The sequence below is a fragment of the Streptomyces sp. HmicA12 genome, from assembly GCF_000373565.1.
GTDB lineage: Bacteria > Actinomycetota > Actinomycetes > Streptomycetales > Streptomycetaceae > Streptomyces.
Map to the genome: position 1 here is coordinate 24,835 of NZ_KB891802.1, position 57,671 is coordinate 82,505.

At 72.8% G+C, this 57,671-nt stretch carries 39 protein-coding genes (1 of these 39 running past the window's edge); 18 read left to right on the top strand and 21 right to left on the bottom strand.

The genetic code is table 11. The annotated features are described in order from the left end of the window. Window positions 1–421: 421 nt before the first annotated feature. On the bottom strand, window positions 422–988 hold the full coding sequence (locus B072_RS0111055) for a DJ-1/PfpI family protein (RefSeq protein ID WP_018530003.1): 567 nt from the start codon (window positions 986–988) through the stop codon (window positions 422–424). A 459-nt stretch (window positions 989–1,447) separates the two neighbouring features. On the opposite strand from B072_RS0111055, the gene B072_RS0111060 reads away from it, so the two are divergent. From B072_RS0111060 to B072_RS0111070, 3 genes are all read left to right on the top strand, one after another. Continuing rightward, the gene (locus B072_RS0111060) at window positions 1,448–6,370 is read left to right on the top strand and encodes an NAD-glutamate dehydrogenase (protein ID WP_018530004.1); all 4,923 of its coding nucleotides are present in this window, start codon (window positions 1,448–1,450) and stop codon (window positions 6,368–6,370) included. 252 nt (window positions 6,371–6,622) lie between these two features. Further along, window positions 6,623–7,414, top strand: coding sequence for a polyprenol monophosphomannose synthase (locus tag B072_RS0111065; protein ID WP_018530005.1), 792 nt, complete (start codon window positions 6,623–6,625; stop codon window positions 7,412–7,414). Then, entirely contained in the window at window positions 7,387–8,895 is a 1,509-nt protein-coding gene (locus B072_RS0111070; RefSeq protein WP_018530006.1) for a hypothetical protein, read from the top strand. Before B072_RS0111065 ends, B072_RS0111070 begins: the two co-directional genes overlap by 28 nt. Before the next feature lie 94 nt (window positions 8,896–8,989). Here the strand turns inward: B072_RS0111070 and B072_RS0111075 are convergent, their stop codons facing one another. The 4 genes from B072_RS0111075 to B072_RS0111090 all read right to left on the bottom strand — a co-directional run bounded on the left by B072_RS0111075 (window position 8,990) and on the right by B072_RS0111090 (window position 14,832). Further along, window positions 8,990–10,666, bottom strand: a complete 1,677-nt coding sequence (locus B072_RS0111075) for a glycosyltransferase (RefSeq protein WP_018530007.1) — start codon at window positions 10,664–10,666, stop codon at window positions 8,990–8,992. Further along, window positions 10,666–12,882 (bottom strand): CDP-glycerol glycerophosphotransferase family protein, encoded by a 2,217-nt coding sequence (locus B072_RS0111080; protein WP_051127152.1) that lies wholly within the window; start codon window positions 12,880–12,882, stop codon window positions 10,666–10,668. The genes B072_RS0111075 and B072_RS0111080 overlap by 1 nt, the downstream gene beginning before the upstream one ends. A 131-nt stretch (window positions 12,883–13,013) precedes the next feature. After that, window positions 13,014–13,907, bottom strand: coding sequence for an ABC transporter ATP-binding protein (locus B072_RS42955; RefSeq protein WP_018530009.1), 894 nt, complete (start codon window positions 13,905–13,907; stop codon window positions 13,014–13,016). Next, entirely contained in the window at window positions 13,900–14,832 is a 933-nt protein-coding gene (locus B072_RS0111090; RefSeq protein ID WP_018530010.1) for an ABC transporter permease, read from the bottom strand. Before B072_RS0111090 ends, B072_RS42955 begins: the two co-directional genes overlap by 8 nt. Window positions 14,833–15,029: 197 nt before the next feature. On the opposite strand from B072_RS0111090, the gene B072_RS0111095 reads away from it, so the two are divergent. After that, window positions 15,030–15,665 (top strand): TetR/AcrR family transcriptional regulator, encoded by a 636-nt coding sequence (locus B072_RS0111095; RefSeq protein ID WP_018530011.1) that lies wholly within the window; start codon window positions 15,030–15,032, stop codon window positions 15,663–15,665. 104 nt (window positions 15,666–15,769) lie between these two features. Here B072_RS0111095 and B072_RS0111100 read toward each other — a convergent pair whose 3' ends face one another. Next, on the bottom strand, window positions 15,770–16,765 hold the full coding sequence (locus B072_RS0111100) for an ADP-ribosylglycohydrolase family protein (RefSeq protein WP_018530012.1): 996 nt from the start codon (window positions 16,763–16,765) through the stop codon (window positions 15,770–15,772). Window positions 16,766–16,894: 129 nt separating this feature from the next. On the opposite strand from B072_RS0111100, the gene B072_RS0111105 reads away from it, so the two are divergent. Together B072_RS0111105 and B072_RS0111110 are read left to right on the top strand one after the other, a co-directional pair. After that, on the top strand, window positions 16,895–17,782 hold the full coding sequence (locus B072_RS0111105) for a hypothetical protein (RefSeq protein WP_018530013.1): 888 nt from the start codon (window positions 16,895–16,897) through the stop codon (window positions 17,780–17,782). Window positions 17,783–17,869: 87 nt separating this feature from the next. Then, window positions 17,870–19,297, top strand: coding sequence for a threonine/serine ThrE exporter family protein (locus B072_RS0111110; protein WP_078506387.1), 1,428 nt, complete (start codon window positions 17,870–17,872; stop codon window positions 19,295–19,297). 273 nt (window positions 19,298–19,570) lie between these two features. On the opposite strand, the gene galE is transcribed toward B072_RS0111110, so the two are convergent. Genes galE through B072_RS0111130 form a run of 4 tightly spaced genes read right to left on the bottom strand, consistent with a single transcriptional unit; the run spans window position 19,571 to window position 23,959 of the window. Then, window positions 19,571–20,533 (bottom strand): UDP-glucose 4-epimerase GalE, encoded by a 963-nt coding sequence (galE, locus tag B072_RS0111115; protein WP_018530015.1) that lies wholly within the window; start codon window positions 20,531–20,533, stop codon window positions 19,571–19,573. A gap of 55 nt (window positions 20,534–20,588) precedes the next feature. After that, window positions 20,589–22,205, bottom strand: a complete 1,617-nt coding sequence (locus B072_RS0111120; protein WP_043243752.1) for a glycosyltransferase family 2 protein — start codon at window positions 22,203–22,205, stop codon at window positions 20,589–20,591. 47 nt (window positions 22,206–22,252) lie between these two features. After that, complete coding sequence (locus B072_RS0111125) at window positions 22,253–23,479, bottom strand: glycosyltransferase 87 family protein (protein ID WP_018530017.1); 1,227 nt, start codon at window positions 23,477–23,479, stop codon at window positions 22,253–22,255. A gap of 33 nt (window positions 23,480–23,512) precedes the next feature. Then, entirely contained in the window at window positions 23,513–23,959 is a 447-nt protein-coding gene (locus B072_RS0111130; RefSeq protein ID WP_018530018.1) for a MarR family winged helix-turn-helix transcriptional regulator, read from the bottom strand. 100 nt (window positions 23,960–24,059) lie between these two features. Here B072_RS0111130 and B072_RS0111135 point away from each other — a divergent pair, with 100 nt between their 5' ends. After that, the gene (locus tag B072_RS0111135; RefSeq protein WP_018530019.1) at window positions 24,060–24,473 is read left to right on the top strand and encodes an organic hydroperoxide resistance protein; all 414 of its coding nucleotides are present in this window, start codon (window positions 24,060–24,062) and stop codon (window positions 24,471–24,473) included. Here B072_RS0111135 and B072_RS0111140 read toward each other — a convergent pair. Beyond that, window positions 24,463–26,019 carry a hypothetical protein gene (locus tag B072_RS0111140; protein WP_018530020.1) on the bottom strand — a complete coding sequence of 519 codons (1,557 nt, stop codon included), beginning with the start codon at window positions 26,017–26,019 and terminating at the stop codon, window positions 24,463–24,465. The two genes, B072_RS0111135 and B072_RS0111140, sit on opposite strands and share 11 nt — an antisense overlap. Before the next feature lie 111 nt (window positions 26,020–26,130). Between B072_RS0111140 and B072_RS0111145 the strand changes: the two genes are divergently transcribed. The 3 genes from B072_RS0111145 (at window position 26,131) to B072_RS0111155 (ending at window position 32,281) form a co-directional block, all read left to right on the top strand. Further along, window positions 26,131–27,651 (top strand): glycosyltransferase family 39 protein, encoded by a 1,521-nt coding sequence (locus B072_RS0111145; RefSeq protein WP_018530021.1) that lies wholly within the window; start codon window positions 26,131–26,133, stop codon window positions 27,649–27,651. Between the two features lie 212 nt (window positions 27,652–27,863). After that, a complete protein-coding gene (locus B072_RS0111150; protein WP_018530022.1) occupies window positions 27,864–30,089 on the top strand; it encodes a bifunctional glycosyltransferase/CDP-glycerol:glycerophosphate glycerophosphotransferase in 2,226 nt (741 codons plus the stop codon). Window positions 30,090–30,091: 2 nt separating this feature from the next. After that, the gene (locus B072_RS0111155; protein WP_018530023.1) at window positions 30,092–32,281 is read left to right on the top strand and encodes a bifunctional glycosyltransferase/CDP-glycerol:glycerophosphate glycerophosphotransferase; all 2,190 of its coding nucleotides are present in this window, start codon (window positions 30,092–30,094) and stop codon (window positions 32,279–32,281) included. Window positions 32,282–32,283: 2 nt separating this feature from the next. Here B072_RS0111155 and B072_RS42960 read toward each other — a convergent pair whose 3' ends face one another. The 4 genes from B072_RS42960 to B072_RS0111175 form a co-directional block, all read right to left on the bottom strand. After that, a complete protein-coding gene (locus B072_RS42960; protein WP_018530024.1) occupies window positions 32,284–33,756 on the bottom strand; it encodes a hypothetical protein in 1,473 nt (490 codons plus the stop codon). A gap of 118 nt (window positions 33,757–33,874) precedes the next feature. Further along, on the bottom strand, window positions 33,875–34,246 hold the full coding sequence (locus B072_RS0111165) for a hypothetical protein (RefSeq protein WP_018530025.1): 372 nt from the start codon (window positions 34,244–34,246) through the stop codon (window positions 33,875–33,877). Window positions 34,247–34,295: 49 nt separating this feature from the next. Next, window positions 34,296–35,825, bottom strand: coding sequence for a bifunctional glycosyltransferase/class I SAM-dependent methyltransferase (locus B072_RS0111170; protein WP_018530026.1), 1,530 nt, complete (start codon window positions 35,823–35,825; stop codon window positions 34,296–34,298). Window positions 35,826–35,855: 30 nt separating this feature from the next. Continuing rightward, window positions 35,856–37,100 (bottom strand): glycosyltransferase family 39 protein, encoded by a 1,245-nt coding sequence (locus tag B072_RS0111175; RefSeq protein WP_199791029.1) that lies wholly within the window; start codon window positions 37,098–37,100, stop codon window positions 35,856–35,858. Between the two features lie 246 nt (window positions 37,101–37,346). Here B072_RS0111175 and B072_RS0111180 point away from each other — a divergent pair, with 246 nt between their 5' ends. Genes B072_RS0111180 through rfbD form a run of 3 tightly spaced genes read left to right on the top strand, consistent with a single transcriptional unit; the run spans window position 37,347 to window position 40,311 of the window. After that, a complete protein-coding gene (locus tag B072_RS0111180; protein WP_018530028.1) occupies window positions 37,347–38,414 on the top strand; it encodes a glucose-1-phosphate thymidylyltransferase in 1,068 nt (355 codons plus the stop codon). After that, on the top strand, window positions 38,411–39,403 hold the full coding sequence (gene rfbB, locus B072_RS0111185) for a dTDP-glucose 4,6-dehydratase (protein ID WP_018530029.1): 993 nt from the start codon (window positions 38,411–38,413) through the stop codon (window positions 39,401–39,403). Before B072_RS0111180 ends, rfbB begins: the two co-directional genes overlap by 4 nt. Next, window positions 39,400–40,311, top strand: a complete 912-nt coding sequence (gene rfbD / locus B072_RS0111190) for a dTDP-4-dehydrorhamnose reductase (protein WP_018530030.1) — start codon at window positions 39,400–39,402, stop codon at window positions 40,309–40,311. Before rfbB ends, rfbD begins: the two co-directional genes overlap by 4 nt. Here the strand turns inward: rfbD and B072_RS0111195 are convergent. Beyond that, window positions 40,292–40,912 (bottom strand): dTDP-4-dehydrorhamnose 3,5-epimerase family protein, encoded by a 621-nt coding sequence (locus tag B072_RS0111195; protein WP_018530031.1) that lies wholly within the window; start codon window positions 40,910–40,912, stop codon window positions 40,292–40,294. The genes rfbD and B072_RS0111195 overlap by 20 nt on opposite strands. A 150-nt stretch (window positions 40,913–41,062) precedes the next feature. On the opposite strand from B072_RS0111195, the gene B072_RS42965 reads away from it, so the two are divergent. The 5 genes from B072_RS42965 (at window position 41,063) to B072_RS0111225 (ending at window position 51,683) form a co-directional block, all read left to right on the top strand. After that, on the top strand, window positions 41,063–43,078 hold the full coding sequence (locus B072_RS42965; RefSeq protein WP_158689181.1) for a hypothetical protein: 2,016 nt from the start codon (window positions 41,063–41,065) through the stop codon (window positions 43,076–43,078). Beyond that, the gene (locus B072_RS0111210) at window positions 43,078–44,205 is read left to right on the top strand and encodes an acyltransferase family protein (protein WP_018530033.1); all 1,128 of its coding nucleotides are present in this window, start codon (window positions 43,078–43,080) and stop codon (window positions 44,203–44,205) included. The genes B072_RS42965 and B072_RS0111210 overlap by 1 nt, the downstream gene beginning before the upstream one ends. Window positions 44,206–44,305: 100 nt before the next feature. Then, the gene (locus B072_RS0111215; RefSeq protein ID WP_018530034.1) at window positions 44,306–47,812 is read left to right on the top strand and encodes a bifunctional glycosyltransferase/CDP-glycerol:glycerophosphate glycerophosphotransferase; all 3,507 of its coding nucleotides are present in this window, start codon (window positions 44,306–44,308) and stop codon (window positions 47,810–47,812) included. Further along, complete coding sequence (locus tag B072_RS0111220) at window positions 47,809–50,544, top strand: bifunctional glycosyltransferase/CDP-glycerol:glycerophosphate glycerophosphotransferase (protein WP_018530035.1); 2,736 nt, start codon at window positions 47,809–47,811, stop codon at window positions 50,542–50,544. The genes B072_RS0111215 and B072_RS0111220 overlap by 4 nt, the downstream gene beginning before the upstream one ends. Continuing rightward, window positions 50,544–51,683: a glycosyltransferase gene (locus B072_RS0111225; RefSeq protein ID WP_018530036.1), complete on the top strand. Its 1,140-nt coding sequence runs from the start codon at window positions 50,544–50,546 to the stop codon at window positions 51,681–51,683. Before B072_RS0111220 ends, B072_RS0111225 begins: the two co-directional genes overlap by 1 nt. A 16-nt stretch (window positions 51,684–51,699) precedes the next feature. On the opposite strand, the gene B072_RS0111230 is transcribed toward B072_RS0111225, so the two are convergent. From B072_RS0111230 to B072_RS0111250, 5 genes are all read right to left on the bottom strand, one after another. Then, the gene (locus B072_RS0111230) at window positions 51,700–52,542 is read right to left on the bottom strand and encodes a class I SAM-dependent methyltransferase (RefSeq protein ID WP_018530037.1); all 843 of its coding nucleotides are present in this window, start codon (window positions 52,540–52,542) and stop codon (window positions 51,700–51,702) included. 24 nt (window positions 52,543–52,566) lie between these two features. Next, the gene (locus B072_RS0111235; RefSeq protein ID WP_018530038.1) at window positions 52,567–54,783 is read right to left on the bottom strand and encodes a bifunctional glycosyltransferase/CDP-glycerol:glycerophosphate glycerophosphotransferase; all 2,217 of its coding nucleotides are present in this window, start codon (window positions 54,781–54,783) and stop codon (window positions 52,567–52,569) included. 158 nt (window positions 54,784–54,941) lie between these two features. Then, a complete protein-coding gene (locus tag B072_RS0111240) occupies window positions 54,942–55,832 on the bottom strand; it encodes a carbohydrate ABC transporter permease (RefSeq protein ID WP_018530039.1) in 891 nt (296 codons plus the stop codon). After that, complete coding sequence (locus tag B072_RS0111245; protein ID WP_018530040.1) at window positions 55,829–57,295, bottom strand: carbohydrate ABC transporter permease; 1,467 nt, start codon at window positions 57,293–57,295, stop codon at window positions 55,829–55,831. The genes B072_RS0111240 and B072_RS0111245 overlap by 4 nt, the downstream gene beginning before the upstream one ends. Window positions 57,296–57,302: 7 nt before the next feature. Beyond that, a protein-coding gene (locus B072_RS0111250; RefSeq protein ID WP_202538765.1) for an ABC transporter substrate-binding protein crosses the window boundary here: on the bottom strand, window positions 57,303–57,671 show its 3' end. It continues 996 nt past the right edge of the window; the window shows 369 of its 1,365 coding nt (coding positions 997–1,365); the start codon falls outside the window, past its right edge; it ends in the stop codon at window positions 57,303–57,305.

Genomic DNA, 57,671 nt, shown 5'->3' on the forward strand with positions numbered 1-57,671 from the left:
GCCGGGTTGCTGTTCGTCTCGCGGGTGCGGCTCGGTGGGGCTTCTCGCGCAGTTCCCCGCGCCCCTGGCGGGGCTTTTCGCGTCCCGCGGCGGAGCCGTTGATGGGTGCAGGCCTGCGCCCCTGATGGGGCTCTTCGCGCGGTTTCCTCCTGCCCGCCTAGGTATACGGAGGATCGCCGCCGCCCCCATATGCGTATACCTGTCTCCGGGCATACCGATGTTCGTGGGGCGGGGGACCGCGAAGCTGTAGGGGTGTCGCTGTCCTTCGGGAGGAAGCGGTGCGGCGGAGCGTCGGGCAGTAATGGTCAACTCCCCACGGCTGTCGTGGCAACGGCCCTCCGTCGTGGCGCCCGGGGGCGCGGCACACCTCGGTGGCTGCCCTCGTCGGCGGGGCAGCCACCGCATACGCCGGCCGGAGGCGTCAGACCGCCGGGGCCTTGGCCCGCAGCACCGTGAGGAACTCCCGCATCCAGTGCGCGTGGTCCACCCAGGACCGTGACGAGACCAGGGTGCCGTCGACCACCGCCGCCGCGTCCTGGAACGTGGCGCCGGCCGCCTGCATGTCCATCTCCAGCGCCGGGTACGACGTGACGCGCCGGCCCCGCAGCCCGTCCACGGCCGCCGTCAGGAGCGGGCCGTGGCAGATCTGGGCGATGGGCCGGTCGGTGTCGAAGAAGGACTTGATGATCTTGCGGAGTTCGCCGTCGCCGCGCAGGTACTCGGGGGCGCGGCCGCCGGGGATCACCAGGGCGGCGTACTGGCCCGGGTCGACTTCGGAGAAGGCCAGATCGGCCGGCCAGGTGTACCCCGGCTTCTCCGTGTACGTGTCGAAGCCCGGCTCGAAGTCGTGGACCACGAAGCGGAGCCGCTTGCGGGTGGGCGCCGCGATGTGGACCTCGTAGCCCTCCTCGATCAGCCGCTGGTACGGGTAGAGGACTTCCAGCGACTCCGCCGCGTCGCCGGTCACGATCAGGATCCTGGGTGCCATCGGTCACACACTCCCCTGTTGGTCTCGGGCCGGACGGGTCGGTGTCCGCCGCCGTGACGCCGTCGTGCCCAAGGTGCCGCCGCCCATGAGCCCTGGCAAGGGGCCCGGTTCTGTGCAGAGTGTCAAAGTTCGACCGCTGGTTTTGTACACATGCGGCTCATGACGGGGGACCGGTCAGGAGCGATAGCCTTACTCCCGTGATCAGCGCGATATCTCGCGGGGGCATCGTCGCCCCCTGCCCGCGCCGGGAGCCCACGGGTCGCCACAGCGACCGTGCCCGGCGCGCAGACGCTGATCGTTTCCGGCGGATGGCCAGTTCGTTGAAAATGGCGCATTACCGTCCGCTCTTCTCCCAATCCGGCATAACGTCGATGCAGACCGGACACCCCGCGTCGCGGCGTTACGTCGAGCCATTCATGTCTACGTCACGCAACGGCGCGCGACAGGAGCCAGAGGACAATGCAGACCAAGCTGGACGAAGCCAAGGCCGAGCTGCTCGAACGGGCCGCCCGGGTAGCTGAGAACAGCCCGGTAGGGGGGCACCTACCGATGGGCGAGGGCACGCCTGATCAGGACACCGTGCTCGCGTTCCTCCAGCGCTACTACCTGCACACCGCTCCGGAGGACCTGAGCGACCGTGACCCGGTCGACGTCTTCGGGGCCGCGTACTCGCACTACCGGCTTGCCGAGAACCGCCCACAGGGCACGGCGAACGTGAAGGTGCACACCCCGACGGTCGAGGAGAACGGCTGGACGTGCAGCCACTCCGTCGTCGAGGTCGTCACCGACGACATGCCGTTCCTCGTGGACTCCGTGACCAATGAGCTGTCGCGGCAGGGCCGGGGCATCCACGTGGTGATCCACCCGCAGGTCGTCGTGCGCCGTGATGTCGCCGGCAAGCTCCAGGAGGTGCTTCCGGCCGGTTCCTCCGCCGAGGGGCACGACGTGCTCGTCGAGTCGTGGATCCACGTCGAGATGGACCGCGAGACCGACCGGGCCGACCTGAAGCAGATCACCGCCGACCTGCTGCGCGTCCTGTCCGACGTACGCGAGTGCGTCGAGGACTGGGAGAAGATGCGCGACTCGGCGCTGCGCATCGCCGACGAGCTGCCGAGCGAGCCGACCGCGGGCGACCTGCGCGACCAGGAGGTCGAGGAGGCCCGCGAGCTGCTGCGCTGGCTGGCCGCCGACCACTTCACCTTCCTCGGCTACCGCGAGTACGACCTGGGCGACGACGACTCGCTGTCCGCCGTCCCCGGCACCGGCCTCGGCATCCTGCGGGCCGACCCGCAGCACGACGCCGACGACCACCACCCGGTGTCCCCGTCCTTCAACCGGCTGCCGGCCGACGCCCGCGCCAAGGCCCGCGAGCACAAGCTCCTCGTCCTGACGAAGGCCAACAGCCGCGCCACCGTGCACCGGCCGAGCTACCTCGACTACGTCGGCGTGAAGAAGTTCGACGAGAACGGGAACGTCGTCGGTGAGCGGCGCTTCCTCGGCCTCTTCTCCTCGGCCGCGTACACCGAGAGCGTCCGCCGCGTCCCCGTCGTGCGCCGCAAGGTCGCCGAGGTCCTCAAGGGCGCGGGCTTCACGCCCAACAGCCACGACGGCCGCGACCTGCTCCAGATCCTGGAGACGTACCCGCGCGACGAGCTCTTCCAGACCCCGGCCGACGAGCTGCGGTCCATCGTCACCTCCGTGCTCTACCTCCAGGAGCGGCGCCGGCTGCGCCTGTACCTGCGCAAGGACGAGTACGGGCGCTACTACTCGGCCCTCGTCTACCTGCCGCGCGACCGCTACACCACCGGCGTCCGGCTGCGGATCATCGACATCCTGAAGGAGGAGCTCGGCGGCACCAGCGTCGACTTCACCGCCTGGAACACCGAGTCGATCCTCTCCCGCCTGCACTTCGTCGTCCGCGTCGCGCCGGGCACCGAACTGCCCGCGCTGACCGACGCCGACAGCGACCGCATCGAGGCCCGGCTCGTCGAGGCCGCCCGCTCCTGGGCCGACGGCTTCGCCGAGGCGCTGAACGCCGAGTGCGGCGAGGAGCGCGCCGCCGAACTGCTTCGCCGCTACGGCCAGGCGTTCCCCGAGGGCTACAAGGCCGACCACACGCCGCGCGCCGCCGTCGCCGACCTGGTCCACCTGGAGCAGCTCGGCCACGGCGAGAAGGACTTCGCGCTCTCCCTGTACGAGCCCGTGGGCGCCGCCCCCGGCGAGCGCCGCTTCAAGATCTACCGGACCGGTTCGCCCGTCTCGCTCTCCGCCGTCCTGCCGGTGCTGCAGCGTCTGGGCGTCGAGGTCACCGACGAGCGCCCGTACGAGCTGCGCTGCTCGGACCGCGCGACCGCCTGGATCTACGACTTCGGGCTCCGGATGCCGAAGCCGGTCAACGGCAACGGCGACGACCTCGGGGCCGACGGCCGTGAGCGGTTCCAGGAGGCGTTCGCCGCGACCTGGACCGGCGCCGCCGAGAACGACGGCTTCAACTCCCTGGTCCTGCGCGCCGGTCTGAACTGGCGGCAGGCGATGGTGCTGCGCGCGTACGCCAAGTACCTGCGCCAGGCGGGCTCCACGTTCAGCCAGGACTACATGGAGGACACCCTCCGCAACAACGTCCACACCACGCGCCTGCTGGTGTCGCTGTTCGAGGCCCGGATGTCGCCGGACCGCCAGCGCGCCGGCACCGAGCTGACCGACGGGCTCCTGGAGGAGCTCGACGGGGCGCTCGACCAGGTCGCCTCGCTCGACGAGGACCGGATCCTGCGGTCCTTCCTCACCGTCATCAAGGCGACCCTGCGCACGAACTTCTTCCAGGAGGCGGGCGGCGGCAAGCCGCACACGTACGTCTCCATGAAGCTCGACCCGCAGGCCATCCCCGACCTGCCCGAGCCGCGGCCCGCGTACGAGATCTGGGTGTACTCGCCGCGCGTCGAGGGCGTGCACCTGCGCTTCGGCAAGGTCGCGCGCGGTGGCCTGCGCTGGTCCGACCGGCGTGAGGACTTCCGCACCGAGATCCTCGGCCTGGTGAAGGCGCAGATGGTGAAGAACACCGTCATCGTGCCGGTCGGCGCCAAGGGCGGCTTCGTCGCCAAGCAGCTCCCGGACCCGAGTGTGGACCGGGACGCCTGGATGGCCGAGGGCGTCGCGTCGTACAAGACCTTCATCTCGGCGCTGCTCGACATCACCGACAACCTGGTGGCGGGCGAGGTCGTGCCGCCGGCCGACGTCGTGCGGCACGACGAGGACGACACGTACCTGGTGGTCGCGGCCGACAAGGGCACCGCGTCCTTCTCGGACATCGCCAACGGGGTCGCGGAGTCGTACAACTTCTGGCTCGGCGACGCCTTCGCCTCCGGCGGCTCGGCCGGTTACGACCACAAGGGCATGGGCATCACCGCCCGCGGCGCCTGGGAGTCCGTCAAGCGGCACTTCCGGGAGCTGGGCGTCGACACCCAGTCCGAGGACTTCACGGTCGTCGGCGTCGGCGACATGAGCGGTGACGTGTTCGGCAACGGCATGCTGCTGAGCGAGCACATCCGGCTCGTCGCGGCCTTCGACCACCGGCACATCTTCATCGACCCGAAGCCGGACGCGGAGACGTCCTACGCCGAGCGGCGCCGGATGTTCGAGCTGCCGCGCTCCTCGTGGGCCGAGTACAACAAGGAGCTGATCTCGGCAGGCGGCGGCATCTTCCCGCGCTCCGCCAAGTCGATCCAGCTCAACGCGCACATCCGGGAGGCACTCGGCATCGAGTCGGGCGCCGCCAAGATGACGCCCGCCGAGCTGATGAAGGCCATCCTCCAGGCGCCGGTCGACCTGCTGTGGAACGGCGGCATCGGTACGTACGTGAAGGCGGCCGCGGAGTCGAACACGGACGTCGGCGACAAGGCCAACGACGCCATCCGCGTCGACGGCCAGGACGTGCGCGCCAAGGTCATCGGCGAGGGTGGCAACCTGGGCGCGACCCAGCTCGGCCGCATCGAGTTCGCCCGCACCGGCGGCAAGGTCAACACCGACGCCATCGACAACAGCGCCGGTGTGAACACCTCGGACGTCGAGGTCAACATCAAGATCCTGCTCAACGGGCTGATCGCCGAGGGCGACATGACCGTCAAGCAGCGCAACAAGCTGCTCGCCGAGATGACCGACGAGGTCGGCCACCTGGTGCTGCGCAACAACTACGCGCAGAACACCGCCCTCGGCAACGCGGAGGCGCAGTCGTCGTCCCTGCTCCACGCCCACCAGCGCTTCATGCGCCGCCTGGGCAAGCAGGGCCACCTCGACCGCGGCCTGGAGTTCCTGCCGAGCGACCGGCAGATCAAGGAACTCCTCGCGAACGGGCGGGGGCTCAGCCAGCCCGAGCTCGCCGTGCTCCTCGCGTACACGAAGATCACGGCCGCCGACGAGCTGATCCAGACGGAGCTGCCGGACGACGCGTACCTCCGTCGCCTCCTGCACGCCTATTTCCCGCAGGCGCTGCGTGACAGGTACAGCGAGGCGATCGACGCGCACGCGCTGCGCCGCGAGATCATCACGACGGTCCTCGTCAACGACACGGTGAACACGGGCGGTTCGACCTTCCTGCACCGGCTGCGGGAGGAGACGGGCGCCTCGCTGGAGGAGATCGTGCGGGCGCAGCTCGCCGCGCGCGAGATCTTCGGGCTCGGCGAGGTGTGGGACGCGGTGGAGGCGCTCGACAATGTCGTCGCCGCCGACGTCCAGACGCGGGTGCGGCTGCACTCGCGGCGGCTCGTCGAGCGCGGTGCGCGCTGGCTGCTCAACAACCGGCCGCAGCCGCTCCAGCTGGCGGAGACGATCGACTTCTTCCAGGCCGGCGTCGCCGAGGTGTGGGCCGAGATGCCGAAGATGCTCCGCGGCGCGGACGCCGAGTGGTACCAGGGCATCCTCGACGAGCTGACCGGTGTCGGGGTGCCGGAGGAGCTCGCGCAGCGGGTCGCCGGGTTCTCGTCGGCGTTCCCGACGCTGGACATCGTGGCGATCGCGGACCGCATGGGCAAGGACGCGCTGGCCGTCGCCGAGGTGTACTACGACCTGGCGGACCGGCTCGGCATCACCCAGATGATGGACCGGATCATCGAACTCCCGCGGGCCGACCGCTGGCAGTCGATGGCCCGTGCCTCGATCCGCGAGGACCTGTACGCGGCGCACGCGGCCCTGACCGCCGACGTGCTCGCGGTCGGGAACGGCACGTCCACGCCGGAGCAGCGGTTCAAGGCGTGGGAGGAGAAGAACGCGCCGATCCTGGGCCGGGCACGCTCCACCCTGGAGGAGATCCAGGGCTCGGACGCCTTCGACCTGGCGAATCTGTCGGTGGCGATGCGGACGATGCGTACGCTGCTGCGCACGCATTCGTAGGCGGCACGGTCGCGGTACGTTCCACGGTTCGGCGGGGCGCTCCCTTGTGGGGGCGCCCCGCCGTCGTTCTGCCGCCGGGGCGCCGGGGCCCGCCCGATTCCTCACCCGGTGTGCTTCTCCGCCGAGTTGGCGGTGGTCCGTCGCCGTATTCTGCCTTCGCGAGGCCATCGGCTACGCCGCAATTCATGACATTGCGTCTAAAGTGGACCTGATTGTCTGATGACTGATCACCGACCCGACCAGGGAGAGCGCATGCCGTCGAAGCCGCCGAAGCCGACTCAGCCGGCGGGGCGCACGGTCGTGCTGCCCGACGACTGGTCCGCCACCCCGCTCACCGTCGTCATGCCGACGTACAACGAGGCGGGGAACCTGCCCGGCATGGCCGACGCGCTCATGGAGCTCGAACTGCCGGGGCTGCGGCTGCTCGTCGTCGACGACGCCAGCCCCGACGGCACGGGCGACATCGCCGAGGAGTACGTGCGCAGGTTCGGCGCCGAGCGCGTCGGCGTGCTGCACCGGGCGGGCAAGGAGGGGCTCGGGCGCGCGTACGCGGCGGGCATGGGGCGGGCCGTCGCGGACGGGGCGCGCTACGTCCTGCAGATGGACGCCGACGGCTCCCACCCGGTCGCGAAGGTCCCCGAGATGCTGGGCGTCGCGCTGTCGACGCGGGCCGGGGTGACCATCGGCAGCCGGTACGTGCAGGGCGGCACCCTCTCCGACGCCTGGGGCGCGCACCGCAGACTCCTCTCCCGCTGGGCCAACGCCTACGCGGGCACCATCCTCGGCACCCGGGTGCGGGACATCACCGGCGGCTTCAACCTGTGGCGCGAGGACGCGCTGCGCGCCATCGACCTGGCGTCCGTGGACAGCGCGGGCTACAGCTTCCAGGTCGAGATGAAGTACCGGGCGCTGCGCCGCGGTTACGGCATCGTCGAGGTCCCCATCCACTTCGAGGACCGCGTCGTCGGCGAGTCCAAGATGAACCTGATGGTGCAGCTGGAGTCCGTGGCGATGCCGTGGAAGCTGCGCGCGAGGGCCCGTTGACGGCTGCCGCCCGCGCCCTGGTGTGGGCCGCTGCCGGGTGCGTCCTCGTCCTGCTCCTGGCGGTCGTGGCGCGGCTGCCGTGGGCGGGCGACCTGGGAGTCCACGCCGCCACGGTCGAGCGGCTGCGCCACGATCTGCTCGACCCCGGCGACCCGCTGGTCGCGGCCGACGTCCCGAGCCCGTACTACACGCCCTGGACGCTGCTGCTCGGCTGCGTGGCGAAGGTGACCGGGCTCGGGGTGTTCATGGTCCTGCGCGTCGCGGCGGTGATCTCGCTCGGGGTGCTGGCGGGCGGCCTGTGGGCGTTCGTCGGTACGTTCCTGGAGCGCGGGACGCCGCGGTGGCGCAGGGCGGCGGTGACCGGGCTCGTGCTGCTGTGCCTGGTGCTGCTGTGGGGCACGACGCTGTTCAACTGGAGCGGGCTCACCGGCCTCAACTCCCTTGCCCTGTGCCTCGCTTACCCGAGCACGTTCGCGCTCGGCGCGTCGTTCTGGCTGTGGGCGCTGCTGCGGCGGGCGGTCACCTGGGCGCACTTCCTGGGCGCCGGGGTGCTCTGGGCGGTGATCCTGCTCAGCCACCAGTTCACCGGCGTCGTCGCCTCGTTGGGGGCGCTCGCCATGGTGCTGGGCACCCGGCCGTGGCCGCCCCGCGCGGCCTGGCTGCGGCTGGCGGCCGGGCTCGGCGTCGGGGTGGCCCTGCTCGCGCTGTGGCCGTACTACTCCTTCTTCGGACTGTTCGGCGCCGGGGCAGGTCTGGAGGCCATCCACCGCCCGCTGTACCGGGAACTCGCCGCCCGGCTGTGGCTGGTGGCCCTGATCGGCGGGGCCGCGCTGGTCCTCAGGTGGCGCCGTGACCGCCGCGATCCGCTGGTGCTCTTCTGTCTGCTCGGGCTGCTCGTGTTCGTGGCGGGCGGGGCGAGCGGCCACTGGTCGTGGGGCCGGGTGCTGCCCGCGGTCCTGGTGCCCGCGCAGGTCGCGGCCGGGCTCGAGGTGTTCTGCGCGCCGCGACGGGCGGTGCGGGCCGGTCTCGGCTGGGCGGTGGCCGTGGCGCTCGTGGCCGGGGCGTGGACCCAGTCGGGGACCCTCGGCTACGTCCTGCCGCGGTCCGCGCTGCCGTCCGCCGTAGCCGCCAAGTACCGGGCGCCGTGGGGCGGTTACCACTGGGTCACGCCCTGGGTGGCGTACGGGGACGTGGTCCTGGCCAAGAAGTTCCCGGCCCGGCAGATCCCCGCGTACGGGGCGTACACGGTCGCCCCCGGATACCCGGACTTCTTCCTGGACGACGAGGACGCGCGGGCCGCGGCGGTACGGACGTACTTCGCGTCCGGGTCCTCGCGGGCGGAGCGCGTCGAGGTGCTGCGCCGCTACGGGGTGCGGTGGGTGATGGCGCACGGCGGCGACGGCGGACTGCCGGCCGGGGACCCGGCGCTGGAACGGGTGGCGGTCGGGCCGCGGGGGCAGGTGCTGTACCGGGTGCGGTGAGCGGACGGCGGGAGCGGATTCCGGACCCGGCGCACGGGAAACGGCCGGGCCGTGAGGCCCGGCCGTCGGCCGTCACAGCGCAGCCGCGCCCGGCCTACCGCGTGGCGCTCGCCACCAGCCGTGCCACCCGCCGCACCCGCTTGCCCGTGCGGCTGCGGCCCACCTTGCGGGCCACGGGGCGGATCACCCGCGCGGTCATGCCGACCGGCTGCCACCGGACCTGGAGGCGCCCGGCGCCGCGGCCCTCCGGTTCGACGGTCACCCGGTGCCGGTCCACCTCGGCCGTGAACGAGGGGAAGTCCAGCGGGGCCAGCAGCAGGCCCGTGTTGCGCAGGCCGCCGGGGGCCTGGACCTGGAGCATCGGGTGGCGCAGGCCGTCGAAGCCCTGGGTGGGCAGCGGCGCCTCGGTCAGGTCGAGGCGGACCCGGCCCTCGAAGAGGCCCGGCCGCACCGGGTCGAGCCGGAAGCGGAGCGTCATGCGCGTGCGGCCGGGCGTCAGGAGCAGCGAGGCGACCTGCGGGCCGACCAGCAGGCGCAGCCCCGGGTCGTAGGTGCGCACCGACAGTTCGAGCGAGGCCGGTCCCGGCCCCCGCCGCACGGACACGATCTCGTGCCGGAACTGCGCGCCGGGGAACGGCCGGGTGTCCAACGCCAGCTCGGACAGGTCCAGTTCGCGACGCCCCATGGCGGTTGCGGGCACCGAGGAACCCCAGTAGAGCGTGCCCGAGGCGTCCGCCACCGCCTCGCGCGGCGCGACCCCGTGCCCGAGGCCGCGGGCCGCGAGCCGGGCCTCGGCCAGGCGTCCGTCGCGGACCAGCTGGAGCACGACACGCTCCGGGCGCGGCAGCCGCTCGTACGCCTCCGGGGCGAGCCCCGTCAGGTACGGGTTCACGATCTCGGCGAACTCGGCGAGCCACTCGTCGTCCCGGTAGGGCAGGTCGCCCGCGTACATCCGGAAGTCGTGCTTGAGGAACTTGTAGTCCTTGGCCTCGCGCACGACCGCGCTGCAGCCGCACTCGGAGAGGAAGGTGTCGATGAGTTCGTGTACGCGGATGCGGTCGCGGACATTGGTCAGCTTGTGCCGCTGGTTGGAGATGGAGGCCGCGGACTCGGCCGCGTACGGCTCGATGTACCAGCGGTAGACCGGCTCGGGGATGATCGTGAACGCGCGCGCCAGGCTGTACGCCTGCGCCGAGAAGAGCTGGTCCTCGTAGTGGACGCCCTCCGGGAAGCGCAGGTCGTGGCGGTCCAGGAAGGCGCGCGTGTACATCTTGTCCGTCGACAGGGGGTCGAAGAACAGGCCGGGTTCCGCCTCGATCCCGGTGACCGTGCGGCGCTCCGTGACCAGGTGCGGCATCCACGTCGAGCGGCGGCCCGTGTCGGCCCGGACCCGCTCCACCGCGCCCATCGTGAAGTCGAGGGACGGGTTCTCCCGGTGGGCGGCGAGCAGCAACTCGACGGCGCGAGGCGGGAGTTCGTCGTCGCTGTCGAGGAACATCAGGTACGGGGCGCGGGCGATGTCGATCGCGCGGTTGCGCGGGGCGCTGCAGCCGCCGCTGTTCTCCGGGAGGCGGAGGTAGGTGACGCGCGGGTCCGCCTCCGCCAACTCCTTCGCCACCTCGGGTGTGTTGTCCGTCGAGTGGTCGTCGCTGATGATGATCTCGATGTTCCGGTGCGTCTGCGCCTGGAGCGAGGCGACGGCGCGCGGGAGCCGTTCGGCGTCGTTGAAGACGATGACCGTGACGGTCACGTCGGGGGTGGGGCCGGGCATCAGGCGTTCGCCTCCTCGGGGGTGGGGGCGGGGGTGCGGGACTCGACGGGGACGATCGGCGGCAGGTTCTCCTCCCGCTCGCCGAGGAAGACGCGGCGCACGACACGCTCCGCGGCCCGGCCGTCGTCGAACTCGCAGAAGCGGCGCCGGAAGTGCGTCCGCGCCTTGGCCGACGCCTCGTCGCTCCAGGTGTCCGTGGCGAGGATCTCGGTCAACTCGTCCTCGGTGCGCGCCACATGGCCCGGCGGCTCGGCCATCAGGTCGAAGTAGGTGCCGCGGGTCGCCGCGTACGTCTCCCAGTCGTCGGCGTAGCTGATGATCGGCCGGTCCAGGTTCGCGTAGTCGAACATGATGGACGAGTAGTCGGTGATCAGTGCGTCCGAGGCGAGGGCGAGGTCCTCCACCGGGTCGTACGCCGATACGTCGAGGACGCGGCCGGTGCGGCGCAGGCTCGCCAGCGGGGACGCCGTGCCGCCGTAGAAGTAGTGGCCGCGCACGAGGATCGTCGTGCCGTCGCCGAGCCGGTCGGAGAGGGCCGCCAGGTCCAGGCGCGGGGTCCAGCTCGCCTCGTAGTCGCGGTGGGTGGGGGCGTACAGCACGACGCGCCTGCCCGGCGCGATGCCGAGGCGTTCACGGATCGCGCGGATGTCGGCGGCCGTCGCGTTGTAGTACACGTCGTTGCGCGGGTAGCCGTAGTCCAGCGACGTGTAGTGGGACGGGTAGGCGTGCTCCCACATGCGGGTGGAGTGGCTGTTCGCGCTGACGCTGTAGTCCCACTTGTCGACGCGGGCGAGCAGCGCGTCGAAGTCGAGGCCCTTGGAGGCCGTCGGGTAGTCGCGCTGGTCCAGGCCCATCTTCTTCAGCGGCGTGCCGTGGTGGGTCTGGAGGTGGACGGCGTCCGGGCGCTTCACGATCGCGTTCGGGAAGTTCACGTTGTTGGTGAGGTACGTGGCGCGGGCCATCACCTCCCAGTAGCGGTCGGTGCCGGGCACGACGCGGTCGGTGCCGGGCGGCAGCAGGGGTTCGGCGGCCTTCGAGACCACCCACACCGGGTGGATGTGCGGGGCGAGGTCGGCGAGCTTCGCGGCGATCGCGGCCGGGTTGCAGGCCACGCCCCGGTCCCAGTAGGCGGAGAAGACGGCCAGGTCGGAGGTGGCCGGCTCGCGCAGCGCCCGCTGGTAGCGGAGGTCGCGGACCTTCGCCCCGAACTGCTTCTTGCCGTTGCGCACGGCCGACTTGAGTTTGCGGCGCCGCTGGTTGACCGCCTGGAACGCGCGGTACTTCGTGTACGCGTCCTCCTCCAGGAGTCCGCGCCGCACACCGCCGAGCCCGCCGGGGCGGCGATAGCCCTCGGGCTTCCAGCGCACGGCCGCCGCGGACGCGCGGTGGAAGAACTCCCGCGCCACCGCGTCCGGCATCGTCTCGCGCGCCACGATCCGCATCGCCTCGGTGGCCATCAGGTCGTACAGGACCGCGCGCGGGCGGGCCGGGGTGTCCCGCTCGCTCATCATGCGCTGCAGGCGCTCGTACGAATCGATCAGGCCGAACCGCTGCTCGGCCGTCACCGGGGGCAGGCTCTCGCGCCGCAGCTGCCGCATGTCGACCGTGACCTGGTCGAGGCAGGCGATCCGGTCGGCGAGGGTGAGCGCGGCGCGGGCGGCGAACATCTCGTCCGGGTCGCCGAGTTCGGTCTCGTGCGCGCGCCAGAAGGAGGCACGCAGGGCGCGGTTGCCGAGCAGTGGTGTGACCCGCAGCAGGTCGGGGACCCGGCCGAGGGTGACGTCGCGGCGGCCCGCCCGGGCGAGCCGGCCCGTGTCGGCGCCGGACCTGCCGGTGCTCCGCCACGTCGAACGGACGTGGTCCATGACCACCACGTCCACCTCGTCGGGCACCGCGGCCAGCCGGTCGAGCAGGGTGCGCACCGCGCCCACCGGCAGCCGGTCCTTGGCCCGCACGAACCACAGCCAGGTGCCCTGCGCCCGCTCGGCCCCGGCCGCGCGCGCCTCGGCGTCGCTCGTGCCCTCGGGCAGCGGGACGACCGTGCCGCCGTCGCGCACGGCCACGTCCTGCGCGGTGGCGCCGACGGCGGCCGTCAACAGCTCGGCCTCCGGGGGCAGTTGGGCCGCGACACTGTCCAGGCAGGCCCCGAGCAGACCCTGTATGTCGTGTCCGTGGACGATGATGCTCAACAGGGGCTGGTGGGTTCTCGCCTGCACGTGGGCTCCTTTGTCCTCTCCCGGATCACCAGTCGACGCACCATAATTGCACTAAACGGACAAAAGGGTAAGCGCTGTTGTGCTTTTAGTGGTTCTCATGGGGGAAGAGGAGCTTTTGGGGCCCTAGGTTCCTACTGTGCGGTCTTTGCTTGTTTCGGGGCTTTGGCGGTCTTGGCGGTCTCGGTGGCCTTCGGCGGGTTGGTGAACGCCTCGTACTCCTTGAGGACCTCCTCCGTCGGCCCGTCCATGCGCAGCTCTCCGCGCTCCAGCCACAGCACCCGGTCGCACGTGTCGCGGATCGACTTGTTGCTGTGGCTGACCAGGAAGACGGTGCCCGCGCGCTCGCGCAGCTCCTTGATCCGCTGCTCGGAGCGCTTGCGGAAGGCGGCGTCACCGGTGGCGAGCGCCTCGTCGATGAGGAGGACGTCGTGGTCCTTGGCGGCGGCGATGGAGAAGCGCAGGCGGGCCGACATGCCGGACGAGTACGTGCGCATCGGGAGCGTGATGAAGTCGCCCTTCTCGTTGATGCCGGAGAACTCGACGATCCCGTCGTAGCGGTCGCGGACCTGCTCGCGGCTCATGCCCATGGCGAGGCCGCCCAGCTTCACGTTGCGCTCGCCGGTGAGGTCGTTCATCAGGGCGGCGTTGACGCCGAGCAGGGAGGGCTGGCCGTCGGTGTAGATGCGGCCGTTCTCGGTGGGCAGGAGGCCGGCCACCGCCTTGAGCAGGGTCGACTTGCCGGATCCGTTGGTGCCGATCAGGCCGATGGCCTCGCCGCGGTACGCGGTGAACGACACGTTCCGCACGGCGTGCACCTTCCGCACGCCCGAGCGTCGCTCGGCCTTCGCGCGGCCCTTGCGGCCGCCGAGGATGCGGCTGAGGGCGGCGGTCGCGGAGCCGCGGCCCGCGCCGGTGCCGTTGACGCGGTAGACGATGTCGACGCCGTCGACGACGACGGTGGGGACGCGCTCGTCCCGCGGGGGCCGCTCGGTGCGGGGCGCCGTCTCGGTCAGGGTCTCAGTCACGGCCGTACGTCTCCTCTGCCTTCCAGAAGTAGATGAACCCGCCGACTCCGGCGAGCAGCGCCCAGCCCACGGCGAAGGCCCAGACGTGGGGCGGGAGGCTGTCCGCGGTGAAGCTGTCGATCAGGGCGAAGCGCGTCAGGTCGATGTAGACCGCGACCGGATTGCACTGCACGGCGTGCTGGAGGAGCACCGGCAGGTCGGTGTTCGGCAGCTTGTCGCTGAGGCTGAACATCACGCCGGACAGGTACATCCACACGCGCAGGATGAACGGCATCAGCTGGTTGAGGTCGGGGGTGCGGGCGCCGAGCCGCGCCATGGCGAGGCCCAGGCCCGCGTTGAAGACCGACTGCAGGGCCAGGACGGGCAGTACCAGGACCCACGACCAGGCCGGCGGGACGCCGAACGCCAGCAGGATCGCGAGCAGCGCGACCATCGAGAACAGCAGCTGCTGGAGCTGCTGCAGGCAGTACGACAGCGGCAGCGAGGCGCGCGGGAAGTGCAGCGCGCGCACCAGGCCCATGCTGCCGGAGATCGCCTTCACCCCGGACATCACCGAGCTCTGCGTGAACGTCCACACGAACACCCCGGTGACCAGGAACGGGATGAAGTCCGGGATGCCCCGGGACTGGCCGAGGATGACGCCGAAGATCAAGTAGTAGACGGCGGCGTTGAGCAGCGGGGTCAGCACCTGCCACAGCTGGCCGAGGCTCGACTTGCTGTACTGCGCGGTCAGCTTGGCGGTGGAGAACGCGGTGATGAAGTGGCGCCGCTGCCACAGCGTGCGCACGTACTCGGGGAGCGAGGGGCGGGCGCCGCTGACGCTCAGCCCGTACCGCGCGGCGAGAGCGGCGGCGTCCTCGGCCGGGGCGACCGGGGTCGTCGCCGGGGGCGTGGGCGGGGGAGGCGTGTCCAGGACCTGACTCACGTCCGCTGCCTTCCTTCGGTGAATCGGTGAAGCGATGAATGGGCGTCGGTGTCGACGGGGGCCTGGTCGACAGGACGGACGGCCGGAGTTCACGCCCCGTTCACGTCGGGACGGATCCGTATCGTCGTCACGTGACGATAGGGCGGATCGACGTCGGAACGCAACCGTTTCGTCGTTACGGAACTATGCTGTGTCCCATGACGACCAACGCCGACTCCGCCCCGCAGAAGGCCAAGCCGACGCGTCGCCGGGCTCCCGCGGGGGCCGCCGTCCTCCGTGAGGACGTGACGGACGCCATCCGCTCCGCCGTCTTCGAGGAGCTCGCCTCCGTCGGCTACGCCCGGATGTCCATCGAGGGCATCGCGCGCCGCGCCGGCGTCGGCAAGACCGCCGTGTACCGCCGCTGGCGCTCCAAGCTGCACCTCGTCCTCGACCTGGTCTCGGCGATAGCGGTGCAGGGGCTGCCCGCCCCCGACACCGGCTCGCTCCAGGAGGACCTGCTCCTGCTGTACCGGGTCACGGCCCGGGCGCTGCGGCACCCGGTGGCCGGCCAGATCATCCCCGACCTGCAGGCGGAGGCGGCCCGCAACCCCGAGATCGCCGAGGCCATGCAGAAGGCGCTGCGCGAGGGGCAGCACGGGGTGGCGAGCGGGATCGTGCAGGCCGCGGTGGCGCGCGGCGAGCTGCGCGCGGGCCTCGACGAGGACCTCGCGCTCGACCTGATCTCGGGCCCGCTGTACTGGCGCTCGGTGGTCGTGCGCACCCCGGAGCTGCCCAAGGGTCACCTGAAGCGGCTCGCGGCGGCGACGGCGGCGGCGCTCAAGGCGTTGTAACCCGCTTCTCGTGCGGGGTGAGGGGGACGCACAGCCCGGCCCGAGGTTCGCGGGCCGGCGTTGCGTTCATGAGTTCGCTGCGTTCCCTGCGCTTCCTACGTTCCCTACGTTCCCTGTGCTTCCTGTGCTTCCTGTGCTTCCTGTGCTTCCTGTGCTTTCTGCGCGGCGAGCCGGCCGGCCAGCGCGGTCAGCTCCGGCAGCCGCAGTACCCGCCCGCCGAACCCGGGCAGCGGAACGTGCAGCGGCGCGGTCCACCGCTCCGGGATCGCGTCCACCCCGTACACCGCACCGGCGAGCGCGCCCGTGACGGCGGCGACCGTGTCCGTGTCGCCGCCGAGGTCGACGGCGGCGCGCACCGCGTCCTCGTACGACGACGTGGTGCGCAGCGCCCACACCGCCGAGCCGAGGCACGGCCACACCGCGCCGTTGAACTCGGTGGCCGGGTCCGGGTGCCAGTCGGGGGCCAGGACGGTCGCGTAGCGCTCGCGGTGTCCGGGGTGCACGAGGGCCAGCACCTCGGGAACGGCGGACACCGGATCTCCGCCTCCCAGCGCCCGCCGGATCAACTCGTGCTGAACGGCGGTGCCTTCCCAGGCCGCGCGGTCGCCGTGGGTGAGCGCGGCGATGCGCCGGGCCGCGTCCATCGTGCCTTCGGTGCCGTGCGCCGCGAAGTACACGGCTGACGTCGCGGCCCGCATCAGCGAACCGTTCCCGGCCGCGCGCCCGGTGACCTGGAAGTGGATCGGGGCGGCCTGGTCCCACGGCAGCCCGCCGGTCAGCACGTCCTCGGTCTGCAGCCCGATGTCCTTGGGCTCCGCGGCCGCCCAGCGCTGGAACCGGCCGAAGAGATCGGCGGGTTCGAGCCCGCCGTGCTCCAGCAGCGACTCGGCGACGAGCACGGCCATCTGCGTGTCGTCGGTGGCCTCGCCGGGGTCCCAGCCGCCGCCTCCGCGCATCTCGTCCTCGTGCGGGCCGGACCGGGGAGGGAAACGCGCCGAGAACGCGCCTTCGGGCCCGAACTCGAACGGGGCACCGAGCGCGTCGCCGACGGCGGAGCCGATGACGGCTCCCTGGGCGCGGCGGAGGCGGGACCTGGTCATCGCGTCAGCCTAGAAGGCAGCCTTGCGGGATGGTCACCCGTACCGGTGAACCATCCCAACTCTCCTGTGTGACGGGCGAGTTGTTCACCCTATGCTCGCGGCACATGCCACCGGCCCATCGGAGTGCCCATGGTCAGCCCGCCTCACGAGGCGATGCACCGCATCTTCCAACAGGACCCCGACCTGTTCACCCGCGTCTCGCGCGCACTGGGCTTCGCGGTGCCCGCCCCCGTCAGATCGACGGTCATGCCCACGGACCTGACGGAGCCCGACCCCGTCGAGCGGCGCGTCGACACACTCCTGCGGATGGAGACCGAGGAGTCCGGGCCGTACCTCCTCGCTGTCGAGGCGCAGGGGAAGAAGCATCCGGACAAGCCCGCCACCTGGGCGTACTACATCGCGTATCTCTGGTCGAAGTACCAGCAGCCGACGACGTTGCTCGTCGTCTGCCAGGACCGGGGCACCGCCGAGTGGGCGGAGCGGCCGGTCGGCAGTGGGCCGTTCGGTCTGCCCGGTCTGACCTTCCGGCCGCTGGTGATCGGGCCGCACAACATGCCCCGGATCACCAGCGCGGCCGAGGCTCGCAAGGACCCGATGCTCGCGGCGCTGTCGGCTGTGACGCACGCTGCGGACAGCCGCGTCGATGCCATACTCAAAGCCCTCTCCACGTCCCTCAAGGACGATCCTGAGGGAGCAGCCAACCCCATCATCGAGCTTGTCGCGAAGGGCCTGAGCAAGCGCCCGGCCGCCCAGTACTGGAGGCATCTGATGGCCGTCGATCTGTCCTTCTACACCTCCGACATGTCCGAAGAGATTCGTGAGGAGGGGCGCGCCCAGGGCGAGGCCAGGGCCGTGCTCAGGGTCCTGGAGAAGCGCGGCATCGACGTCACCGACGAGGTGCGGGAACGCATCACCTCGTGCGGCGATCTCGACATGCTGGAGGCGTGGCTCGACCGTTCCCTCGTCGCGGCCGAGGCCGCCGACCTCTTCGTGGAGTCCGAGGGCGACGAGGTCTGACCTCGGGGCCCTGGTCGCCCGTCCGTATGTCGGGACGCTCGGGAACACTCGCCCGAATGGGTGGAATGTCCGTTACGCTCCATTCGTATGCCTGTGAGGACCGACACAACGGCCGTGGCCGACAAGGCCGCCCGCCGCACCGCGCCCCGTGCCGACACCCCGTGGCTGAACCGTGCGTTGCCCCGGCTGCGTGGTCTCGAACCGATCCGAAGTTATGGCTACGCCGGTGAATTGCTGCACGACGACGGGCGGGCCGACATGGAGGCCTACGGTGCCCGCGTCGCCGATCTCGCGATCCGGCTCGGCGAGGCGCTCCTTTCGTACGGGGGCTCGGCGGAGGAGGCCGTCGCCGGGATGCTGGTGACCGCCGAGACGTACGGGCTCAGTTACTGCGAGCCGGGGGTCACGCTCGCCGAGGTCTCGCTGTCCGGGTACGCGCCCGGTGAGCTCACCCCGCTGCACGCCCGCCGGGTCATCCGCAAGCACGGCACCGACTACAGCACCCTGGGCCGTATCCACAGCCTTGTGGACCGGATCGGCGCGCGGCGGCTCTCGCTCGACGAGGCGCGGGCCGAGGCCGCCCGGATCCTCGACGTCCCCGCGCCCGTCGGGTGGTGGGCGCGGTGGCGGGTGCCCGTGCAGACCGGGATCGTGGCCGCCGGTGCCTCCCTGGTCTTCGGCGGCGGGCCGCGCTCGCTGCTGTGCGCGTTCGTCGCCGGGCTGCTCGGGGCGCTGCTGTGCGGGTGGCTCGGGCGGCACGGGGTGCCCGCGTTCTACCGGTACGCCGTCGCCTCGATGCCGGCCGCCGCCGTCGCCCTCGCCGTCAGCTGGACCGCGCCGCCGTCGGCGGTGCCGGCCGTCCTGGTCGCCGGGGTGCTCGGGCTGCTGCCCACCGTGACGTTCGTGAGCGCCGTGCAGGACGCCCTCACCGGGCACTATCTGACCGCGCTCGGGAGACTGTGCGACGCGGTCCTGGTGTTCGCCGCCGTCGTCACGGGCGTGGTCGTCGTCCTGGGCGTCGGGAACCTCTTCGGGTTCGAGGTGCCGGTGATGCCGCCCGTCAGCCGGGCCGAGTACCTGGGCACCCCGGTGGTGGGGGTCGTCATGTTCGCCGTCGCCGTGGCGGCGCGGGCCCGCACGCCGCGCCGGGACTGGCTGCCGGCCGCGCTGCTCGCCGTCGTCGGGCTCGTGGTGTCGGTCGAGTTCCGGGTGCTTGGGCTGTCCTCGCTGGTCGGTACGGCGCTGGTGGCCACCGGGGTGGGGTGCGCCGGGCACTGGGTGGCCCGGCGGCGGCGGGAGTCGGCGCTGCCGTTGGTCATTCCCGGGATCGCGCCGTTGCTGCCGGGTGGGGTGCTGTGCACGTCCCTCGGCGCGTTGGCCTCCGGCCGGACCACGGAGGGGCTCGGGGGGCTGGTGAATGTGGCCGCGGTGACGTTGGCGCTGGCTGTGGGGGTGGGGTTGTCGGGGGAGGTGGGGCAGTTGGTGCGCCGGGTACGGGTGGCTTCCGCCGGGTGAGGGGGTTGGTGTGGGTGCCGGATGCGCCTTGGTGGGCGGGTGCGGGACGGTGGGGGCTGGTCGCGCAGTTCCCCGCGCCCCTGAACGTGCCCGTCTGCCGGGTGCGCTTTCGTTCGCGGCTGTGGGCCGGTGGTCCTGCTGCGCGCAGTTCCCCGCGCCCCTGGGAGCGAGCTTCGCTCGCCCAGGGGAAGGCTGCGCGGAGCGCATGCCTTCAGGGGCGCGGGGAACTGCGCGAGAAGCCCCACCGGCCCGCAGCCTGCGACGAGACCGCGGCTACGCCCGGGTCCACCCCGCCCACGCCGAGCTGACCATCTCCCGGACGTCGCGCTTCGCCGACCAGCCCAGCTGGTCGGCGATCCGGCCGGCGGAGGCGACGACGCGGGCCGGGTCGCCGGGGCGGCGGTCCGTGATCTCGGGGGCGATGTCGTAGCCGGTCTCCTCGTTGATGACGTCGATCATCTCGCGGACCGAAACCCCCACCCCGCGCCCGATGTTGAGCGTGAGGTCCGTGCCCGGCTCCGCGCCGGCCAGTCGCTGCGCCGTGGCGACGTGCGCCTCGGCGAGGTCGGCGACGTGGATGTAGTCGCGCACGCACGTGCCGTCCGGCGTCGGATAGTCGGCGCCGAAGACCCGCGGCGCCGCGCCGTCCGTGAGCTTCTCGAAGACCATCGGTACGAGGTTGTAGACCCCGGTGTCGGCGAGCTCGGGCGAGGCCGCGCCCGCCACGTTGAAGTAGCGCAGGGACGCCGTGGCGAGCCCCGTGGCCCGGCCCGTCGCGCGGACCAGCCACTCGCCCGCCAGCTTCGTCTCGCCGTAGGGGGACAGGGGCACACAGGGCGTGTCCTCCGTGACCAGCTCGACGTCCGGCATGCCGTACACGGCGGCCGAGGACGAGAAGACGAAGGAGCGGACGTCCGCCGCCGTCACCGCCTCCAGCAGCACCCGCAGCCCCTCCACGTTCTCGCGGTAGTAGCGCAGCGGCTGCTCGACCGACTCGCCGACCTGCTTCTTCGCCGCGAGATGGACGACGCCGGTGACGGGGTGCTCGGCGAGCGTGCGCTCCAGCAGGGCGCGGTCGAGGGTCGAGCCGACCACCAGCTCCACGTCGGACGGCAGCCGCCCCGCGACCCCGGTGGACAAGTCGTCGTAGACGAGCGCCTGTTCGCCCGCCGCGCGCAGCGCGTGCACCACGTGCGCGCCGATGTAGCCGGCCCCGCCGGTGATCAGCCAGGTCATGTGGGTGAGATCCCCTCGTACGTAGAACAGCGTGCACGGAGAACGACGTGCGCTGTCAGTGAAGCAGTCGGGCGGCCCTGCGGCGCATCACCGACACCACCCCGCGCAGCCCCGGCGCCGTGCGCAGCGCGAGGGCGCCGGAGTGGGTGGCGTACGGCTGCGCGAGCAGGACGAGGTGGCGGCGGCTCGGTACGGCGACCCGGCGCAGCAGGCCCGGGCGGCGCACGGCGTGCGCGGTGGTGTCACGGTGGCTGCCGTCCGCGAAGTGCAGCCGCAGCCGGATGTCCCAGGTGCCGGAGCGGCCGAGCGCGGAGAGGTCCAGGAGGACCGTCGCCTCCCACTGCTCGGGCGCCGAGGGGTCCGGGAGCGCGGTGACGGCGGCGGTGCGGCGCTGCACGACCGTGCCGGACCGCCGGTCGACGAGCTCCACGTCCATCGAGCGCGGCCCGGCGTCGGCGACCCGCCCGTACAACTCGTGCATGCGCAGCGTCAGCCGGGTGCCGCGGGCGCTCGGCCGCAGCTCGCCGTCGACCGCGACGGGGAGGACGTCCATCGGCCGGTGCAGCAGATGGTCGAGCGGGACCTGCGGCAGCTCTGCGGACCAGGCGGGCGTGCCGTCGGGCGCGTACGCGTACGGGGGAAGGAGCCGGGCCGGGCGGGCCGCGAACTCCTTGACGCGCGGCAGGTCGCGCGGCGCGTCGACGGCCCGCACGAGCCGGCCGACGACCCGTCCTGGCGCGGGCGCCGCCTCGAAGTCGGCGGCGTCGAAACCGGCGAGGTACGCGCGCGTGACCGCCCACCACTCGGCGCGGTACTCGGGCCCGCGCAGGTCGAGTTCACGCGCGTACATCCGCAGGGAGTGGTCGAGGAAGTGGGCCCGTGCCGCCCGCGCGAGCCGCTTCTGCGAGGCGTCGAGCAGGATGTCGACGGCCGTGCGGTGGGCGTCGATCCTGGCCCGCCAGTTGTCGATGCCGGCCCGGTCGAGGGAGAGCGAGAGCTTCTCGGCGCCGCGCCGCACGTGCCAGACGTAGACGGGGGCGGGGACCAGCGCCATGCGCGGCCCGGCGGCCAGCACGCGCGCCGTGAACACGAAGTCCTCGTAGACGAACCGGCCGTCGGGGAAGCGGATGTCGTGCGTGCGCAGGAAGTCCGTCCGGTACAGCTTGTTGACGCAGAGCGTGTCCTGGACGAGGCGCCTGCGGTGTGCCGGGTGCCCGACGACGGCCGCCCTCGCGTACAGCTCCGGGTGCCACGGCACCTCGTGCCCGGACGGCAGTTCGCGCCGCACGCACAGCCCGGCGGCGACCGCGGCGTCGTGCTTCTCGGCCGCGCCGAGCAGCGCGTCCACCGCGCCGGGCGGCAGCACGTCGTCGCTGTCGAGGAACATCACGTACGCGGACGAGGCGAGCGCGATCCCGTCGTTGCGCGGGGTGCCGCAGCCGCCGCTGTTGGTGGCGCGGTGCACCACCCGCAGGCGCGGTTCGCCGGCCGCGAGGTCGTCGAGCAGGGCGCCGCTGCCGTCCGTCGAGCAGTCGTCGACCGCGATCACCTCGGTCACGGCGGCCCCCTGCCCGAGCGCCGAGCGGACCGCGTCGGTGACGTGGCCGGCGTCGTCGTACCCGATCACGATGACCGTCACGGCTGCGGCAGGAGGGGGTGTTGAGGTGTTCACAGATGAATCTTAGGGGTTTCTGTCAAATGTCCGGTAAGCCGTAAGTTTTACTTTTTCGTTCCTCTCCAAAGGGAACGGAACGACACGAAAGCCCCTCCGAGGAGAAGGGCGTTGCGCGCCCCCGTCACCGCGCACCCGGTCCAGGTCCCGGCCACCACGTCCTCGTACAGCACCGGATACGCGAGCGAGCTCAGCGCCGCCGCCGCGACGATCAGCAGGGCCACCGGGCGCTGCGTCGTGTACCGGGAGGTGAGGCACACGGCGGCGAGCCCGAGCAGCCAGACCAGGTACTGCGGGCTGATGACGCGGCTGGTCACGGTGAACATCAGGACGGCGCACAGCGCGGCGTCGTACGGCGTCGCCTCCGACCACGCGCGGGCCCGCGTCCGCCACCACAGCAGCACCCCGAACGCGGCGACCGTGAGTCCGAGCGCGGCCGCCGCGACCAGTTCGACGTACGGGCCGACGAACTCGAAGGCCCCGTACTGGTACCGGACGGCCCCCGGCCACCCGAAGCGGCGCGCGATCATGAGCGCGGTCCCGCCCGGCGATTCGATCTGCACCCCGCGCCCGGTCTGCCCGCGCAGGAAGGAGAAGGGCGACTCGAAGACGAGGGTGAGGGTCAGGAGCAGTGCGGCCGCCGACGCGAGGGCCGCCGTCCACGCCTCCTTCGTGGTGCGTCCCCGGGGGGTGCCGAGCAGGGTCAGCGCGGGCCACACCTTCACCAGCGCGCCGAGCGCCGCGAAGCCGCCCGCGACGCGCGGCGACCGGCCGAGCGCGAGCAGGGCGAGGACGGCGAGCGCGGTGACCTGGACGTCGTAGCGGGCGAGCGGGATGTGCAGCAGGAGCGGCAGGCCGGCCACCCACAGCCAGGCGCCGCGCGGCTCGCGGCCGCCGCGCGCCAAGGCGTACGTGACGAGCGCGTCCGTCGCGAGGGTGAACGCCACGAACGCCTGGAAGTACGTGAGCCAGGGGAGCAGCAGCCCCGGCGCCAGCAGCACCGGGCCCGCGCCCGGCGGGTACTGCCACAGCGGATCCCCGGAGGGGAACGCGCCCTGGGCGAGGGTCCCGTACCAGTGGGCGTAGAGCCCGTGCGCCTCCCGCGCCACACCGCCCGCGCCGAGGCCGTCCCAGGCGAGCAGGAGGGCCATGGCGGCGCGGGTGGCCAGCCAGGCGGCCGGGAGCGCGGCCCGGGCCAGGGGGCCGGGGCGGATCCAGGTGGCGAGGACGGGAGAGGGGATGACCGGGCGGCTCGGCTTGGTGTCGAGTGTCACGGTTCGGGAGCGTATGTCCCGGTCGGGCTGTCCCTAAATGTCCGCGCCGTCCAGCGCCTCGGTCAGCCGATTCAGCCGGGTCCGCAGATCCTCGATCTCCGCCAGCTCGAACCCCGTCGCCGCCGCGATCTTCTTCGGCACCTCGACCGCGCGCCCCTTCAGCTCGGCGCCCGCATCCGTGAGCGTGATGACCACCGAGCGCTCGTCCCGCGCGCTGCGCTCGCGGCGCACCAGGCCGTTCGCCTCCAGGCGCTTGAGCAGGGGCGAGAGGGTGCCGGAGTCCAGGCGCAGGCGCTCGCCGAGGCGCTTGACGGGGGCCTCGCCCTCCTCCCAGAGGGCCAGCATGACCAGGTACTGCGGGTAGGTGAGTCCCAGGTCCTTGAGCAGCGTGCGGTACACGCCGCCGAAGGCGCGCGACGCCGCGTTCAGGGAGAAGCAGATCTGCCGGTCGAGGCGGAGGTAGTCGTCAGTGCTGGCCATGGTTCCAGGGTAACGGCGGACCATTTAGTTGTGCACAACTGAATTGCGTGCTCTACTTACGTACGTAAGCCAACGCCACCAACGCGAGAGGCAGACCCTCATGGACGCCATCTACACCGCCGTCGCCACCGCCACCCACGGCCGCGACGGCCGCGCCGTCTCCTCCGACGGCGTGATCGACCTCCAGCTCGGCATCCCCACGGCCATGGGCGGCAACGGCCAGGGCTCGAACCCGGAGCAGCTCTTCGCCGCCGGTTACGCGGCCTGTTTCGGCAGCGCGCTCGGCCTCGTCGGCCGCGCCGCCAAGGTGGACGTCGCGGACGCGGCCGTCACCGCCGAGGTCTCCATCGGCAAGCAGGGCGAGGGCTTCGGTCTCGCGGTCGTGCTGCGCGTGGAGCTGCCGGAGTCGGTGGACGCGGAGACCGGCCGCAAGCTGGTCGAGCAGGCGCACCAGGTGTGCCCGTACTCGAACGCGACGCGGGGCAACATCGACGTGGACCTCGTCATCGAGTAGCCCGCGGCGTGCCACCGACCCGCGCGAGCACCTCGCCGGTGCGGGGACCGCGGTCCACCACGACCGCCTCCGGCGGCAGGCGCTGCCCCTTCTCGGTCAGCAGCCAGCGCACGTCGTAGCGGTGGACGATCGCCGTCCGCCGCGCGCGCGTGGAGTCGGGGGAGAGGTAGGCGCGCACGGCCGCCCGGCGCCTCTCCCGTTCCCGCTCGTCGAGGGCCGGGTCCGGCCAGGCCGGCGCCACCAGGTTCGGGCCGAGCCCCGGCAGGGAGCGCACCGGCCGGTGACCGTCCGTCAGGACCACCTCGCCGGGCGGGATGTGCCGGGCCGCCCAGGTGTACGACTGCCACATCGGCGGCTGCGGCAGCGCGCGCGGGACCACCGCTCCGCCCTGCGCCGTGACGAACCCGACCGCCGCGCCCGCCGCCGCGACCATGCCGAGCAGACGGCGCGGCCGGCGCCACGGGCGCGGCGCCGCTAGCGCGATCGCGAGCGAGAACTGCAACGGCACGAGGGCGAGCCCCATGATCCGGCCGTACGTGTAGTGGCCGCTGACCCAGCCGTACGCGACGACGAGCAGGTCCGCCGCGAACATCAGGGCCAGCGGGTCCCGGCGGTCGCGCCGGAGACGCAGCCACAGCGGGGGCAGGCCGATCAGCGCCAGCCAGAAGTGCGCGGGCAGCCGGTCGTAGAGGCGGCGGTGGATCTCGTCGACGCTGGAATCCCCGGCCAGGGCCAGGACGTCGTAGTACGGCCAGGCGAGGGCGGTCGCGGCGGCGGCCGCGCCGGTGAGCGCCCAGCGCGGGCCGAGCGTGCGCGGCGCGACGGCCAGGACGCCGATCAGGGCCGCCACCGACGAGATCGGGTGCACCAGCAGGATCAGTCCGAGCAGGGCCCCGAGACCCGCGTACCCCCACCACGGGCTCCCCGCCCGCAGCCGCCCCGCCCACGCCCAGGCCCAGAACGCGAGCCCGCTCGCGCACGCCGACGGGTAGCCGAGGGTGCTGGTCATCGACAGCAGCCCGAGATAGCCGCTCCACTGGATCGCGTGCGTCCCCCAGAGCAGGGTCATCGCCGCCAGCGCCAGGACCGGCGCCCACGGACGCGGGGTCAGGGAGCGGACGAAGCGGTTCAGCCCGGTCAGCAGCACCAGCAGGTTCAGCGGCGCCGCGAGCCGCACGACCGTCACGCCCGACAGGCCGGTCGTCCTGGCGAACACACCCTCCAGGACCGCGTACGGCGAGTAGTACGGGCTGCCCGCGCCCGGCAGGTCGGCCATCGGGTGGCGCGGGTGGAGCAGGTCGGCCCGCAGGCGTTCGACGACCGCCGCGTGCTGCCCGAAGTCACCGCCCATCGGCAGCCGCCACGCGGCGAGCGTCATCGTCAGCCAGAACAGCCCGCCGAACACCAGGAAGGGCGAGACCCGGGTGGGGCGCCGGAACCGCCCGACGGAGGTGACCGCCCGCGTGCGCCCGGCCGCCGGACGGTCTCCGGCGCTGAGGGGTGCGGGCAGGAGGGGGACGACGTCGAGACTGGACTTCCGGAGCATTGTCCCTATATGCCCTTGATGGTCCATATTTTGAGCGCCCGCGCGAGTGACGGAACGCGGCACCGGCCCCGGCTCAGCCGCAATCGTCAGTCAGTCGTACAAGCTCGGCACATGGCGCTGATCATGAAGCCCGGGCCGGAGCGCGCCCGGGTCCTGGCGGTGGTCGTCCCCGGAGCCGTGGCGCTCGCGCTCGGACTGTGGGGTCTGGACCGGGGCACGATGTGGCGGGACGAGGCGGCCACGTTCATCGCCGCGTCCCGGTCGCTGCCGCAGCTGTGGCACCTGCTGGGCACGGTCGACGCCGTGCACGGCCTCTACTACGTGCTCATGCACTTCCTGCTCCCGCTGCACCCGGGCGAGACACTGCTCAGGCTGCCGTCGGTGTGCGCCACGGCCGCCGCGGCCTGCCTGGTCGCCGCGCTCGGCGGCCGGCTGGTCCGGCCGCGCGTCGGCCTGTGGGCCGGACTCCTGTACGCCGTCGCGCCGTTCACCCAGTACTACGCGCAGGAGGGCCGCTCGTACGCGCTGGTCGCCGCCGGCGCCGCGAGCGCGACCCTGCTCCTGGTGCGGGCCGTGTCCCGGCCCACCGCGCGCGCCTGGGCCGGATACGCGGCGGCCGTCGCCGTGACGGCCTGGCTGCACGAGTTCGCGGCCCTGGTGCTCGCCGCGCACGCCGTGACCCTCGCGGTGACCCGGGTGCCGCGCCGGGTGTGGGCGGGCTGGGGCGCGGCCGGGGCCGCCGCCCTGGTGTCGCTGCTCCCGCTGGCCCTGGTGACGCACGGCCAGAGCGGGCAGGTCGGCTGGATCCGGCGGCCGGGCCGGGCGGAGGCCGAGGAACTGCTGCGCACGGTGGCCGGCGGGCACGGGCTGCTCCACGCGGCGCTGCTCGCGCCGATCGCGGTCGCCGTGTCCCGGCCGCCGGCCCGCCGGGCGCCGGGCGCCTGCGGCCTGGTCGCGACGGCGCTGCCGCTGGCCGTGGTGGCGCCGCTGATCCTGCTCGCCGTCTCGCAGCTGCACCCGCTGTACGCCCCGCGCTACGCGCTCTTCGCGTTCGCCGGGGTGCCGCTCCTGGTCGCGGCCGGCGCGGAGGTGATCGTCTCCCGGGTGCCGCGCCTGACGCCCGCGGCGGCGCCCGTCGCCCTCGCCGGGGTGGGCCTGGTCGCCGCCGCGTTCCTCGCCCAGCTCCCGCTCCAGGAGCACCAGCGCGGCCCCGAGGCCCGGCGCGACGACCTGGGCTCGGTGGCCCGCATGCTGGCGGACCGGGTCCGGCCCGGCGACCCGCTGCTGTACGTCCCGCTGATCGGCCGCAAGTACGCCGAGGCCTACCCCGCGTCCGTCGCGGGCGCGCGGGACGTGTCCCTGCGGGTGCCGGGCGCCCGCTCGGGCACCCTCTACGGCCGCGACGTCCCCGCCGCCGACCTGCGGGCCCGCATGGCGTGCCTGCCGCGCCTGTGGGTCTTCTTCGACATGGACGCCATGAGGCCCGGATGGCGTCCCGCGGGCGCGGACGAGGCGGCCAAGATCGACGTACTGAGAGCGGACTTCGTGCCCGTCGCCGAGGAGCGGCGGCGCAGCGGCATGCTGCGGCAGTACGAACGGGTGGGCGGGACGGCCGCGGGGTGCACGCGCTGAGCCGCCGTACGCGGGGCCGGCCGTATCGGGGCCGGTGAGAGCGGTGCGGCGGGTCCCGCGGGGCCCGCCCGCGTGCGGAGTCGGCCAACAGTGGCCGGACCGTGCGGAGTTGGATCTTCCGGCCGCGTCCTCCGGATGCCACGTCCGGCGTAACCCACGTGCCCCGTCGGCCGTTTCACCGCAGAACCTGTGTGCCTACCGATGGATGTGCCGTGCCCCGCTTCAGCATCGTCGTCCCCACCCACGGCACCCTCGGCCGCCTGTCCCGGACCCTGGACTCCGTCCTGCTCGACCGGCGCTTCGACGACGTCGAGGTGATCCCCGTCTGCGACGGCCCCGAGGCCCCCGAGTCCGTCACCGTCGCCCGCCGTGCCGAGAGCGACGAGCGGCTGCGCGCGGCGGTCTGGTCGCCGCCCGCGGCCGGACTCGGCGCCGCCCGCGACGCGGGGGCGCGGGCCGCCCGCGGCACGTATCTGCTGTTCCTCGACGGCGACGACGAGGTGGCGCCCGGCGCGCTGCACGCCCTGGACGCGCGGCTGCGGGAGACCGGCGAGGTCGACGTCGTGTACGGCGGGTACGAGCGGGTGCACTGGTGGGAGGGGAGCCGGGGCACGGTGCAGGTGCCCGGGACGCCGGACGGCGTCTTCGCCCCGGCCGACGCGCTCGGGGCGCGGGCCGCGTCCCTTCCGGCCTGGAGCGCCGCGTACCGGCGTGCCTTCGTCGAGGAGCGCGAACTCACCTTCGACGAGGGCTACTTCACGGATCTGTCGTGGGGTGTGCGGGTCGCGCTGAGCGCCGAGAAGGCGGCCGTCCTGCCCGAGCCCGTCCTCGTACGGCATCTGCTGCGCCGCCAGGGCAGCAGGATCGACGGGCCCGGCGCGCACCACCTGGACCGCCTCGACCAGTTCGACCGGGCGCTCGGCCACGCCGCCGAGCGCCCCGACATCGCCGGACCCCTCTTCGCCGAACTCGCCGCCATCGCCCTGAAGACGGCCGCCGTGCCCGGCCAACTCCCTCACCCGGGGCGCTACTTCAAGCGGGCGAGCGCGCTGTACCGCCGCCACCGGCCCGCAGGGTTCCGGGCGCCCGCAAGCCTCGACGCGCAGTGCCGGCTCCTCGCGGCCGGGTCGTACACGGCGTTCCGCGCGGTGCGCGGCGCGCGGCGGGCCGCCGGCTCGCTGAAGCCCGCGCCGCCCGAGCCCCGCCAGGAGAAGCGGGCCCCCGAGGTGTACGCCGAGTACCTCAAGCAGCCGGTCGACCCCAACCTGGCCGTGTACTGCGCCTATTGGGGCCGCGGCTACACCTGCAGCCCCGCCGCGATCCACGCCGCCGCACAGCGCCTCGCCCCGCACATCCACTCGGTCTTCCTGGTCACCGAGGACGGGGCCGGACGCGTCCCGGAGGGCGTGGAGCACGCCGTGCTCGGCACACCGCGCGCCTGGGAGGTGCTGGCCCGCGCCACGTACTTCGTCAACAACGCCAACTTCGCGGACAGCGTCGTCAAACGGCCCGGCACGGTCCACCTGTCCACCCAGCACGGCACCCCGCTGAAGAAGATGGGCCTCGAACAGGCCGACCACCCCGTGGTGGCCCCCGCCACCGGCGCCCTGCGCAGGCTCCTCGGACGGGTGGACCGCTGGGACTACCTCCTCACCTCCAACCGGCACTCCACCGAGGTCTGGGAGCGCGCCTGCCCCGGCGACCACGAGACCCTGGAGTACGGCTATCCGCGCAACGACGCCTACTACACCGCCGACGCCGCCGAAGTGGCGCGTGTGAGGCGCGAGTTGGGCATCCCGGAGGGCAAGAAGGCGCTGCTGTACGCGCCCACCCACCGCGACTACCGCACCGGATTCGACGCCCAGCTGGACCTCGGCGCGCTCTGCGACGCCCTCGGCGACGACTTCGTCGTCCTGCAGCGCGCCCACTACTACTACGACGACGCGGGCGGCGTCCCGCGCCCGCCGCACGACCGGGTCGTCGACGTCACCGGCCACTTCTCGTCCGAGGAGGTGTGCCTGGCCGCCGACGCGCTGATCACCGACTACTCGTCGATCGTCTTCGACTACGCCAACCTGGACCGGCCGATCGTCGTGTACGCCGACGACTGGGACGTCTACCGTGCTCTGCGCGGTGTCACCTTCGACCTCCTCGCCCCGGACCAGGCGCCGGGCCCGGTCGCCACGACCCCCGAGGAGCTCGCCCGGCTCTTCCGCTCGGGCGCCTGGGCGGACCAGGAGTCGGCCGCGCGCCGCACCGCCTTCCGGGAACGATTCTGCGCCTTCGACGACGGACGGGCCGCCGAGCGGGTGGTGCGCCGGGTGCTGCTCGGCGAACCCGCCGAAGCCGTCGAGCCGCCGCTGCCGCTCGCCCGCCGCACCCCCGCGCCCGCGGCCTCCGCGCCCGCCGCCCCCGCCCCGACCGCTCCGAGGAGCTGACCGTGCCCCGCTTCAGCGTCGTCGTGCCCGCCTACAAGGTGCAGGGCTTCCTCCGCGCGAGCCTCGACTCCGTCCTCACCCAGTCGTTCACCGACCTCGAAGTGATCGCTGTGGACGACGCGTCGCCCGACCACTGCGCCGCGATCCTCGCCGAGTACACGGCCCGCGACCCGCGCGTCACGGCCGTCCACCTCCCCGAGAACGCGGGGGTCGGACCGGCCCGCAACGCCGGCGCGGCCCGCGCGCGCGGCGACTACCTCCTCTTCCTCGACGGCGACGACACCTTCACCCCCGGGCTGCTCGCCGCCCTCGACGCGCGGCTGCGCACCACCGGCGACCCGGACCTGCTGCTCTTCGACCACGTCAACGTCTCCTGGTCGGGCCGGGGCGGCCGCACCGGCACCGCGGCCCTCCTCGCCGAGGCGGGCGAGGACACCTTCACCGTCCGGGACCGCCCCCGGTACCTGAACGCCTACCAGGCCGCCTGGAACAAGGCGTACCGCCGCGACTTCCTCGTCACGCACGGACTGCGCTACCCCGAGGGCCTGTACGAGGACGTCCCGGTCACCTACCGGGCGCTGATCGCCGCCGAGCGCGTCGCCTGCCTCGACCGGGTGGGAGTGGAGCACCGGCAGCGCCGCCAGTCGTCCGTCGAGCGCACCCCCGAGCGGCTGCGTGCCGCGATGCTCACCCAGTTCGACGCCCTGTTCGCCTTCCTCGACGCGCACCCCGCACACGACTGGGCCGGGCCGCTCCTGCTGCGCCAGGCCATGGGCCACCTGCGCGCGGCGCGGCCCGACGAGCCGGGCCCGCGCGAGGAGTTCCGGCGCGAGACCGACGCCTTCCACCGCCGCCACGCGCCCGACGGCGCCGCCCCGGCCCGCCCGCGCCGCCGCACCGCGCCGCCGCGCCGGCTGCGCGCCGTCCTCAAGAAGGTGCGCGGGGCACGGCGAACCCTGCGCGACGGCGTCGTCCGCCGCCTCAGGAAGTACTGGCGCGCGGTCCAGCTGCGGCGCCCGCTCGACCCGTGCCTCGCGGTGTACGAGGCCGGGGGGCGGCGCGGGGTGCTCGGCGGCCCGGCCGCCGTCCACGCGGCCGCCCGCGCACTGGCCCCGCACATCAAGGGCGTATGGGTGGTGAACGCCAAGGACGCGCGCCGCCTGCCCGAGGGCGTGGACCACGTCGTGCCCGGCTCGCCGCGCCATGCCGCCGTCCTCGCCCGCGCCACGTACTTCTTCAACGACGTCGACTGGGACGCGGGCCAGGCCAAGCGGCCGGGGCAGGTCTGGGTCCAGACCCACCGGGGCACGCCGCTCGGCCACGAGGGCCTCGACCTGCGCGAGCGGCCCGCCGCCCGGCAGGGCCTCGACCTGCGCGCCGCCCTGCGCCGCGGCGACCGCTGGGACCACAGCCTGGAGGCGGGCGCGTACGCCGCGCGGGCCCGGCAGAGCGCCCACCCCTGCCGCTTCACCACCCTGCTCACCGGCAACCCCCGCAACGACGTGCTGGTGCGCGGCGACGCCGCCCGCGCCGCCCGCGCCCGCGAGCGCCTGGGCGTCCCGGCCGGGAACACCGTGGTCCTGTACGCGCCGACCCGCCGTGACTACCGCAGGGGCGGATACGTCCGGAACATCGACCCGGCGGCCCTCGCCCGCGCCCTGGGCGACGACCACACCCTGGTGGTCCGGCTGCACCCGAGCCTGGCCAAGGCCCCCGAACGCGCCCTGGAAATGCGGGACTTGGAGCGTTCCGGGGTCCTCGTCGACGCGACCGACGAACCCCACGTCGAGGACCTGCTGCTCGCCTCGGACGCGCTGATCACCGACTACTCGTCCCTGCTCTTCGACTACGCCGTCCTGGACCGGCCGATCGTGGTGCACGCCGACGACTGGGAGGCCTTCCGGCTGAGCCGCGGCGCCTACCTCGACATCACCGAGCAGCCGCCGGGCCATCTCACCCGCACGGAGGCCGAGTTGGCGGACGTCTTCGCCTCGGGCGCCTGGTGCGACGCCGAGTCGGCGCGGCGCAGGGCGGAGTTCCGGGCGCTCTACTGCGAGGCCGACGACGGGCACGCCGCCGAGCGGGTCGTACGCCGCGTCCTGCTGGGGGAGACGGCACGACTGCCCGCCACCGCAGCGCAGTTGCCCGCGGCGCGCAGCGACACCGCGCCGGCCGGGCAGCCGGTCGGCTGAGGTCAGCCGACCGGGGACGCCTGCCGCGGGACGGGCTCCGTGCGGGGTTCGGCGACCGGGGCCCCGGCACGCCACCGCACGACGTAGGCGCTCACGACGAACACGCAGGCGACGGTGCCCGCGAGCGCGGGCCAGTACACGTAGCGGAAGTTGGACTCGGGCGCGGTCGGCAGGTAGGCGAGGATGTAGACGAGGGAACTGGCCCCGATGAGCCGCAGCTCCCTGCTGTACGGCCCCGGCCACCGTCTGCGCAGGACGAGGACCAGGGAGACGGCCAGCCAGAACCAGCCCTGGAAGAGCATCGGCAGGTTGCGCACACAGCCGGTCACGTAGTCGCGCAGCGCGGCCCGCAGCGTGTCGTTGGGCTGCTCGTGGCGCGCGATCTCGGGCAGCGTGCTGCCGGGGAGCCGGGTGCCGTTCAGGAAGGGCTGGTTGCTGCGGAACAGCAGCTTGGTGAAGACCCGGCCCCGGTACGCGGCGTAGTCCTGCCAGTGCCTCGGCATCTGCCGCGTCCACATCCGCGTCAGCACGTCGGCGTTGCGGCTCAGCTCCATCAGGTCGAACGTTCCGCCCTTGCGCGGATAGCACTCCAGGTACGCGTTGGAGGTCAGCCCCCGCCGTCGGCAGTCGGTCGTCGCGGTGACCATCCGGTCGGTGAAGTCCCGGCTCCCGCCCGCCTCTTCGGCGGCGGCCCGCACCTGCGCCGGGGTGAGGACATGGACGAGGTCGTCCACCGGGATCACCGCGTAGACGCGGGTCGGCAGCGGATGGGCGAGCGCGGTCACCCCGACGCTGCCGACCGCGGTGACGGCGGCGAGGACCCCGGTCGCGGCCAGCCAGCGGCGCCGGCCCGGGGCCGGCCACAGCGCGAGGACCAGCAGCGCGAAGACCGGGAGCACGGCGGGGAAGCCGTTCTTGCGGACCAGACCCGCGTACACGATGAGCAGCACGCCGAGCACCAGCAGGACCCAGCGGGTCCGGGTGCGGCCGGCCGGCAACCCGCGGGCGGTGAGCGCGAGCGCGCAGACCGCGAGCAGCGCGTACGCCAGATGGACGTCCTTCCAGACGACCCCCGTGAAGTTCATGATGTGCGGCGCGAGACCGACGGACAGCATCGCGAGGGAGAGGCAGCGGCTTCCGGTGCCGCGCCAGACCAGGCGGGCGAGCATCCACAGCGATCCCCACAGCAGCGCGGCCTGCAGATCGACCATGGTGGAGAGGGACCCCGTCGTCGACAGCAGGCCCCGCCACAGCAGCGCGAGGACCGGCGGGTGCCAGTCGCTGACCGGCACCTCCCCGACCGCCTGGCGGAGCTGGAAGGCGCTGTCGGCGCTGAAGTACCCGGGGTGGAAGACGGTGGCCGCGGCGCAGCCGCACACCGCCGCGATCACCGCCAGCCACCACGGCCACAGCCCGCCGCGCCGGTGGGCGTCGCGCAGGGCGGCGGCCGCCCGGTGGATCGTCGTTCTCGGCATGGAGGCGAAGGCCTTTCGGGGGCGGGGGCACGTGAGACACGCGGACAGACGGCTGCCGGGGCCGCCGCGGCGAGTGCGGTGGCCCCGGCAGCCGGGACGGCGGGTGGTTCGGTTCGGGTCAGCTCTGGCCGGCCATCACCGTGACGAGCCCGAGCACCACCAGCACGGACCCGCCCCAGGTCCAGACGTTCGTCTTCTCGTGCAGCACCGTCGCGCTGACGAGGACGATCAGAAGATAGCCGAGCGCGTTGAACGGATAGGCGATCGACAGCGGTACCTGAGCGAGTGTCGTCATCCAGGCCACCGCCGAGACGGCGAAGACCGTCAGCCCGAGCACCACCCACGGGCTGGTCGCCGCGGCCATGGCGACCGAACCGCCGCGGCGCCCCGCCGTGGCCGCGGCGGCGCGCATGCCGTGCTTGAGCAGAAGCTGACCGCCCGCCGAGGAGAACACGGCGAACAGCAGCAGAAGCAGACTCGGGAGACTCAAGGGCCTTTTCCTGACGGGAGGTTGCGGGGCGTCGCCCTGCGCGGTCTGCTCAGGCCCGGCCGGCCGGGGCAGCGTCGTGCTCGGCGGGGACGAACTGGCGGTTGAGGAGGTCCTGGACATCGATGTGCTCCCCGGCGACGATCGTCTGGGCCGCATGCGGGGTCAGCGATGCGACGATTTGGTAGCCGAAGAGAGTCGGCCTGATGCGGGTCAGCAGCCGGGACGCCGCCGCCAGGGTCCGCGCCACGAGCCCGCCGCCGAGCACCGACCAGAAGGGCGCTCCGGTGGACGTGACGTCGAGGACGTCGTACCCGGCCGCCTTGACCGTGCGGCGCAGGCTGTTGCGGGTGAAGAACCGCAGGTGGGTCTCGTCGAGGATGCCGCGCCGGTCGTAGCCGAAGACACCGAGCGCGACGCGCAGCCGCGAGTACCAGTGGCTGAAGTTCGGTACGGACAGCAGCACCCGGCCGCCGGGCCGCAGCACCTCGGCGACCTGCGCGAGCAGCTTCTCGGGGCGCGACAGGTGCTCGACGACGTCACCGGCGACGACGTAGTCGAAGTCCGCCCCGATCTCGTCGGGCAGGCCCGCCTCCAGGTCGGCGAGGAAGAAGCGCGAGCACTTCTCGCGCACCCCGGGCACCTCGATGTAGTCGACGCCGGTCACGGTGTGGCCGAGCGCTTCCAGCCGCTCGGCGAACAGGCCGCCGGAGCAGCCGAGGTCCAGGACCCGGCCGGGCGGCAGCGCCTTCATCTGCTCCAGGATCACCGAGTGCGAGGAGCCGTCGCCCTCCTTGAAGGCGTACTCGGCGGGCTTGGGGATCCACGGGCAGGTGCCGAATCCCTTGAGCGCGAGCCGGTACTCCAGGACGTCCTTGACGACGTCCTTCGCGTACTTCATCCCGTTGACGTAACAGATCTCGTCGCCGTAGTACGTCGGGATCGGGATCTCCTCGATCCGCATTCCGGCGTCGATGAGCTGGACGATGATCTGCGTGTCGAAATCGAACGCGTCGGTGTTGTGCTGAAGCGGCAGCTTGCTCAGCGCGGACACGCTGTACGCCCGGTAGCCCGAATGGAATTCGGTGAGCCGGGAGCCGAGCAGCTTGTTCTCGAAGCGGGTGAGAACACGGTTCCCGAGCCACTTGTAGAGCGGCATTCCGCCCTTTCGGGCGCCGCCGTTCTTCATCATGCGGGAGCCGAACACGGCCTCGCATTCGCCGCGTTCGATGGGGGCCACCATCTCCGGCAGGAGTTCCGGGGCGTATTGGCCGTCGCCGTGCAGCAGCACCACGATGTCCAGACCGCGTTCGATGGCGAGCGCGTATCCGGCCTTCTGGTTTCCGCCGTAGCCCAGGTTCTTGGTGTGCCGCATCACCACGGTCTTGGGCCGGTTCTCCAGACGCGACCAGCGGCGGCCGACGTCGAACGTGTCGTCGTGGCTGGCGTCGTCGAGGATGTGGATCTCCGCGATACGAGAACGGAAGTCCTCGGGAATGCGGTCGAGCGTCGTCTCCAGGGTCGACTCCGCGTTGTACGCCACGACCAGGATGCCGATCCTGGGAGCCGGACTCTCTTTCACAGAAGTACTCCACTTTCCTTTTGCTGATGGTCAGTTGGTGGGTGACGCGGCCGACTCGGGCGCGGCTTCGGCGCGGGGGGCGGTGATGGCCGCGGCGGGCCGCGGGCCCTCGGGGGCGGCCGTGCGCAGGGTGGTGCGGACGCCGTCGGCGATGGCGGCGGCGAGGACGAGCCAGCCGAACGCGGCGAGCCACAGGAGCGGGTCGGGCCAGACCACGGCGTTCGGCCCCGCGTACGCCCACCAGGCGACGGCCCCGACCACCGCGTTGAAGGCGAGGCCCTGCCACAGGCCCACCGCGCACAGGCCGGCCGCGGCCCAGGCCAGGTACTGCGCCCCGGAGGCGGTGGACAGGAGCAGCAGCAGCGCCATGGTCAGGCCCACCACGGCCGGGGCCTGGTCGGGGCGGCGCCAGGCGAGCCAGAGGCCGAGGGCCACGCAGGCCAGGACGGACAGGAAGTGCCCGTCGCCGCGGGCGAACCCGATGGCCGACTCGGGCAGGCCGAGCCAGTCCATGAACCGGATCAGGCCCCAGAGCCGGTAACCGCCGCCCTCGTAGGCCAGGACGTTCTCCTTGAACGCCATCGGCACCGTGAGGAGCACCGGCCCCCACAGCGCGGCGAGCAGCCCGCCGAAGCCCGCGGTGAACCGCAGCAGGGTCGGGCGTCCGCCGCGCAGGGCCGCCACGAACAGGGCCGGGACGACCACGATCGGCACCAGCTTGACGCTGATCGCGAGCGCGGCGACCACGCCCGCGACGAGCGGCAGCCTGCGGTCGGCGAGGAGGTGGGCGGCCAGCAGGGCCAGCGCGACGGCCGCCGGATCGGTGTTGCCGTGGTAGCCGGAGACCCCGATCAGGACCGGGCTGGCCGCGACCGCCACGGCGCACAGGACGGCGCTGCGCAGCCTCGCCCGGCGCCGCACGATCTCGAAGACGACCACGCACGCGAGTACGTCGCCGAGCGAGGCGGGCAGCCGGATCAGGAACGCGAACGACGCGCCCAGCTGCTCGGCCCACGTCATCGCCGCGAGCATCAGGCCGGTGGCCGGCGGATGGTTGTAGACGGGCAGCCCGGGCAGGTCCTGCGCGTAGACGCGCACCGGCCCGTACTTCTCGATGGCCCCGGCGAACCCGTGGAAGAACCGCACGTCGGCGGGGCCCGGCGAGCTCGCGGCGATGAACAGGCGCACCAGCAGCCCGAGCACGGCGGCGGCCAGCACCGCGGCACGCGCTTTCGCGAGATTTCCGCGGGCCCACGGTCGCGCAAACAAGGTCATGAGCGTGGAACGTAGCAACGCAGTCGAATCCCATGCCGAACCGATGAACACATCGGAAATGCGTGAGAGTTCCTCGGCCAGGGATTCTGGTGCACAGGGATGACCACCCCCGATTACTGATTCACCCGGATGGCCCATATGCCCCCGTAATCCGGATGCCTCATCTCTCGTTCACCCACTGCCACCCGGCGGACTCACCTGCCGCCATTCACCGTTCATCCGGCCCCAGTGCGAAGGACAGGCACAGTGAAGGCACTTGTACTCTCCGGCGGCGCCGGCACCCGGCTGCGTCCCATCACGCATACCTCGGCCAAACAACTCGTCCCGGTCGCCAACAAGCCCGTGCTTTTCTACGGGCTCGAGTCGATCGCCGCGGCGGGGATCACCGAGACGGGCATCATCGTCGGCGACACCGCCGACGAGATCGAGGCGGCCGTCGGCGACGGATCGCGGTTCGGGCTCGACGTCAGCTACATCCGCCAGGACCAGCCGCTCGGCCTCGCCCACGCCGTCCTGATCGCGCGGGACTTCCTCGGCGACGACGACTTCGTGATGTACCTCGGCGACAACTTCATCGTCGGCGGCATCACCGATCTCGTGGCCCAGTTCCGCACCACCCGGCCCGACGCCCAGATCATGCTGACCCAGGTGCCCGATCCGCGCGCCTTCGGCGTGGCCGAACTCGACGCGCAGGGCGGGGTGGTGAGCCTGGAGGAGAAGCCGGAGAACCCGCGCAGCGATCTCGCGCTCGTCGGCGTCTACCTCTTCACCCCGGCGATCCACCAGGCCGTCCGCTCCATCAAGCCGTCCCAGCGCGGCGAGCTGGAGATCACGCACGCGCTGCAGTGGCTCATCGACGAGCGGCGCGAGGTCAGCTCCACCGTCATCTCCGGTTACTGGAAGGACACCGGGAACGTCGTCGACATGCTGGAGGTGAACCGGTCCGTGCTCGAACTCCTCGATCCCGTCTGCGAGGGGACCGTCGCCGACGACACCGAGATCATCGGCCGGGTGCACATCGGCGAGGGCGCCACCGTGCGCTCGTCCCGGATCGTCGGCCCCGCGATCATCGGCCCGCGCACGACGGTGGAGAACTCCTACATCGGGCCGTCCACGTCGATCGCCGAGAACTGCCGGATCGCGGACAGCGAGATCGAGTACTCCATCGTGCTGTCCGGCTCCTCGCTGCAGGGCGTGGGCCGCGTCGAGTCCTCGCTGATCGGACGCGACGTCCAGATCACCCCCGCCCCGCACATCCCGGCCGCGCACCGCCTGGTGCTCGGCGACCACAGCAAGGTGCAGATCTCCGCATGACGCGCTCCCCCCGCATCCTCGTCACCGGCGGCGCCGGATTCATCGGCTCCCACTACGTCCGTACGCTGCTCGGGCCGCACGGCGCCGCCGACGTGGCGGCCGTGACCGTCCTCGACAAGCTGACCTACGCGGGCAACCCGGCCAACCTCGACGAGGTGCGCGCCGACTCCCGCTTCCACTTCGTCCACGGCGACATCGGCGACGCCGAACTCGTCGGCAAGCTGGTCTCCGAACACGACCAGGTCGTGCACTTCGCGGCCGAGTCGCACGTCGACCGCTCGATCCAGGGCGCGGACGCCTTCGTGCGCACCAACGTCCTCGGCACCCAGGTGCTCCTCGACGCCGCGCTGCGCCACCGGCTCGGCACGTTCGTGCACATCTCCACGGACGAGGTGTACGGATCGATCGACGAGGGCTCCTGGCCGGAGACCGACCCGCTCGCCCCCAACTCGCCCTACGCGGCCTCCAAGGCGTCCGCCGACCTGATGGCGCTCTCCTACCACCGCACCCACGGTCTCGACGTCCGGGTGACGCGCTGCTCCAACAACTACGGGCACCACCACTTCCCCGAGAAGATGATCCCGCTGTTCATCACCCGCCTCCTGGACGGCGGCCGGGTGCCGCTGTACGGCGACGGGCTCAACGTCCGCGACTGGCTGCACATCGACGACCACGTGCAGGGCATCGAGCTCGTACGCACCGGGGGCCGGGCCGGCGAGGTCTACAACATCGGCGGCGGCACGGAGCTCACCAACCGGCGCCTCACCGAGCTGCTGATCGAGCGGTGCGGCGCGGACTGGAGCCGGGTCGACCACGTCGAGGACCGCAAGGGGCACGACCGCCGCTACTCGGTCGACTGCGCCAAGATCCGCGACGAGCTCGGCTACGTACCGGGCAAGGACTTCGAGACCGGGCTCGCCGAGACCGTGGACTGGTACCGCGAGAACCGCTCCTGGTGGGAGCCGCTGCTCGGACGGGCCGCGCTGTGAGCGCCCGGGGAACCTGGCTGGTCGTCGGGGCGGGCGGCATGCTGGGACAGGACGTCACCGCGCTGCTCGCGCGCGAGGGAATCGCCCATGTCGCCCTCGGCAGAGGCGAGTTGGACCTGACGGACGGCTCCGCGGTCGCCGACGCGCTGACCCGCCTCGCGCCCTCCGCCGTCGTCAACTGCGCCGCCTGGACCGCCGTCGACGACGCCGAGACGCGGGAGGCCGACGCGCTGCGGGTGAACGGCGCCGCAGTCGAGACCCTCGCCGCCGCCTGCGCGCAGCGCCCGGACACGGCCCTGCTGCACGTCTCCACCGACTACGTCTTCGCGGGCGACGCCCGCAGCCCGTACGCGGAGGCCACGGTCCCCGCGCCGCGCACCGCCTACGGACGGACCAAACTCGCCGGTGAGCAGGCCGTGTTCGCGGCTCTGCCCGAGCGCGGGTACGTGGTGCGGACCGCGTGGCTGTACGGCGCGGGCGGGGCCAACTTCGTACGGACCATGATCCGTCTGGAGGGCGTGAAGGACACCCTCGACGTCGTCGACGACCAGCGCGGGCAGCCCACGTGGAGCGCCGACCTCGCCGGGCAGCTGCTCGGGCTCGGCCGGGCCGCGCTCGCCGGGACCGCGGCCCCGGGCGCCTACCACGGCACGAGCGGCGGCGAGGGCACCTGGTGCGACCTGGCCCGCGAGACGTTCCGGCTGCTCGGCGCGGATCCGGCGCGGGTGCGGGCCACGACCAGCGACGCCTTCGTGCGGCCCGCGCCCCGGCCCGCGTACAGCGTGCTCGGGCACGAGCGGTGGCGGGCCGCGGGGCTCGACCCGATCGGCGACTGGCGGGGCCGGCTCGCCGCGGCCTTCCCCGCCCTGCTCGCCGCCGAGCGCGGACTTACTGCTGTGCGGGGATAGGCGTCTGCCCGCCCGCGCGTTCGCGCTGCCAGGCGGCGCAGTCCTCGTAGGAGGGAAGCAGGCCCCCGCGTTCGGCCTCGGCCAGCGTGGGGGCCGCCGCGTCCTTGTCCGAGAGCAGCGGGGTCACGTCCCCGGGCCAGGCGATGGCGAGTTCGGGGTCGAGCGGGTGGATGCCGTGCTCGCGCATCGGGGCGTAACCGGTGGAGCACAGGTAGACGACCGTCGCGTCGTCGGTGAGCGCCATGAAGGCGTGGCCCAGGCCCTCGGCGAGGTGCACGCTGCGGTGCGTGGAGTCGTCGAGGCGGACCGCCTCCCAGCGGCGGTACGTGGGGGAGCCGGTACGGACGTCGACGATCACGTCCAGGACCGCGCCGCGCACGCACTTGACGTACTTGGACTGGCCGGGCGGCACGTCCGCGAAGTGGATGCCGCGCAGCGTGCCGCGGGCGGAGACGGAACAGTTGGCCTGCGCGAGGACCGGTCCCGCGCCGGTGGCCGTGGTGAAGTCCTCCTCCTTGAACCACTCGTGGAAGCTGCCACGGCTGTCCGTGAAGATGCGCGGCTCACTGACCCAGGCGCCTTCGATGCTCAACGGCCGCATGTGCAGGCCTCCTTGCGTGTAGTGCGGGAACGACAACAGGTCTCAACCCGCCCGCCGTTCGCCGGTCACTGTCGCTGGCCCGTACGGGTGACGGTCCCCCGGGTGGCTCAGGGGCAGTGACCCCGGCGGCCCGCCGGGGTTGGACCCTGGATGAAGATCTTGAACCGGCCCCCGGCGCCGCCCCGGTCCGCCGTCCCCACGGCCCGTCACCCCGAGGCGCCACCGGGGCGGCCGCAGCGGCAGGAGCGGCCGGACCGGGTGGTGCCGGGCTGGTCGGTGCCCGTCGCCGTGCTCGCCGGAACGCTCCTCGTCGGGCTCCGGGCGGCCCGGCTCGGGCAGTGGATCGTCGACGACGCCGCCGTCACCTTCGCCTACGCCCGCAGTGTGGGGGAGGGGCACGGCTTCGTGCAGCAGCCGGGGGCCGGGCCCGTCGAGGGGTACTCCAACCCGGCGTGGCTCGCGCTGCTGGTGGCCGGCCGGGCGCTCGGACTCCTCGACCGCGGGGCCTGGTTCGGGATCAGCGACCTCGTCCTCTTCCCGAAGGCGCTCGCCCTCGCCTGTGTCGCGGGGACGCTCGCCTGTGTCGCGGTCGTGGCCCGTGCCGCGCTCGCCGGGCGGGCGTGGATCGCGGTGCTCGCCGCGGGCGCGCTGCTCGCGGCCGATCACGCGTACGTGGTGTGGAGCTTCTCCGGCCTGGAGAACGCGCTGTACGGTCTCGCCGCCGCGGCCCTCGGCGCGCTGCTCGTGCGCGGCGCCGCCCGGCTCGCCGCGCCCGGTCCCGCCTGCGCCGCCGCCGGTCTCGCGCTGCTTGCCGCGCTGACCCGGCCGGACGGGGCCGTGCTCGCCGCCGCGTACCCGCTCACCGCGCTGTTGCTGCGCGGCCGTGGCGCCGTGCGCTGGGCTCTTGTCAACTGCGCCGGCTTCGCGGCCGGTTACGGGGTGTTCCTGTGGTGGCGGCATGCCACGTTCGGCCGCTGGGTGCCCAACACGGCTGTCGCCAAGGCCCAACAGGCACCGGATCTGGCCGACTTGGGGAAGGTCGGCGAACTGCTCGGCTACGCGGGGTGGGCGTTCGTCCTCGTCTGCGTCGGCTGCGCGGGCGTCGTCGTGGCCCGGCCGGGACCGCCGCGGCGCGCCGTCGCCGTGCTGTGCGTGCCGCTCGGGCTCACCCTTCTCGCGTACGGGGCGCTCGCGCCGGACTGGATGCCGCTGTACCGGTTCGCCACCCCGGTGTGGGTGCTCGGCTCCGCCGTCGCCGCACTCGCCCTCACCGGCGCCTTCGCCGGGGCCCGGCCAAGGGCCCGGCTGCTGCTCGGCTGCGCCCTGGCCGGGGCGCTCACCCTCTCCCTCGCCGGGCAGCAGGAACAGGGCGCCGGGTTCCGCCGTGAGCCGACCCTGTCCATGTGCTGGGTCGCCGACCGGTACGGCCGCACCTTCGACAGCTACGCGGACCGGCTCGCCCTGGGCCCCGGGGCCGTCGCCGCGCTGCCCGACCTCGGCGGCACCCTGCTCAGCAGCCGGCTCCGGGTCGTGGACGTCGCCGGGCTCACCGACCGCCGGATCGCCGACGCGTACGCGGCCGGGGACAAGGCCGCGCTCACCCGCTACGTCCTGCGGGAGGTCCGCCCCGAACTGATCCACGCCCACGCCGCCTGGCCCGGCAGGACGGGTCTCACCCCGGCCCGGCTGAGCGCGGCCGGCTACGTGCCGCTGTACCGCGAGGAGAACGGCGGCGACTGGGTCCTGGCCGCCGCGGTCCCCGGCGGGCAGCGCCGTATCGACGCCGTACGGCAATGGGCGAAGCCCCGTATCGACCGGATGCGCCACGAGAAGCACCACGAGCGCGGCCGACTCGGCGACTGCGGGGCCCGCCTGACCCCGGCCCGCGCCCTGACGTCCGCGCCGCGCACCGCCCCACCGCTCCCCGGCCCCGGCACCTCGGCCCGTCCGATCCCGCTCGCCACGCCAGGCGCACCGCTGTCGCGGGTGGCGCCGGCGACGATCCGCCGCGATGCGCGGCCCGCGACCGTCCCCGCTCCCGCTCCGGGGCCGGCCCCCCGTGTGCCGCTCCCGGGCCCCGGCACCTCGGCCCGGCCCATCCCGCTCGCCACGCCGAATCCGCCGCCGGCCCCGCTCATGCCCGCCGTCGCCCGGAAGGCCCTGTGATGACGACCGCGCTCGTCCCGCGCCAGTCGCCGCTGCGGCAGCGGGCCCGTGTGCCGCGCAGTGACCGGCTCGACTCGCTCACCGGGCTGCGCTTCCTCGCCGCGTTCGCCGTGTTCACGCACCACTTCACGGGGGCGAGCGCGGCCGGCGGCGTCGCGCACGCGCCCTTGCTGTTCCCGTACTCGACGATGGGGGTCTACGGGGTCGGGTTCTTCTTCGTCCTGTCCGGGTTCCTGCTGGCCTGGGGGCACCGGTCGGGGACGCCCGCGCGGGTCTTCTACCGGCGGCGCGCGGCCCGCGTCCTGCCGCTGCATCTCGCGGCGACCTTGCCGTGTCTGTGGGTGTTCCACGTGTGGGGCGGCGTGCCGTGGGACCTGCCGAGTCTCCTGGCCTCGCTGGTCCTCGTGCAGACCTGGTTCCCGGGCGTCGTCCCGATGTTCCCGGGCAACGGCGTGTCGTGGACGCTGAGCGTCGAGGCGTTCTTCTATCTGCTGTTCCCGCTCGTCATCCGGGGTGCCTACCGGCTGCGTACGCGGACGCTGCTGGCGCTCGCCGCGGCCGGTCTCGTCGCCATGTGGGGCGTCAACCGGTGGGCCTCGACGCACCTTTCGCCCTTCCACGCCGAGTGGCTGATGCGGCACCCGCTGGCCCGGCTGCCCGAGTTCGCGCTCGGACTCGCGCTCGCGGTGGCGGTGGGGCGCGGGCTGCGCGTCCCCGTGCGGCCCGGGCCGCTTGCCGTCGTCTTCGCCGCGTACACCGTCGTGTACGTCCACCGCGACGCCTGGCTCCCGGCAGGGGTGGCCGGTCAACTGGACGCGTCCGTACGGCCGTTCGTCGCCCTCTTCTCGGTGCTCGTCATCGTCGCCTGCACGCAGCGCGAGCGCGACGGGCGGCGCGGCCGGCTCTGCGCGCCGTTCATGGTGCGGCTCGGCACCTGGTCGTACGCCTTCTATCTGCTGCACCAGACCGTCGACCGGCTGATCGTCGAGCGATGGGGACGCGCCGTGCCCGGCGACCGGAACGTGTTCACCCTGATCGGCGTCGCGACCGTCGTCGTCGCCCTGTCCTGGGCCGCGTACACCTACGTCGAGGAGCCCGCCCGGCGCCGCTGGGCCCGCGCCGGATGAACGGTCACCCATATGGCCCATGCGGGGTGACCGGCGTCAACGGCACCGGTTGTTAACGCGTACACCCATCGCCGTTCGCCGGAAGGAATGTGCGCAGCGCATGACACCCCGACTCACCGTTGTCGTCCCCATCTACAACGTCGAGGAGTACCTCGGCGCATGCCTGGAGTCGCTGTCGGCGCAGACCGTGCGTGACCTGGAAGTCGTCATGGTCGACGACGGCTCCACCGACGGCAGCGGAGAGATCGCGCGCGACTTCGCCGAACGGGACGACCGGTTCCGGCTCGTGGAGCAGGCCAACGCCGGGCTCGGCGCCGCCCGCAACGCGGGCGCCCGGCACGCCCGCGGCACCCACCTGGCGTTCGTGGACAGCGACGACGTGATCCCCGTCGGCGCCTACGAACTGATGCTGGACAGCCTCGCGGAGTCCGGCTCCGACTTCGCCACCGGCAACGTCTTCCGGCTGCGCGCGAACGGCGTCGAGGCGCAGTCCCCCATGTTCCGCAAGCCGATGGCCACCACCCGCACCGCCACCCACGTCACCCGCGACTGGGACCTGCTCGTCGACCGCATCGCCTGCAACAAGGTGTTCCGGCGCGACTTCTGGGAGAACAACTCCTTCGCCTTCCCCGAGGGCGTCCTCTTCGAGGACATCCCCACCGTGCTGCCCGCCCACTTCCTCGCCCGCGGCGTCGACGTCCTCAGCGACACCGTCTACCTGTGGCGCGACCGCGACGGCTCCATCACCACCCGCCGCGCCCAGCCCCGCGCCGTCCGCGACCGCACCGAATCCTGCGCCTCGGTCAGCCGCTTCCTCGACGGGCACGACAAGTGGCGGGAGGCCAAGCGGCGCTACGACTCCAGCGTCCTGTCCAGCGACCTGTGGCTGTTCATGGAGGCACTGCCGGACGGCGCGGCCGACTACCACGAGGCGTTCCTCGACCACGCCAACTCCTTCCTGGACACGGTCGATCCGGGCGTCGTCGACGAGCTGCCGCTCAGCCTGCGCGTGCGCTGGCACCTGGTCCGCGAGCGCCGGATGACCGACCTGCTGGCGTTCATGGCGTACGAGAAGGCCAACCCGGGCACCTTCCGCGCCCGCCGCGGACTGCGCGGCCGCCGCGCCGACTTCCCGGCGCTCGGCACGCCGCTGCCGCGCGCGGTCGCCGGACTCGCCACCTCCGAACTGCCGCTCAACGCCCGTATCACCCAGGCCGTCTGGGGCGAGGACGGCAAGCTGCGGCTCAAGGGCTACGCCTACGTACGGAACATGCCCGCGGGCCGGCTGGCCGCCCGCGCCCGCGTCGCCTGGCTGCGGGCCGGCAGGCGGCGGGCGGTGCCGCTGCGGCTGCAGACCGTGCGCTCCCGCGAGGCCACCCTCAACTCCCGCCAGGGAATGCACAATTACGACCGCGCCGGCTTCGAGACCGTCGTCGACCCGGCCAGGCTCGTCACCGCACGGGCCAGCACCACCTGGAACCTGGAGCTCGGCGCGTACGCGGGCAGCCTGCTGCCGCGCACCGGACCGGTCCGCATGGGCGGCGGCTGCCCGCTGCCGGTCCGCCAGCTCGACGACTTCCTGCGGGTCGTGCCCACCCTCGACGCGGGACGCCTGCGACTGCGCGTGGAGCGCCCCGGGGCGCGGCTCGTCGCGCACACCCGGGCCGGGGACGTCCTGCGCGTCGAGGGCGAGACGGCGCCGGGCGCGCCGGGCGATCCGGTCGCCGTCCGCGTCCAGAACTGGCGGTCCAAGGAGTTCCACGACCTGCCCGTGACCGCGTCCGGCCGCACCTTCACCGCGGACGTCCCGCTCGCCCTGTTCGGCGGCGCCGAGGACGTGGCCGATCCCTGGGGCGCCACCCTGGTCCTGCGCGGCGGCAAGGTGACCCCGCTCGCCGTGCGCCCCGACATCGCGCCCGGCCGCTACGGCCTCGGCGGCGGCCGCGAACTGATGGTGCTCGCCAACCCGTCGGGCAACACCGAACTGCGCGACCAGACCGTGCGCCCCGTCGTCGACACCGTCCGCTGGGAGGAGTGCGCCGAGGCCGACTGCCGGGTCTGCGGGGACTGCCGCGAACCCGGGCACCTGCTCCTCGCGGGCAGCTACCCGGCGCCCGGCGCCCGCGAGCTGGTCCTCGTGCACGACGGCCACGGCGAGGAGGCCGTGCTCCCGGTCACCGTCGCCGACGGCCGCTTCGAGGCGCTCGTGCGCCCGCACGCCGTGGACGGCCCCGCGGGCGTCCTGCCGCTCCTCGAAGGCGCCTGGCAGCCGTATCTGCGCGAGCCCGGCGACAGCGACCCCGACCACCGGGTGCCGGTCCTGGTCGCCCCCGCCCGGCACGCGGAGCTGCCGCTCGTACGGACCCTGCGCGGCCGGGACTTCACCGTGCGGCGCCGCCGCCACGACCAGCTCCTGATCGTCTCGGGCTCCTCGCTCGCCGAGTCGGACCGGGGGCGCGGCGCCCAGGCCGCGCTGCGCGAGCGGTACGCCGCCTGGCGCACCCTGCCCCGCCGCGACACCGTCCTGCACATCAGCTTCGACGGCCGCCAGTACTCCGACTCGCCGCGCGCCGTGCACGCCGAACTCATGGCACGTGGAACCGAGTTGGAGCACCTGTGGGTCGTCCGCGACCAGCAGGTGGAGCTGCCGCCGGGCGCCACGCCCGTCGCCCTGTGGAGCGCCGAGTGGCACGAGGCGCTGGCCCGCAGCCGCTACATCGTCACCAACACCCAGCTGCCCGAGTGGTTCGAGCGGGCCGAGGGACAGTACGTCGTCCAGACCTGGCACGGCACCCCGCTCAAGCGGATCGGCCGCGACATCGCCGGCAGCGTCTCCGCCAACCCGAAGTACATCGCCACCCTGCCCGCCCGCGCCGACCAGTGGTCGCTGCTCGTCTCCCCGAACAGCTTCTCCACGCCCGTGCTGCGCGGCGCCTTCGGCTACACCGGCGACGTCCTCGCCTCGGGCTACCCGCGCAACGACCTGCTGCGCGCCCCCGACCGCGACAAGCTCGCCGCCGCCGTCCGCGAGCGGCTCGGCATCCCCGAGGGCAAGCGCGTCATCCTCTACGCGCCGACCTGGCGCGAGAACCAGCCCCGCACCTCCGGCAAGTACGGCCTCGACCTCCAGCTCGACCTGGAGGCGGCCGAGGCGGCCCTCGGCGACGAGCACGTCCTGCTGGTGCGCCGCCACTACATGGTCGGCGGCGCGCTGCCCGTCACCGAGTTCGTCCGCGACGTCAGCCGCCACCCCGACGCGGCCGAACTCCTGCTGATCGCCGATGTGCTGGTCACCGACTACTCGTCGATGATGTTCGACTTCGCGCAGACCGGCCGGCCGATGGTCTTCCACACGTACGACCTCGACCACTACCGCGACACCCTGCGTGGCTTCTACTTCGACTTCGCCGCCCAGGCGCCCGGCCCCCTGCTGCGCAGCAGCGACGAGGTGATCGCCGCGCTGCTCGACGCGGACGCCGCCGTCGCCGGGCACCGGGACGCCTACGAGCGGTTCCGCGAGGCGTTCTGCGACCTCGACGACGGCACCGCCGCGGCCCAGGTCGTCGACGCGATGCTCGCCCACGGCCCGGCAGGGGGCGGGCTGTGAGCGGCGCCGGGGGCGATCCGTTCGACGTCAGCGTGGTGGTGGCCTGCCCCGCGGGCACGCACCCGGCGCGGCTGCGGGCCACGGTCGACTCCGTCCTCGACCAGACCCTGGCCCGCAGCGAGGCCGTCCTCACCGGCGACGGCGTCGGGGAGCACGGCGCCGCCCTCGCCGCCGACCACCCCCACCGGGTCGGCACCGGGGCGCCCCGCGGCACGTACGTCGTGCCGCTCGCCCCCGGTGAACTCCTGGAGCGCAACGCCTGCCGCAACCTGTACGCCGCCGCCCGGCGCACCGGCGCCGACCTGGTCGCGGGCCGCTGGACCCGGTCGGCCGGCGACGGCTCGGCGCGGTCGGCGCCCGGGTGGCAGGCGGACCTGTACGGCAGGTCGCGGGTCGTGACGGACCCGGCCGACGCGCCGGAACTGGTGACGCGGGACGCGCTCGACGCCGGCTTCGGCGTGCGCCGCGCGTGGGCGCACGGGGTGGCCGGGGGAGTTCTCGGCGCCCGGTCGGGCCTCGCGCTCGCGCTCGCCGCGAGCCGGATCGCCCTCGTCCCGAACCTCGTCGTCACCGGCCGCGCCGCCCCCGACCCGCTGCGCGAGCTACCGGCCGCCGTCGCGGCGCAGCGCCACGCGCTGTCCCTGCTCACCGATCCCCGGCTGCGGGCCGCCCGCGCGCACGCCTTCCTCCTCGACCAGGTGCTGCCCTGCGCCCGCGCCTTCCTCGGCCTGTGTCGAGACGAACGGCACCAACTCGCAGCTGAGTACGCCCCGTTGCTGGACGGCCTCGTCGACGGCGACGCGCTGCACGCCCTGCCGCCCGTGGAGCGCGTCGCCGTGTCGCTGCTGGCCGACGGCGACGCGGACGGGGTGCGCGACGCCGCGTACGCCCTGGCGCGGCCCGGCACCGTCGTCACCGCGCCGCTGCGCCGCGACGGCCGCGTGTACTGGAGCGCGGAGCGGACCGGCGCCGCGTACGACATCACGGAACTCGGCCTCCAGCACCTGGACGTGAGCGCCCTCGTGCCGCTCAACCGCGTCACCCGCTGCGCCCCCGAGGGCGGCCGGCTCGTCGTCGAGGGCGCGGTGGCGCTGCCGCCCGACGTCCTGAACGGCGAGCGGGCCGCGGCCCTCACCGCCGAGTTCGGCTTCACCGGGGGCCGGGCGACCGTGCCCGTCGACGACGTGCGGCTCACCGCGGACGGCCTCGTGTGGCGGGCCGCCGTCCCCCTCGGCGCCGTGCTGCGCCCGCGCGGCATCGGCGACCGCGACCGGGAGCCGTGCCTGCTCCTCGCCGTCGACGGCGTACGGCTGCCCCCGCTGCCGCTGTACACCGAACCGGACGCCCTGCCCGCCGACACCGCGGGCCTCCCCGCGCGCCCCCGGCTGACCCGCCTGACGGCCGACACCTGGCAGCCGCGCAGCACCGCCTCCCACCATCTGGCGCTGTCCCTGACCGCGCGCGGCCTGCCCGCCCGCGCCGCCAACTCCCTTGCCACGCAAGCCCGTCGGCTGCTGAGCCATCGCCGTGTCGACCGCGTCCGGCACGCCCTGCGCGAGGTGTACCGGGCCCTGCACAGCCGGCGCACCAAGACCCGCGTCTACCGTCACCTGCTGCGCCGGCTCCCCGTCAGCCGCGGCACCGTCGTCTTCGAGAGCCACATGGGCACGTGCTACGGCGACAGCCCCCGCGCCGTCCACGAGGAACTCCTCGCCCGCCGCCGCGGCGCCCGCGTCGTGTGGTCGTACGCGGACGACCCCACCGGTTTCCCGAAGGACGCCAAACTGGTGCGCCGCTGGTCCTGGCGCTACCTGTGGGCGCTCGCCCGCGCCGAGTGGTGGGTCGACAACCAGGGCTTCCCGCACGCCCTCGACAAGCCGCGGCACACCACGTACCTCCAGACCTGGCACGGCTCCGCGTACAAGCGGATGGGCCACGACGAGATCCGCCACAAGACGCAGAACGCCCCGCAGCGCGAGCAACTCGCCCGCGCGGTGGGCCGGTTCGACAAGTTCCTCGTCCGCTCCGAGCACGACGTGAACACCCTCGCCCGCGCCTACCGCATCCCCGAGGAGCGGCTGATGCGCATCGGCTACCCCCGCAACGACCGGCTCGTGGAGGCCCGCGGGCGCGACGAACGCGAAGGCCGCTTCCCACGCCCCGCCCTCGCCGCCGCGCTCGGCATCCCCGACCACAGGACGATCGTCCTGTACGCGCCCACGTTCCGCGGCGCACCGGGCGGCAAGCAGGCACAACTACTGCTGGACGTAAGAGAGTTCGCCGAGCGGTTCGGCGACACCCACACCCTCCTCGTGCGCGCCCATTACATGGAGACGGCGACCCTGCCCGTCACCGCGCCCGGCGCCGTCGTCGACGTCTCCCGCCACCACGACGTCAGTGAACTCCTCTGTCTCGCCGACGTGTTGGTCACCGACTACTCGTCGATCATGTTCGACTACGCGCTCCTGGACCGCCCGATCGTGCACTTCGCCCCCGACCTCGACACGTACGCGGCCGAACGCGGCAGCTACTTCGACCTGCGGGCCCGGGCCGGTGGTCCGGTCGTCGACACGCAGGACGCGCTGCACCGCACGCTCGCCGGGATCAAGGAGAGCGACGCCGACTGGCAGGAGGCGCGGCGCGCGTTCGCCGCCGAGTTCGGGCGCTACGACGACGGGGGGGCCGCCCGCGCCGTCGTCGACGCCCTCTTCACCCGAAGGACGGGCAGCTGATGAGCCGGGACCTCTTCCTCGTCGCCAACACCACCGACGAACTGGGCGGCGTCACCGCCTGGACCCACCAGATGGCCCGGCTGTTCCGCTCCGCCGGGCACCGCGTACACGTCATCGGCGTCCACGAGTCCGACCTGAAGATGGCCGTGCCCGAGCGGCCCGACTACCCGGTCACCGCCCTGTACCCGAGCCACCCGCTCACCGCGCGCCCCATGCGCGGCCGCCGCCGCTTCAGCGTCCGGGCCCGGCGCCGCGAGGCCCGCCGGATCGCCGCGAAGAAGGTGGCCGTCGCCAAGCTCGACGCCCTCCTCGGCGCGGCCCCGGCCGGTTCCGTCGTGGTCGTCACCCAGGTGTGGCCCATGGAGTGGCTGCGCGAGATCGACACCGCGCACCTCACCGTCATCGGCATGAGCCACGAGTCGTTCGCGTACACCCGGGCCTGCCACCGCTACGACTGGGTGAAGCGGCACTACCCGCACGTCGACCGCTGGCTCGCCCTCACCCAGGAGGACGCCGACCGCTGGACCGCCGAGGGCCTGAACAACGTCGGCGCCATGCCCAACGCCCTCGCCCACCTCCCCGCCGTCCCCTCCCCGCGCACCGCGAACGTCGTCGGCTCCATCGGCCGCCTCGCCGACCAGAAGGGCGTCGACATGCTCCTCGACACCTGGGCCAAGGTCGCACCGCTGCGCCCCGATTGGGAGCTGCACGTGTACGGGGCCGGCGCGGACGAGCCCCAACTGCGGCGCCAGTGCACCGAGTCGGGGCTCGACGGATCCGTGCGGTGGCTCGGCCGGACCGACGACGTGCCCGGCGCCCTCGCCACCTCCTCCGTGTTCGTGCAGTCATCGCGCGGCGAAGGGTTCCCGCTCGCCCTGATGGAGGCGATGGCGAGCGCGGTGCCCTGCGCGGCGTTCGACTGCGCGCCGGGGGTGCGGGAGATCGTGCGGGACGGGGAGGACGGCCTCCTCGCCCCCCTCGGCGACCTCGACGCGCTCGCCGACCGCCTGCTGCGGCTGACCGGCAATCCCCGGATGCGGGACGCGATGGGGGACCGCGCCCGGGTGAACGTGCAGCGGTTCTCCGAGGAGCGGGTCCTGGAGATGTGGGAGGACCTCTTCGCCCTGCTGGAGCGGTAGCTCCCGGGAGCTGCGGCTACCGCCCGATCAGCGACCGCAGCAGCCGCCTGGGCGCGGTCACCGGCGAGCCGGCCGCCGCGGTCGCGGGCCCGCGCTCCTTCTCGTACCGGGACTTCGGCTGGGCCGGGATGCGCGCCTTGCGTCCGTCGATGCGGATCATCGAGTGCCCGGCGACCTCCTCGGCCCCGTGCCAGAAGTCCTTGCGCCCCGAGAGCATCCCGCCGAGCTCGGTGCGGACCGGCTCGAAGGAGCCCCAGGTGCCGTAGAACTTGGTGGCGGTGATGCACAGGGGCTTCAGGCCCGTCGTCGCGACGGCGCCCCAGGTGGCCGCGGCCACGCCCGGGCAGTGCTCGGCCCGGAAGTCGTCGAGGACCACGATGCCGTCCTCGCCGAGCAGCTCACGGGCCGCCGCGATGTCGCCGTGCACGTGCTCGTACAGATGCGAGGCGTCGACGTGCACGAAACGGCAGCTGCCCTGCTCGACGCGCTCCGTGATGACGTGCGAGGGGCCCTGCACCACCACCGGCAACTCATCGTGGAACGCCCGGTAGTTGGCCTCGAACGCGGTGCGCGTGAGGGAGCTGTACGACTTGTTCATCTCCTTGTCGTTCGCCGCGTCGTCCGCGGGCGAGTCGAACAGGTCGCAGACCGTGAACGTCTGCCCTTCCTCCAGGTACTGGCCCATGAAGATGGCGCTCTTGCCCAGGTAGACACCGAGTTCGAGCAGGTCGCCCTGCTGGCCGCGCTCGCGCTGGCGCGTCAGGAACCAGTCGAAGAGCACCTGGTCGATGTTGTGGAACCAGCCCTTCACGTCGTCGAGGCCGGCCGGGCGCGGCAGTACGTGGGACTCGTGCTGCATGATCAACTCCCGTGTCGATGCGGTTCAGATGTTCGTGGGGGACGGAGCGGAAACCTCGGTGCTCTGGCGGGGCACACCGGCGCCGGGCGCCGCGGCGGACGCCGTCTCGCCGAACACCAGGTGCCGGACGACGCGCTCGCCCGCGCGCCCGTCGTCGTATCCGCAGAAGCGCTCGCGGAACGCGGTCCGCAGCTGCGCGGAGCGCGAGCCGCGCCAGTGCCCGGTGGCGAAGATGTCGATCAGTTCGTCCTCGGACCTGGCGATCGCGCCGGGCGGGAAGGAACGCAGGTCGAAATAGGTGCCGCGGGCGGCCTCGTACGCCTCCCAGTCGTCGGCGTGGATGACGATCGGGCGGTCCAGGCAGGCGTAGTCGAACATCACGGACGAGTAGTCCGTGACGAGCGCGTCCGCGGCGAGGCAGAGGGACTCGATGCTCGGGTGGTCCGACACGTCGATGAGGCGGCCGCCCGCCGCGCGCGCCAGCGGTTCGGCGTACGCGTGGTGGGCGCGGGTGAGGATCACGAAGCGCGGGCCGAGTGTGCGCAGCATCCGCTCCAGGTCGAGCGTCAGGCGCTGGGTGATCCGGTAGTCCCGGTGCGTGGGCGCGTACAGGATCGCGGTCGCCTCGCGCGGGATGCCGAGGGTCTCGCGGATGCGGGCGATCTCCTGCGAAGTCGCCTTCCGCAGGCGGTCGTTGCGCGGGTAGCCGTATTCGAGCGTCGTGTACGAGGACGGGAAGACCCGCTCCCACACGAGGGTGGAGTGGCGGTTGGAGGACAGGACGTAGTCCCACTTGTCGACGCTGCGCAGCAGCTGCCCGAAGTCCGTGCCGCGGGCCGCCGCCGGATGGTCCTGGAGGTCCAGGCCCATCTTCTTCAGCGGGGTGCCGTGCTGGGTCTGGACCAGTACCTGGCCGGGGCGCTTGACCAGGCGGCGGTCGAAGTTGACGTTGTTGACCAGGTACTTGGAGCGGGCGAGCGCCGTCCAGTACGCGGCCGTGCCGGGCGTCAGCCGCCGCGTCGCCGTCGGAATGGTGTGGTGGTGCTCGGGCGCCGCGATCCACGCCGTGCGCACCTGCGGGGCGTGCTCACGGAACGCCTCCTCCAGGGCGCCCGGGTTGCAGCCGTGGCCCCGGCCCCAGTAGCTGGTGAAGACCGCCTCGTTCTCCCGGACGGGGAGCCGCAGTTGGACGCGGTAGTGGAGTTGCAGGGCGGCGGCCCTGAGGGTGCGGCGGGCCGTGGCCGCGTACCGGCTCGCCCGCTGTTTGACGCGCAGTGCCGTCCACAGGGCGCGGTACGTGCGGTGCGAGCCGAGGCGGACGAGGGCGTGCCGAAGCCGTGTGCGGAGCGGGACGCGCGCCCCGGGCACCCGGTAACGGGCGTAGTGCGCACGGGATCTGCGCAGGAACTCGGCGCGGCTGCGGCGCGGCAGCCGGCCCCTCTTGGTGAAGATCGTGGACAGGTGGTCGACCATGCGCCGGAACATGACCGGGCGCCACCGCTCGTCCAGGTCGGGGTGCTGGTCGAGGAAGTCGAAGACGCGCTCGTACTGGTCGAAGATGTCGAAGTGCTTGGCGGTCGTCGTGCCGAGGATGTTGCCCTGCCTGCGCTGTCGGTAGTGGACGCAGACCCGGTCGAGGGTCGCGACGGTCTCGGAGGCCATCAGCACTGGGTAGGTCCACGGAGTGTCCTCGTAGTAGCCGGGAGGGAACGAGAACCCCTCCCGCTCGATGAACTCCCGGTTGTAGGCCTTGTTCCAGACCACCATCAGGATCCTCAACAGGGCTGGTCGCTCGGCCAGTTGGAAGGGCGCGGGGCCCTCCTGCGAGAGCAGGTGCGCGAACTGGTTGCGGACCTCGCGGCCGTCCCAGAACGTGCGCGCGTAGTCGAAGTGCAGGACGTCGGGGGAGCCCGTCTCCTTGATGCGGTCCGCGATCGCGTGCAGCGCGCCCGGCGCGAAGGTGTCGTCGCTGTCGAGGAAGAGGACGTAGTCGCCGGTGGCGTGCCGGAGCCCGGCGTTGCGGGCGCGGCCGAGGCCCACGTTCTCGTCGAGGTGCACGGCCTTCACCCGGGAGTCGCGCGCCGCGAACTCGTCGATGATCTCCCCGCACGCGTCCGGCGAGCAGTCGTCCACCGCGATCACTTCGAGGTCCGTGAAGGACTGCTCCAGGACCGAGGCGAGGCACTCGTGCAGGTACGCCTGCACCCTGAACACGGGGACGATGACACTGAACCGGGGCAAGGTGACACATCCATGGGTCGGCGCGGGCATTCTGCCCGGGAACGGCCGACCCGGCGGGCGGGTTACGCCGGATGTGGCATACGGGGGAACGCCTCCCGTACGTGCCGAGGGGCGGCGCCTGACTCCGGCACCGCCCCTCAACAATGCGCTCTCGGCGGCTACTTCACGGCACCCGCCATCACGCCCGAGACGAACTGTCGCTGGAACGCGAAGAACACGGCCAGCGGGATGATCATCGAGATGAACGCACCGGGACCGAGCACGTCCACGTTGTTGCCGAACTGCCGCACCTGGCTCTGCAGGGCGACCGTGATCGGCTGGTTGCCGGCGTCCGTGAAGATCAGCGCGACCAGCATGTCGTTCCACACCCACAGGAACTGGAAGATGCCGAGCGAGGCGATCGCCGGGGCGCCGAGCGGCATCACCACCCGCACGAACAGCCGCACCTCGCCGGCGCCGTCCAGCCGTGCCGCCTCCAGGAGTTCGCGCGGGATCTCCGCGAAGAAGTTCCGCAGCAGGAACACCGCGAACGGGAGGCCGAAGCCGACGTGGAAGAGGATCACCCCGCTCAGCGAGCCGAAGATGCCGAGGCTGCCGAAGAGCTTGGCGATCGGCACCAGGGCCAGCTGCACCGGCACCACGAGCAGCCCCACCACGAGCAGGAACCACCAGTCGCGGCCCGGGAACTCCATCCACGCGAACGCGTACCCGGCCAGCGAGCCGATCACGATCACCAGGAGCGTCGCGGGGACCGTGATCAGAATGGTGTTGAGCAGGGACTTGGTGATGTCGGAGTTCTCCAGCAGGTTGCTGTAGCTCTGGAAGGTCAGCTGCGACGGCTCGGTGAACACCTTCCACCAGCCGCTCGCCGACATGTCGTCCCGTGTGCGCAGCGACGACAGCAGCAGCGCCACCGTCGGCACCAGCCACAGCGCGCCGACCAGGATGAGCACGAACTGCAGCACACCGCCGCTGACCTTCTCGCCGATCCGGGCCGCGAGAGACCGTTCGGCCTTCACGGCGCCGTCGCCCCGGGTGGCCGTGGTCATCGCCGCTCCTCCTGCCTCAGTCGCCTCAGGTTGAACCAGATCACCGGGATCACGAGCAGCAGGAGCAGCACCGCGATGGCGCTGGCCAGGCCCACGTCGCCCTCGTTGAACGCCGACAGGTACAGCTGCAGGGCCAGTACGTTGGCGTCGTCCTGCGAGGAGCCCGGCGCGATGATGTAGACCAGGTCGAAGATCTTCAGGACGTTGATCATCAGCGTGACGAGCACGACGGCGAGCACCGGCGCGAGCAGCGGCACCGTGACCCGCCGGAACACCTGCCACTCGCTCGCCCCGTCGACCCGGGCCGCCTCCAGCAACTCCCGGGGGATGGAGGCGAGTCCGGCCCCGATCAGGACCATGGCGAAGCCCGCCCACATCCATATGTAGGCGACCATGATCGAGGTCGTCACGATGTTGAGGTAGAGGTCGAAGCCGCCCAGGTGGATCGTGAAGAACTTCTTGTCGCCGAGCCACTCGACGCCGTTGTACGGCTCCTTGAAGTTGGCCGCGGGCAGCCGTAGTTCGGACCCGTCGGCGGAGGCGGGCAGCGTGAAGGTGCCGTCGGCGGCCGCCGTCGTGGAGGCCACCACCTTGCCGTCCTTGACCGCCTCGATCCGCATGCCCGGGTAGCCGAGCTCGGTCGCGTCGACCTTGTTGACGCCGCCCGCGCCCTTGCCGAGCGTGAAGTCCTGCCAGACCGTTCCGGTGATCTTCGAGGGATCCGCGGTCGGCTGCTTGGCCGGCTTCGCGCCGTCGGGCATCTGGTCGGCGGCGACACCGACCAGCGGCAGCATCACGTTCGTGCCCGCCTTCACCGGTTCCTTGGTGAGGTACGGGCCGCCGGTCTTGCCGCTCACCGTGCCGTTCGGGCGCGGATGCGCCTTCGGGAACGTGGACGAGTCGGCGAACGTGTCGTGGATCGAGACCCAGGCCGCGTTCACCGCGCCCTTCTCCGGGTCCTGGTCGTACACCAGCCGGAAGATGATGCCCGCGGCCAGCATGGAGATCGCCATCGGCATGAAGACGATCAGTTTGAAGGCGGTGCCCCAGCGGATCCGTTCGGTGAGCACGGCGAAGATCAGGCCGAGCGCCGTGGCCACCGTCGGGGCGAGCACCACCCACCAGACGTTGTTGTTGATCGCGGCCTTGGTGTCGGCGCGCGTGAACAGCGTCTCGTAGTTGTCGAACCCGATGAACGAGTTGCCCGACGCGTTGAAGAAGCTGCGCACCACCGAGTACCCGATGGGGTACACGACGAGCGCGCCGAGCAGGATCAGAGCGGGCAGCAGGAAGAAGAACGCGACGGTTCTGCGGGTACCGGTCACGCTCTTGAAGCGCCGGGGGCCGGCGCTGTCCGGGGTCTGGGGGGCGGCGGGCCCGGGTGCCGCCACCACGCCTTTGCCTGCAGGCGGGGTGGCGGAGTCACCCGGGCCGCCGGTGCCGTCGGCGGCCGGGGTGGTCATCGCCGCGTCAGTCCTTGTACGCCTTGGCCGCTTCGGCCTCCAGCGCCTTCTGGGTGCCCGCGACGTCCTTCGGGTTCGTCAGGAAGTCCTGCAGCGCCTTCCACTCGCCCTTGCCGGGCGTGCCGCCGAACGCCTGCGGGGTCTGGTCGGACATGTCGAAGCGGAAGTCGTCGCCCGCGTCGATGACCGCCTTGGCGATCGTGCGCTGCACCTCGTTCGGGTACGCGCTCAGGTCCACGTTCTTGTTGGGGGAGAGGTAACCGCCCAGCTTGGCCTGGATGGTGGCCGCGTCGGGCGAGGCCAGGAACTTCACCAGGGCCTGCGCCGCCGGGGAGTCCTTGAAGATCACCGCGGCGTCACCGCCACTGACCACCGG

Coding starts and splice junctions, on each gene's coding strand:
- B072_RS0111240 (WP_018530039.1), bottom strand. CDS start 55,832: ATGACCACGGCCACCCGGGGCGACGGCGCCGTGAAGGCCGAACGGTCT.
- B072_RS0111140 (WP_018530020.1), bottom strand. CDS start 26,019: ATGCTCCGGAAGTCCAGTCTCGACGTCGTCCCCCTCCTGCCCGCACCC.
- B072_RS0111075 (WP_018530007.1), bottom strand. CDS start 10,666: ATGCCCGGCCCCACCCCCGACGTGACCGTCACGGTCATCGTCTTCAAC.
- B072_RS0111060 (WP_018530004.1), top strand. CDS start 1,448: ATGCAGACCAAGCTGGACGAAGCCAAGGCCGAGCTGCTCGAACGGGCC.
- B072_RS0111215 (WP_018530034.1), top strand. CDS start 44,306: ATGACACCCCGACTCACCGTTGTCGTCCCCATCTACAACGTCGAGGAG.
- B072_RS42965 (WP_158689181.1), top strand. CDS start 41,063: ATGAAGATCTTGAACCGGCCCCCGGCGCCGCCCCGGTCCGCCGTCCCC.
- B072_RS0111130 (WP_018530018.1), bottom strand. CDS start 23,959: ATGGCCAGCACTGACGACTACCTCCGCCTCGACCGGCAGATCTGCTTC.
- B072_RS0111245 (WP_018530040.1), bottom strand. CDS start 57,295: ATGACCACCCCGGCCGCCGACGGCACCGGCGGCCCGGGTGACTCCGCC.
- B072_RS42960 (WP_018530024.1), bottom strand. CDS start 33,756: ATGCCGAGAACGACGATCCACCGGGCGGCCGCCGCCCTGCGCGACGCC.
- B072_RS0111065 (WP_018530005.1), top strand. CDS start 6,623: ATGCCGTCGAAGCCGCCGAAGCCGACTCAGCCGGCGGGGCGCACGGTC.
- B072_RS0111055 (WP_018530003.1), bottom strand. CDS start 988: ATGGCACCCAGGATCCTGATCGTGACCGGCGACGCGGCGGAGTCGCTG.
- B072_RS0111210 (WP_018530033.1), top strand. CDS start 43,078: ATGACGACCGCGCTCGTCCCGCGCCAGTCGCCGCTGCGGCAGCGGGCC.
- B072_RS0111105 (WP_018530013.1), top strand. CDS start 16,895: ATGGTCAGCCCGCCTCACGAGGCGATGCACCGCATCTTCCAACAGGAC.
- rfbB (WP_018530029.1), top strand. CDS start 38,411: ATGACGCGCTCCCCCCGCATCCTCGTCACCGGCGGCGCCGGATTCATC.
- galE (WP_018530015.1), bottom strand. CDS start 20,533: ATGACCTGGCTGATCACCGGCGGGGCCGGCTACATCGGCGCGCACGTG.
- B072_RS0111195 (WP_018530031.1), bottom strand. CDS start 40,912: ATGCGGCCGTTGAGCATCGAAGGCGCCTGGGTCAGTGAGCCGCGCATC.
- B072_RS0111230 (WP_018530037.1), bottom strand. CDS start 52,542: ATGCAGCACGAGTCCCACGTACTGCCGCGCCCGGCCGGCCTCGACGAC.
- B072_RS0111095 (WP_018530011.1), top strand. CDS start 15,030: ATGACGACCAACGCCGACTCCGCCCCGCAGAAGGCCAAGCCGACGCGT.
- B072_RS0111100 (WP_018530012.1), bottom strand. CDS start 16,765: ATGACCAGGTCCCGCCTCCGCCGCGCCCAGGGAGCCGTCATCGGCTCC.
- B072_RS0111110 (WP_078506387.1), top strand. CDS start 17,870: ATGCCTGTGAGGACCGACACAACGGCCGTGGCCGACAAGGCCGCCCGC.
- B072_RS0111135 (WP_018530019.1), top strand. CDS start 24,060: ATGGACGCCATCTACACCGCCGTCGCCACCGCCACCCACGGCCGCGAC.
- B072_RS0111145 (WP_018530021.1), top strand. CDS start 26,131: ATGGCGCTGATCATGAAGCCCGGGCCGGAGCGCGCCCGGGTCCTGGCG.
- B072_RS0111225 (WP_018530036.1), top strand. CDS start 50,544: ATGAGCCGGGACCTCTTCCTCGTCGCCAACACCACCGACGAACTGGGC.
- B072_RS0111175 (WP_199791029.1), bottom strand. CDS start 37,100: ATGACCTTGTTTGCGCGACCGTGGGCCCGCGGAAATCTCGCGAAAGCG.